This window comes from Kosakonia sp. S57 (assembly GCF_016516575.1).
GTDB lineage: Bacteria > Pseudomonadota > Gammaproteobacteria > Enterobacterales > Enterobacteriaceae > Kosakonia > Kosakonia cowanii.
On the sequence record NZ_JACVUL010000004.1, the window covers coordinates 112,420 to 168,605 of the forward strand.

Genomic DNA, 56,186 nt, shown 5'->3' on the forward strand with positions numbered 1-56,186 from the left:
ATGGCTTCTCTTCAGTACCATCAACGGCTGCACACAAGGCTATTATCCGGCGCTTGCCAGATTTGCATGTCAGGACATGGACTCGCAACTGGAAGCCATTTCTTGAGTCGCTGGTGGGGACTTGTCAGCAGGAAGAGGCCAAAGCTGAAAAAGAATTTCAGAATGCAACCAGCTTTAACGAAGAAGAGAACAAAATTTAGCATTTTAACTACATAAAGCTTGATTTTGTCCGAACTTGTCTAGTATTCTTCAAATCGTGGCATATAGCGCCTGTACGAAAAGAAAGTTTAAACCTCGCTTCGGCGGGGTTTTTTATTGCTTGAAATATTCGGTTTTACATCTGATAACATAACTATTTATCTTCATATTTCTTAAAAATTATTGATTTCAATGCCGATTCATAATCACTAATTTCTGAAATTGAAAGACTGTTTTCATATTTTTCCACGAACATTTCTTTAAGCGTTTTGATAAGTTCATCTCTGCTAAACTCTTCCCGAGACTGAGAATTTATAAAGCGCAAAATTGCTTCGCCTACTATGGCGTCAGTATTTTTGATAAAGGTTCCTTAGTAAATGATTATTCGACGGAACCTAGGGAAAAGTTGTTTTTTATCAGTAGGTTTCAGGGTGGGTAAGTATTGCATGAAGTAACAACGATTTTTCAAGCATACACGCTTTACCTTATGAAAGCTTTTATTTTAAGAAAGAATTAAATTTATAGATTTTTTTGCCAGTTCTTAAATGAAATTTATCTTCAAGCACCGCCTGGGGCGCATCAGGCGTGGCCGTCGCAGAAAGCGTACTAAACCCTCCATTAGAATTTTTCAAGGCTGCCATTTGGCGGCTTTCTTCATTTCAGTCCACAGGAAAACTATCAAGGCCACATTGTCGAGTGCAGCCCTGGCTCCTGACTCTTTAAATTACACAGCACCGACCCTTTACAGGCGGAGGTGGAGATGAAACATATGCCGGACAAAGACGCTGGTTTCTGGGCAGGTCTTATTGCCTGGTTATACAGCCACAAAACAGAATGGGGATATGCAGGTGTGGCGGGCATGTTTTCTCTGCTGCGCAGCGCTTATGCTCAGTCCTCATGGAGTAAGCGTGTTCTTGACGCCGTATCGTGCAGCGCGCTGGCATTCTTCGCCGCGCCGACGCTTCAGGTGGTCGGTGGCGTTCTTAACTGGAACGTGCCCGATACTGCCGCTCAGGTGTTTGCGGTGTACATCGGGTATGTCGGCAATGACTACATCAGCGAGAAGCTGCGCGGGTGGATTAGCCGCAGAACGGGAGATAACAGTGAAAATCAGTCCTGACGGGCTTGCCCTGATTAAGCGTGAAGAAGGCGAGCGCCTGAAAGCGTATCGCGACACCAAAGGCATTCTGACGATCGGCGTCGGTCATACCGGGCCGGTGGATGGCCGGGCCATCACTCCAGAGCTTACAATCAGCAAAGAGAAATCAACCGCGTTGCTCCTGGCTGATATTGCCTGGGTTGAGAAAGCTATCAACGCCAGCGTTAAGGTGCCGCTCACCCAGAATCAGTATGACGCGCTATGCAGCCTGGTATTCAATATCGGCAAAAATGCCTTTGAAGATTCCACCGTCCTTAAGCGGCTTAATGCCCACGAATATCACGGTGCGGCCGATGCTTTCCTGATGTGGAAACGCTCCGGTAACGATCTGGAGATTCTCCTGCCGCGCCGCCAGCGTGAAAGAGAGGTGTTTCTGACATGAACCCGATTAACCTCATCAAGAACTACTCACACATCATCGTTATCGGACTGATTTGCATTGCGCTATGGGGACTGAATGCCCGTAACGCCCAGCTAACAGCCACTAATGAACGGCTGGAAAAGCTGGCGAACAGCAAAGACGACCAGATTAACGATCTGCGATCGAAAAATGACGGACTGGCCGCCAGCGTGGGTGAGCTGGTCACAGCCGTCAGGCAGCAGAACCAGGTGATGTCCCAGGTCACTGAACAGCGCGCTGTAACCGCACAGCAAAACCGGAAGCTACAGAATGAAATTAAGCAATACCTTGAAGCGGATAAGTGTGCACAGTCTCGTGTGCCTGATAATGCTGCTGACCGGCTGCGCGCCGCAGCAAAAGCCGCGGGTGGAGTACCGGACAATAAGCCAGCCGCAAATCAGCCTGCCGGCAGAGCTGACCTCCCGCATTGATGCACCTGAGCCGCCGGACGGAATGACATTCGGTGACAGCGTTCAGCTCAGTGCGCAGTTATACGGGCTGGTGGGGCAATGCAATATCGATCGCGCTGCCATCCGGCAGATTGAAGAGAGCAGGCAACATGCTGCTGGTGTATTGGAAAAAATGTCCCCTCCGAAATGAAATCCGACACTTCGGAAGGGAGACCAAATGGTCGCTCGTTACGTATAACAAACGAAGCATAGTGCAAAGTGGATAAATAGATGTATAACCTAAGTCAAATCAGCAGGTTTCTTATTTACTTTTTTGATTTGTGTCGGTTTGACGGCTTGTTTGCGTAAAAAAAAAGCCCTCCAGGTGAGGGCTGCAATAATGCATGCTTGATTTGAAGAGATACTTGTCATTGGTACGACGTGCCCATCCCTGAGCTTCCCCTGGTGTGGGTAGGAGCCACATTGAGGAGATTTAACTGTTGCACACAATTCCCAAACAACAAGCGTAAGCGGTGAGCATTAGGAAGAATCCTACTGAATCAGCAGATTTAACTGCTCAAGCACTGCCTGTAATTTGTTCAGCCTCCTATACTTTCCGAAATGAATACGGAGGCAACTATGACATTCTTCATTGTCTGGGAAGCATACACAAGCGACTGGCAACTGATGCAGAAGGGCTCACGCTTCATGAGCACTGACGATCCTGACATCATCGATGTTGATTTGGCTGAATATGTGGCAGACATGGCAAAAGCACTAGGTATTGAGGAGAAATACCTTGTAATCACGTCGGTCCAATCGCTTGGATTTTTGAACTAGCCTCAGAACTGCTATGGTTAGAGCTTCATTAATTTTATTGAGGTCTCCATGCCATTTAGCACGCTGATCAAAACCATAACAATTTCAAATGCAGTTTCAGGGGATTTCAAATTCGAGATTTACCAGAATGAAAAGGCTCTTTTCCATGCCGATATATCCCGTAAGGATCCACTCGGTAAATGGGAGCAGTTCCGCAATAAGTTTAGATTTAGCAAAGCTTTAGACGTTGAGGAAGTTATTGGGCGTTGTAGAAAACTTGTTGATGATCAATTCCTTGATATGAAAGAGTAAGGTCGTCTCGGGACAGTAAATTTGAATTCGATCAAGCCACTGGCGTCCGCTGGTGGCTTTTTTATTGGAGTAACTAATGGCAAAGCCGGACTGGGGCGAGCTTCAGCAGCGGTTCCTGTCAGATCATGCCGCAAGTGGCGTATCACCAAAGGATTGGTGTGAAGCGCAGGGACTGAACTATGCAACTGCACGTCGACACATCAAAAAAACAACTGCGCAAATTGCGCAAAAAACTGCGCAGAAAAAAGTGCGCAATGCGCAGAAGGAAAAAGACGCTAATGCACTGGTTGAAAAACACGGATTGACAGCGCAGCAGCGAATCTTTGTGGCGGAATACCTGAAAGACCGCAACGCCACCCAGGCCGCCATACGTGCCGGGTACAGTGCAAAAACTGCTGAGCAAATTGGTTATCAGCTCCTTCAGAAAACTTCAGTTGCCGCTGCTATTGAGAAACAGCAGAAGGCCTCCTTGATGCGAACGCTTGCCAGTGCTGATGAGGTGCTGGCGCAGATGTGGCAGCTCGCTACTTTTGACGCTAACGAGCTCTCGCAATATCGCCGTGGTGCGTGCCGCTACTGTCATGGCTTTGGCCATAACTATCAATGGCGTGACATGGTGGAATTTGAAGAGCAGCGGCTAAAAGCGATCGAGAAAAAGGGTAAAGAGCCTGTGGACGTTGGCGGTTACGGCTATGACCACAACCGGGAACCTAACCCGGCGTGCCCGCGCTGCAATGGAGACGGCATCGGTCAGCCGTATTTCGCTGATACCCGCAAGCTACCGCCTGTTTCCCGTCTGGCGTATTCCGGCATCAAGCTCGGTAAGAACGGGGTTGAGATCACCGCCATTAGCCGTGAACGGATGTATGAAGCCGTAATGAAGCGGCTTGGCCTGGCGGACAGCGAGTTTGCGCAGCAGTTGCAGCAGATCGAAATCGAACGTCGCCAGCTGGAGGTGGAAAAACTCCGCAAAGAGCTGGCAGCAGATCCTGAAGATGAGGTACCGATGCCCGTGGCAATTAACATTAACGTCGCGGATGCTCGCGTAAGGAAAGACGATGACGGGGATATCGCCTACCCTTAACGTACCGCAGGCACAGTTTCTGGCTATGCCGCATAAGTTCAAGGCCTACGTGGCAGGCTTCGGCTCCGGTAAAACATGGGTGGGCTGCGGGGGCATCTGCAAGGGGATGTGGGAACACCCTAAGATCAACCAGGGCTACTTCGCTCCGACCTATCCGCAAATCCGGGACATCTTCTATCCGACAGTGGAGGAGGTGGCGTTCGACTGGGGACTTAAGGTCCAAATCAACGAGAGCAACAAAGAGGTCCATTTCTACGCCGGAAGGCAGTACCGCGGCACCACCATCTGCCGCTCAATGGAGAAACCGGCCACGATTGTCGGCTTTAAAATCGGCAACGCGCTTGTGGATGAGCTCGACGTGATGCCCGCCCTCAAAGCGCAGCAGGCCTGGCGGAAAATCATCGCCCGTATGCGCTATAAGGTCGCTGGACTGCGTAACGGCATTGACGTTACCACCACACCAGAAGGGTATAAGTTCGTTTATCAGCAGTTCGTTAAGGCAGTGCGCGATAAGCCTGAGCTGGCAACTCTGTACGGACTTGTGCAGGCTTCCACGTTTGATAATGAAGCGAACCTGCCTGATGACTATATTCCCTCGCTGCTTGCGAGCTATCCACCAGAGCTGATAAAAGCCTACCTGCGCGGGCATTTCACTAACCTGACAAGCGGCACCATTTACCACCAGTTCGATCGCAGGCTGAACAACTGCAAAGATGAAGAGCAGCCGGGCGAGCCGCTGTTTATTGGCATGGACTTCAACGTCGGTAAGATGGCAGCCATCGTTCATGTGAAGCGTGAAGGGTTGCCGCGCGCGGTGCGGGAGTTAGTGAAGGTCTATGACACTCCGGCGATGATCAAACGCATTCAGGAAGAGTTCTGGCGCTATGAGGGCGGCCGCTACGTTGCCAGCCGCCAGATCTACATATATCCGGATGCCTCCGGCGACAGCCGTAAATCCAACTGCGCCAGCCTGACCGATATTGCCCAGCTTAGAGAAGCTGGGTTCAGCGTCATTGTTAACGCTTCCAACCCGCCGGTGAAAGATCGTATCAACTCGATGAACGCCATGTTCTGTAATGCGCTGGGCGAACGGCGTTACCTGGTTAATGTCCAGCGCTGCCCGGTCTATACGGAAAGCCTTGAGCAGCAGGTATGGGATAAAAACGGCGAGCCGGACAAAAAGGCAGATAACGATCACCCCAATGATGGTGGCGGGTATTTTATTGTTAAGGATTACCCCATCGTCAAACCTGCATACTCAATCACTATGGATACCACCTTCTGATATGGCTAATAACGACATCACCTGGGTTCGTCCTGAGCACCGGGCGGCCAGTGCTGCCTGGAAGAAAATCAGGGACTTTTGCAAAGGGGCAGAGGCGGTAAAAGAACCGGGCAACAACTATCTGCCTTTACTTGACTCCACAGACAAGAGCACGCGCAACCGCAAGCGCAACGAAGACTACCTGCAGCGGGCGGTCTTCTATGCGATTACTGGTAATACCAAGATTGGCCTCCTTGGGCTGGCCTTTCGAAAGGATCCGACCTTTTCCGCGCCGGAGAAACTGAGCTATCTGCTGAAGAACGCCGACGGCGCTGGCACCAGCATTTACCAGCAGTCGCAGTTGGTGACCGAGAACGTGCTGGAGGTGGCACGTGACGGGCTTTATGTCGATTACGCTGAGGGTAGTGGGCAGGCCATTATCCTGCGCTATCTGGCCGAGAACATCATCAACTGGCGCACGAAGCGCATCAACGGGCGCGATCAGTTGGTGCTGGTGGTGTTGAGGGAATGTGTGGAGCAGGAGGATGGCTACGCGTTCAAGGATGAGGTCCAGTATCGCGAGCTTGCGCTTGAAGAGGGCCGGTTCATCTGCCGGGTGTGGCGCCGCAGCGCGGATGCCGGTTCCGCTACATACGCTGCTACCAGTGAATACCAGCCGAAGCCCAAAGGCAAAGACAGCTGGGACGAAATCCCGTTTACCTTCGTCGGCGCGCAGAATAACGATCCGACTATAGACGACTCACCACTCGCCGCGCTGGTGGAGATAAACCATGGACACTTCCGGAACAGTGCTGATTACGAAGACAGCGTGTGGTTCTGCGGCCAGGTCCAGCCCTACATGACGGGACTTGATGAAGGATGGCGCGATCATCTGGAAAAGAAGGGGGTTAAAATCGGCTCCCGCTCGCCGCTGCTGCTGCCCAGAGAGGGCAACTTTGGTTATGCCCAGGCGCAACCCAACATGCTGGCGAAAGAGGCTATGGACAGTAAGCGCGACTACATGGTGCAACTGGGTGCCCGGCTCATCGAACAGAACGCGGCGGTTAAAACCGCAACGCAGTCCAGCAGCGAGCAGACATCGTCCACTTCTGTACTGGGGATCTGCGTCTCGAACGTATCGGAGGCCTATTCACTGGCCATCGGCTGGTGCGCGAAATATCTGGGCGTCGGCGAGCAGCAGGCGGCCTACGCGATAAATCAAGAGTTCATAGCTAAGGTCGCCGAGTCCGGCATGGTTACCGCCATTGTGAACGCCTGGCAGTCCGGTGCAATCCGTGACACTGATATGATTCGTGCGCTGCAGAAGCTTGACCTCATCAACCCAGCAGACAGCCCCGACGATATTATTGACGAGCTGCACAACCCCAACCCCACCCTGATTGGCGGTAACAATGGCAACGGTAAATGAAACGTTACGTGACGAAGCCATAGCCCACACCGTCTGGATCAGTCGTTACAGCACTGGTGTGGCAAACCGCATGGTTAAGCTGCTGAACGACAGCGACGCTGAGCTTACCGCACGGCTGATGTTGGCGATGGACAGCCTGCCCACCAGTCAGTTTACGGTCAGCCGACTGGAAAGCATGCTGGGGAGCGTACGCGAGCTTAACCAGCAGGCAATAGCGGGCATGCAGACCAGCCTGGAGGATGAGCTCCTGCAGCTGGCCGGGCATGAAGCAGGCTATCAACTGAGCCTGTTTGATTCACTGCTGCCGCAGCGGGTGAAAGAGCGGTACCCGCTGCAGAGCATCACGCCTGAGCAGCTTTACGCGGCCGCCATGGCCCAGCCCTTTCAGGGACGTCTGTTGAGCGAATGGGCCGATAACCTTGAAGCCGACCGCATGGCACGCGTTGTTAATGCAATGCGTCGCGGCTACCTGCACGGTGATACCACGGAGACCATTGCCCGGCAGGTCCGCGGGATCGCCAGCAAAGGCTATAAGGACGGGGCGCTGCAGCTCAGCCGGACCAATGCCGCCAGCATTACCAAAACGGCTGTGAATCACCTGGCAGCCACGGCGCGGACTAATTTTGCAGAAGCCAACAGCGATGTACTGAAAGGTAAACAGTGGCTCTCCACCCTGGATAACAAAACCACGCCGACGTGCATCATCCGTGATCGCCTCCGTTACACTCTGGACAACAAACCTGTCGGTCACAAGGTTCCGTATCTGCAGGGGCCGGGGAAAATCCATTTCTGCTGCCGTTCCACGGAGACGCTGATTACCAAATCATGGCGTGAACTCGGGATCGACAGTAACGAGCTGGATGAAGATACACGCGCCAGCATGGACGGGCAGGTGCCAGCGGATACCACATATCTTGACTGGCTGGCCCGGCAGTCGCTGCCGCGACAGGATGAGATCCTCGGGCCGGAGCGGGCCGCGCTTTACCGCGCTGGCGAGCTGAAGCTCGGGGAAATGTTCACAGACAAGGGGGAATGGATAAGCCTGGCCCGCCTTAAAGCGCTCAGTTGATCCCAAAACATTTTTCAATTACGGCTGCCTCCGGGCAGCCTTTTTTATTGGGCGAGGCCCATAACATCCCAAGGGGAAATCATGTTAATCCGAAATATGCTCCTGAAATACTACGCACCAGAAGATGATGGCCAGGGCGGCGCGGGCGGCGGTACCGAAATTACGCCAGAAATTCAGAAGCTGATTGATGATCAGGTCGCTGCCCAGGTCTCCGGCCTGAAAACCAAAAACTCCGAGCTGCTGGGCACCATCAAGCAGCAGAAAGACAATCTGTCTCGCTTTGACGGTATCGACCCAGATGCGGTGCGCGGCATCCTGCAGCGATTTTCTGACGACGAAGAGGCAAAGCTGATTGCCGCCGGGAAAATTGATGAGGTGCTGGATAAACGCACCGAGCGCCTGCGCGCTGATGTTGATAAGCAGATCAAAGCGGCCAATGAACGCGCGGATAAAGCTGAAGCGTTCTCCGGCAAATTCCGGGATCGCGTTCTCGGCGATGCCATCCGGTCGGCAGCGTCAAAAGCTGGCGCACTGGCGGAAGCATCCGATGACCTGATCCTGCGTGCCAAAGGCACATTCCAGCTCAACGACGAAGGCGAGGCCGTAGCAGTTGATGCAAATGGCGACGTTCTGTTCGGTAAGGACGGCAAAACCCCACTAAGCCCGCTTGAATGGGCGGAGTCGCTCAAGGAGACGGCCCCGCACCTGTTCCCGCGCGCTGAAGGTACCGGCGCGGGTGGACACAAGCCAGGCGGTGGTGGCAGTCAGAAACGTTCAGAGATGAGCGCCAGCGATAAGGCGGACTATATCCGCAAGCATGGCCAGCAGGCCTTCCTCAAACTTCCGAAATAAGAGACTTACTCAATGGCTACAACTGTTAATAACGATCTGGTCATCTATGACGATCTGGCGCAGACCGCTTTCCTCGAGCGCCGCCAGGACAACCTGGAAGTGTTCAACACTTCCTCCAATGGGGCAATCCTGCTGGATAACGAGCTGATTGAAGGCGACTTCCGCAAGCGTGCTTTCTACAAGGTAGGTGGCTCCATCGAGTCGCGTGACGTGAACTCCACCGGCAAGGTAAATGGTAAAAAAATCGGTGCAGGCGAAGCGGTGTCCGTTAAGGCACCGTGGAAATACGGTCCGTACGAAACCACTGAGGAAGCCTTTAAACGCCGTGGCCGCACGGTTGACGAGTTCTCTGAAGTGATTGGCGTTGATGTGGCTGACGCTACCCTGGAAGGCTACGTGAAATATGGCCTTAAGGCGCTGACGGCGGCAATCGGAGCAAACACCGATATGGTGGTGACCGCCGATATCGAAACCGACGGGAAGAAAACCCTGACGCGTGGCCTGCGCAAATACGGTGACAAATTCAACCGCGTGGTGCTGTTCGTTATGCACTCCGCCACCTACTTCGACATTGTGGACGAGGCGATCGCCAGCAAGATATACGAAGAAGCGGGCGTGGTGGTGTACGGCGGCCAGCCGGGCACTCTGGGTAAGCCCGTGCTGGTGACCGATACCATGGATGCCGCCGCTATTCTGGGGCTGGTGGCCGGTGCGGTGACCGTGACTGAATCTCAGGCGCCGGGCTTCCGCTCCTACGACATCAACGATCAGGAAAACCTTGCGGTCGGCTATCGCGCGGAGGGTACAGTCAACGTTGAGCTGCTGGGCTACAGCTGGGACACGGCCAAAGGCGAGAACCCGGATCTGACCGCCATCGGCACGGCCGGTAACTGGAAAAAGCATTTCACGAGCAACAAATCCACTGCGGGTGTGCTGATCAAGCTGGGGGCCGCATCGGGGGAGTAACACTGTCAGCTGATAAAACCTCCGCAACTGCTGACAGTATCGATGCGGTTACCTTTTCCCTGAAATACACCCGTAACGGCGCGGGCATGTCCGGAGTAGCTGTCGTCTGGTCGTCTACTGGCGGCACGCTGAGCACTGAGGGATCACAGACCGGCTCTGCCGGCGGCGCTACGGTGAAACTCACCTCCGATACCGCCGGAACGTTCACCGTGACGGGTACAGCTGATGGAGTGGCGCAAACCAGTGAAGAAATCACTTTCACTGCCGCTGCCGAAGACTAACTGACGGGGCGCAAGCCCCGTTTCTTTGGGTGCAACGATGATCATTACCGATATCACTTCACCGGCCATGAACAGCTATGCAGGCGAGGGGGATTTGAAAGCCTTTGCCGATCTGCGCGATATCACGCTGCCGGAAAAGATCGCGCCATTGCTCATCCGGGCGATGGATTACCTTGAGGGGCTGGACTGGACCGGCTGGCGAAGCGAACCAAAGCAGCCGCTGGCGTGGCCGCGCGCGGGCATCGAACTGGACGGATACGAACTGCCCGCCGGAGAGGTACCGCGTCAGGTTGTTACTGCGCAATGCATGCTGGCGGTCGAGGCGATGGATGGCGATCTGCTGGGCAGTGTGCGAGAAGCAGCTGTGAAGTCCGAACGCGTGGAGGGAGCCGTAACCACGACTTATGCCGTCGCTGATGGCGAAGTGTTCAGACCGTCTTACCCGGCGGTGATGGCTTTGCTCGGCGAGCTGGCTGGTGGTCGTGGCTATGCAGTAAACGCTTTTGCGGAGCGTGCGTAATATGCCTGTTAACTACACCCGCATGAAAGCCACCAGCACGCGCCTGCTCACTGAGAACGGCGCGGCGTACCCGGTAAAGCGTAAGGGCACAGTAACGGTCATCGGAGGCGTTGAACATCCTGAGCCGGATAAGACCTTCACTGCGATCGGCGTGCGGACTGAGTATAGACCCGGCGAAATTGACGGTACGGTCATCATAAACGGCGACATGCGTATTGTGTTTACTGCTGATACCGAGCTGCGCACCGGTGACATGGTGGACGTGGACGGCAAATGGTACCGCATTGAGAAGCCCAACCCGGTCAATCCTGGCAAGCTGCTGTTGTGCTACTGCGCTCAGCTGAGGGCATAACATGGCAGATAACCAGGCGTTTATGGTGTCCATTAATGCGTTCGTCAGCCAGGCAAAGGAGCGACAGGAGGAAGTGGTGCGGGTGGTCGGCATCAAAATCCTGGCGCGGCTGGTGCAGATGTCGCCTGTCGGCAATCCAGAGCTTTGGGCGGTGAACCAGACGGCGGCGGCCTATAACGCGGCGGTCTCCGAGCATAACAGTCTGCTGCGGCAAAACCCGGACAACCTGACTAAAGCAGGGCGGCTGCGGCCAGGCCGCAAAGTTAAGGACGGCATGGATATCAAGGCACCGCCTGGCTACACCGGGGGGCGCTTTCGCGGTAACTGGCAGGTGTCGTTTGACCAGCGCGCCGTTGGCGAGACCGGGCGCATCGACAAGGCTGGCCACGAGACGCTCACCGCAGGCAACCTGGTACTGGAGCAGTTCAAAGTCGGTACCACGGCTATCTATTTCTGTAATAACGTCCCGTACGCCTACCGTCTGGAGATGGGACATTCCAGCCAGGCGCCCGGCGGCATGGTGCGCATCACTGCCGCCGAGTTCCAGCGGTACTTCAGCGAGGCAGTCAGCGAGGTTAAAAATGATACCGGACATCACAACGGCGCTTGAAGCCATGCTGGGACTGTGGGCAGACGGCGAGGGCGTGCGGGTGGCGTGGGATAACATTCAGTTCGACCCGCCTGGCGACGGGCTGTATCTGATCTCCCATGATATGCCCGCGCAGCCGTACAGCATTGATATGGCCGGGGGCTGCCGGGTCTACCCCGGCGTGTATCAGGTCACCGTCGTCGCGCCAGCGGGTGGCGGTAAATCGCAGGCCAAAGTGCTGGCCCGGCGCGTCGCCGGGTTGTTCCCGGAGAACCGGGAGATCCCCGGCGACGGCTTTACCGCCTGGGTGACATCACCGCCCGCCATTTACCCCGGCATAGTGGACGGCGTGTCCTACTCCATCCCCGTCAGCATCAACTACCGGGCTGATATCTCAGCTTGATCATCCCTGCCGGTTCTGCCGGCTTATTTACTTTAATATTACGGAGAATCCCTATGGGCTTCGCATTACCTAATGGCGCCACGGTATTTGTCGGCTCGAAACTCGGCACGCCTGTGGCGGTGACGAGCGTCAGCAATGCCGCAGGCGCTGTCTTTACCGTTGCAAGCGGCCACGGCCTCGCTGTAGGCGATGTGGTGCTGGTTTCCAGTGGCTGGGCACTGATTGATAGCCTGGTTGCGCGCGTCACGGCGCAGACGACCACCAGCGTGACGATCGGGGTGATTAACAGCACCGATACCAACTTCTTCCCGGCTGGCTCCGGCATAGGTTCCTTAAGCAAAGTAGCCGAGTGGACTGAGATCCCGCAGATCACCGAAGTTTCACAGTCCGGCGGTGACCAGCAGTACACGCAGATCCAGTTCCTTGCCGATGACCGCCAACGCAACCTGGCGACCTACAAGGCGGCCAAGTCGCAGACCTTTACGGTTGCGCATGACTCCACGCTGCCTATCTATGCCGTGCTGTCAGCTGCTGACCGTTCCGGTGACACGCTGCCGCTGCGCATGTACGTGCCGAAGGCGAAGGAAACGCGTTACTGGTCGGGTAAGCCGTCTTTCGATCCGCAGCCAACCACTGCACCGAATGCCGTCGAGACGGTACAGCCAGCGTTTGCCATCCAGTCCCGCGATATCACCTTTTACAAAGATGCTGCCCCGCAGGCAGCCGCTTAATCCATTCCCTTAACAGGCCCGGTAGCGGGCCTTTATTTCTGCCGAGGAACACATGGCCACTAAATTTCAGCTCCAGCCCAAACCGACGTTCAAAGCAGACGTCACCATTCCGCGCGCCGGCGAAGATGATGGCGTACTTACGTTTACCTTCTGTCATAAACCGGTCAAAGAACTTGCTGCACTCGAAGAAATCGAGGGAAAAACGGCTATCGACTTCCTGACGGAAATCACCGAGTCCTGGGCACTACCGGATGAGTTCAGTCGTGAAAATCTGGAGATGCTCCTGGATAACTACCCCGGCGCGATGAAAGCGATCGTCGGCACCTACTACCGGGAGCTGACAGGTAACCGCGAAAAAAACTGATAGCGGTTGCCTCGGCGTTTTATACGCCTGAACCCTCCACCGAAGATCTGGCTGCGTTTGGCCTCAGCGCCGAAGACTATACCGAAGAAGAGCTGACAGTTGAGGTATGGCCCGATGTCTGGCTGTCGTTCGCTGTCTTCCAGTCGATGGGCACGCAGTGGCGCACGGGCATGGGCGGCATCACCGGGCTGGATTACAACGTGCTGCCCTGGCTGATGAAGCTGAACGGGGTGGAGGATGAGGCAACCGCGTTAACGGATATTCGCGTAATGGAAAGCGTGGCGCTGAAAATTATGCATCAGGGGGCGTAATGTCTGATATTGCAACAATTTCGCTCCGGGTGAATACCGCCGAGCTGGAGCACGGAAACAAGGCGCTGGACGATTTCCAGCAGACGGCCGGCGGCGCGGCAAACAAGGCCGATGATCTGAACAGCGTTTTCCGGGCGGGTGCCGACAGTCAGAAAAAAAACACTCAGAGCCTGAAAGAGCAAAAAGAAGAGTTGCAGGCTCTTCTGAATAAAATCAGCCCTGTTAACCGGGCAATGGATGAGCTGGAAACGCTGCAAAGCAAACTGGCTGGCTTTCGCGGTAAGGGACTGCTCGGTAATGAGGATTACAGCCGGTTTAGCGCAGTGCTGGATACCACCCGCGATAAATTATTTCAGGTCATGGAAGCAGAGACCGCCGAAGGGCAGGAGCGACTGAAGCTGGCTCAGGACACGCAACGTGCCGCCGCAGCGCAGGACTCTTTCCTGAAATCTCTGAGCGAGCAAGCCGCTACCTTCCGGGCCTCAAAGGCAGATGTGCTTGAGTATCGGGCCTCAATACTGGGTTTAACGCAAGAAGCCGCCCCACTGATTCAGCAAATCAGGGAAAGAGAACTGGCTATCGCCAGTGAGGCTGTGCAGACCCGGATTGCCGCACAAGAGCTTCGTGATAAACAGGCCGCAGAGCGCCAGGCCTTAGCTGAAGCATCCCGCCTGCAGTCACAAAATGATAACTTCGTCGAGTCTCTCCGTAATCAGGCTCTGGCTATCGGTAAATCACGTGCTGAGGTGCTTGAGCTGAAAGCGGCTCAGATGGGACTGCAGCAGGAGGCCGCACCGTACATCGCTGCGCTTAAGGTGCAGGAGGCCGCAACCGCACAGGAAGCAGCAAATAAAAAAGTTTCTGCCATGCAATCCCGCATGCTCAGGGATGCGATTGCAGAGCTGGAGGCTGCAGAGCGCGCCGAGGCATCCGAGATGCAACGTGCGCAGAATATCCGCGACTCATTTGTCCGGACCCTCGAACAGCAGGCAGCATCGATCGGGAAAACACGGGTCGAATTGCTGGAAATGAAGGCTGCCCAACTCGGTGTTTCACAGCAGGCAACTCCTTTTATCGAAAAGCTTCGTGAGCAGGATGAAGCATGGAAGAAGGGCGGCATTAGTGCCGGGCAGTACCGGCAGGCATTAAGGATGCTGCCGGCGCAGTTTACGGATATCGCCACGTCCATTGCTGGTGGCATGCCATTGTGGATGGTGCTGATCCAGCAGGGCGGGCAAATCAGTGATTCTTTTGGAGGTCTGGGCGGGCTTTTTCAATTTATCAAGGAAGAGGTTCTTGGGTTTAAAGAGGCAACAGACGACTCTTCAGAATCACTTTCAGAAAATGCGAACTCACTGGCTGAGAATGCCGAACATGGCAGGGGTATGCTTTCTTTCCTGACTCCTGCCAGGCTTGCTGTTGGTGGGCTTGTGGGGGTGGCTTCACTTCTGGCAATTGCATGGTACAAAGGCGCCCAGGAAGCCAGTGAGTTCAACAAGCAGCTTATCTTAACCGGAAACTATGCTGGTAAAACGGCGGGGCAACTTAGTCAACTTTCCAGGCAAATAGCTGATGATGCTGGTGTGACAATAGGAGAATCATCGGCAACTCTGGCGAAAATTGTTGGGTCGGGAAGATTTGATGGAAATAAACTTGAGGTTGTTGCCAGAGCAGCTGCGGCCATGGAAGATGCGGTTGGGCAGTCAGTAGATACTACGATAGCTAATTTCCAGAAACTTTACGACTCACCAGTAAAGGCGTCCATTGAGCTAAACACTCAGTTGCATTACTTAACTGCGGCGGAGTTTCAGTACATTTCGGCTCTTGAGCGCCGCGGTGATAAGGAAGAAGCAGGGCAAAAAGCTGCTGATAGTTATAGTCGGGCAGAACAGCAACGCAGCCAGCAGGTTATTGACAACCTTGGCCTTATTGATCAGGTGATTCGTGGCGTATCTGATACATGGAAAGCATATTGGGATGCAGCCTTAGGTATTGGTAGAAAAGAATCGACAGCTGAACAGCTTGAGGTTGTGAGGCAAAGAATTAAAGAAATCACCAATCAATCCCGTCCAGGTGTTTTTGGTATGGGTAATGTCGGTGATGGTGGTGCTGCAAAAAGAGAGTTGGCGGCATTGCTTCAGCAAGAGAGAGAGCTTGGGTTTGTTATTAAATCTCAGGAAGGTTTTAACCAGAAAAGGGCTGAGTTTAATAAGATAAATCAAGATGGTATTGATGCGCAGATATCGTTTAATAAATATTTGGATGCTGGAACCACTCAGGCAGAAAAAAGAGCGCTGGCACAAAAGGATTTGAACAAAGCTATTGCCGATAACGCGAAAGCAGTTAAAGCGACGCAGGGCTTACCGTATGAGCAGAGAGTCAAGCCATTGACTCCTGAACAAATATCTAAGGCCCGAGCTGGCATCGAGAAGCTGTATAAAGATCCAAAGATCCCTAAAGCCAAGGGCATAACGATGGCAGCAGGGGATCGTGCTGAGGATTCTGCGCAGGCGGAACTGCTGGCCCTTCAGGCACAGTTGAAAACACTTCAGGATCATCGTTCTGTTAATGACAAAATCAGTCAGCAGCGCAACGACCTTTATGCCACTGAGTCTAAATTTGCCGTCCTGGAAGCGGCCGCGAGCACCCGGCAGTTATCAAAGCAGGAGAAGTCTCTGCTGGCGAGCAAAAATCAGGTGCTGCAACTTGCGCAGCAGAAAGCTCTTCTTGGTGACCAGATCACCGCTCAGGAGCAACTGAATAAGCGGATGGATACGGCGCAGAAATACGTTACTCAGATGGTGGAGAAGCAAGCCGGACTTGCTTCTGGAGCCACGATGAGTGACAGACTCGCCGGGCGACAGGCAAATCTGTCTCAGCTGCGAAGTGGATGGCTCAATGCGGGCGGTGGTCTCAACGATGACGGTTATAAGCGGGAGTTAAAGGCCGCTAACGATTACTACGCAGCAGAAGACAAACTACGTGGCGACTGGATGGCAGGTGCTAGAAAAGGCTGGGCCGAGTACCTTGATGCGGCAACCAACGTTTATGGCTCAATGCAAAGCGTAGCGCAGTCAGCCCTGGGCGGTATATCAGATATGCTGACAAACCTGGTCACTACCGGAACGGCCAGTTTCAAAAGTTTCGCCGCCTCCATGATGAAGATGATCGCTGATGTCATTAACCGGCTGCTGGTGGCGTACACCGTTCAGGCTGCAATGGGATGGATTTCTGCGGGTACCGCATCAGCAGGTAGTGGTGCAGGCCAGTCTTTTGCTGTCCCGTCTTTCCGGCCAGCGTGGAACGGGGGATATATCCCTGAATTCGACACCGGCGGTTACACAGGCGATGGCGGAAAATATCAGCCCAAAGGCGTGGTACACGGCGGTGAGTTCGTCTTTACCAAAGAGGCCACAGCTGCAATCGGTGTCAATAATCTTTATGCGATGATGCGTGGTGCTCAGGGATATGCTGAAGGCGGAGTTGTCGGCAGGCCGCCCATGCTGGGGCTCATGTCCGGTTCTGGTAATGCTGCACCAGTCATTAACACCACTGTAAACGTCGATGCCAGTGGTAACGCTTCGGCTCAATCCAGCAGCTCTGGAGACGCTATGGGGCGCGCCATGGCGGCTGAAATACAAAACGCTGCAACCCTGGTAGTTCAGAAGCACCTGAAGCCAGGGGGCATGATCTACAACTTTACGAAGGGACGTTAGTTTTCAAAGATAATTGCAAGGTGTTTTGCCTAATCCCTGATGCCTGCCTCACTTATGCGGGGCTTTTTTATGGAGCAAACATGGCTGTTGAAACCTATAAATGGCCCGCGCAACTTGGAGCGGGCGCAATCGAATATAACCAGACAATCCGGGCCTCACAGTTCGGCGATGGTTATGAACAGGTGGCTGAAAATGGCATCAACTCTACTGCCATTCAGGTTCCGATGATTTATGTTGGCAAAGAGGTGTTGATAAACGAAATTCGCTCATTCCTGCTGGCTCATACCGTTAAGGCTTTCATCATCACGCCACCTGGCGAGGAGAAGGGGTTGTATCGGGTCGTCAAAGATTCTGTGCGTAAGAACCAGATCAGCAGCAACGCAGCAGAGCTTACTTTCACCATAAAGCGCGCCTACGGCGTCTATGCCTGAGGACAGCCATGACAGCACTTATTGATACGGCAGCCATGCTTGCACCTGGCGGAAAAGTCCGGCTGGTAAAAGTGGACGCCTCAGAATTCAGTGGTGGTATTCACCGCTTTCATTACAGTCCTTTTCCGCATACTCCACGGGAGATTGACGAGGCGCAGGGTGACGAAAGCAAGCTCGGGCCTAAGCCTGTAGTCTTCGATGGTGAGGTCTATGATTTCTGGCCTTTCCAGTTAACAGGCTTGGCTCTCTCAACTGACCAGGCGGCAGAGCCGTCACTCAGCGTCTCAAACCTTGACGGCCATATCTCCGCGCTATGCCTTCAGTTTAAGGACATGGTGAACGCGAAGGTGAGCATTATCGACACCTATACGGTGTATCTGGATGCGGTGAATTTTCCCGACCACGTTAATCCCACTGCCGATCCGACTATGTTCACGATCCAGACCTTCTGGCTGGATACCAAAACGTCCGAAGATGACGAGGTGGTGACTTGGGGGCTAAGCAGCCCGGCAGACTTGCAGGGGCTGGTAATTCCCACCAGACAAATTACTTCCCTCTGTGAATGGGCGCTACGCGGACAATACCGGAGCGGTGACGGTTGCACCTATAACGGTACGGCTTACTTCGACGCAAAGGGAAACCCTGTAGCGGATCCGGCCCTTGATGCCTGCGGCGGTTGCCTAAGTGACTGTCGGAAACGGTTCGGCGCCGGGCTTGCAGAGCCAAACGCGGCGATCCTCGATTTTGGCGGCTTCCCGGCGACGGTTCTTTTCACCCGATAAACGGACATACCAATGAACAAAACCATAATGTCGGCTATCCGGGCGCATGCGCTGGAGGAATCCCCGCGCGAGTGCTGCGGCTTCGTTATCCAGTCTGGCCGTCGCCAGCGCTATATCCCTGTATCGAACACCCACGAAAACCCGACCGAGCATTTCCGTATCGATTCCGAAGAGTGGGCAAACGCGGAGGATTCAGGGGAGATTATCCGCGTTATTCACTCGCACCCCGGCGACGGCGCGCGGCCTATCCCCTCAGATCTAGACCGCCAGCAGTGCGCGCAATCCGGTGTTGTGTGGGGCATCTACGCCCCCGACTGCGACGAATACGCGGAGATCACGCCAGACGCGCCGCCGCTCATTGGTCGCCCGTTTATCCTGGGCTCTTATGACTGCTGGGGCTTGATCATGGACTGGCACGCAACGCAGGGCGTAACCCTCAACGACTTCCGCGTTAATTATCCGTGGTGGGAAAGCCATTACCCTGACGATCTCTACGCCGAAAATTGGGAGCGAGAGGGCTTTATTGAGTGCGACCCCGCGCCCGGTTGCATGGTGATTATGCAAGTGCAGTCGAACAAGTGGAACCATGCCGGGATCATCACTGAGGAAGGAGAATTATTGCATCACCTTTACGGGCGCGTTTCAGAGGTAACACCCTATGCGCGGGGCTATTTCAGAGATCGCACAATGATTTGCGTTCGCCACAAAGATTTACCGGGAACTATCAAGAAATGCCGCGACTAACAACTATTCGCCTATATGGCGCGCTGGGCGCTCGTTTCGGGCGCGTTCATCGCCTCGCGGTGCAAACATCCGCCGAGGCAGTAAAAGCCCTGTGCATCAACTTAGACGGGCTGGAAGACTACCTGATGAACGCCAAAAAGAACGGCATGACCTTCGCCGTGTTTCGTGGAAAGCGCAACATAGGCGTGCAGGATTTCCAGGAGCTGGCTGGTAACAGTGATATTCGTATTGCGCCGGTTATGGAGGGGGCGAAGAAGGCGGGTATGTTCCAGACCATCCTGGGGGCAGTGATGGTGGTCGCAGGTATTATCGTCGGCGTGGCGACCGGCTGGACCGGTGTAGGTCTCACCTTTGGTGCCGGGCTTATCATGTCAGGCGCATCAATGATGGCCGGCGGCATTTACCAGATGCTCTCTCCACAGCCTAAAGGGCTACAGGGACGCGACGACCCTGACAACAAGCCAAGTTACGCCTTCGGCGGTTCGGTTAACACTCTGGCGATGGGTAATCCGGTGGCGCCACTTTGGGGCGAGCGGGAAATTGGCGGTGCGATCATCAGCGCCGGCATAGTTGCGGAAGACATTTGATACTACCCCTCTGACCCATAAGCACCCAATCGGGTGCTTTTTTTATGGACACATTATGGAAACGATCACTGGTGCAAAGGGTGGCAGCCAGAAGCAGCATACGCCTGTAGAACAGCCAGATAGTGCCCAGTCGATGGCGCGCTGCCGCATGCTGCTGGCGCTTGGTGAAGGGGAATTCGCAGGCGGCCTGGATGCAACTCGTATTTTTCTGGACGGAACGCCGCTGGGCAATGCCGACGGGACGATGAATTTTGAAAACGTCACATGGGATTTCCGGCCGGGCACCCAGACACAGACCCCGATCCCTGGCTTTGCCGCGGTCGAGAATGAAACCAGTATTGGCGTATCGCTGATGAAAGTTGTCCCCTGGACCCACGCGCTGAGTAATACCCAGATTGATGCGGTGCTCGTGCGCATTGGCATTCCCGGCCTGCAGCAACAGCAGAATAATGGCGATATCGTTGGTACGACTGTCAAATATCACATCGACCTGGCCGTAGACGGCGGCGCGTTCTCGACGGTTATGACCAGGACCGTCACCGAGAAGCTCAGCTCGCTTTATGAGCTTACCCACCGCATCAACCTTCCTAAAGCAACTACCGGCTGGCAGATTCGCGTGGTACGCGATACGGACGACAGCACCAGCCAGATGCTGCAGAACAAAACGCAGGTGCAGGCCATCACAGAGGTTATTGACGCTCGTCTTCGTTATCCTCACACAGCACTGTTGTATGTTTCGTTCAATGCAAAATCATTCAGCAATATACCGAAAATCTCCTGTAAACCGAAGGGGCGCATCATCCGAATCCCCTCAAACTACGATCCGTTAGCCCGTACTTACAGCGGCACCTGGGATGGCACGTTCAAGTGGGGATGGTCGAACAACCCGGCATGGATCTGGTTCGACGTTCTGACCGAACCACGTTTCGGCCTTGGCCGCCGCATCACGGCGGATATGCTGGATAAGTGGGAGCTATACCGTATAGCCCAACGTTGCGATCAGAAGGTGCCCGACGGAAAGGGCGGCAGCGGCACCGAGCCGCGCTTTATATTTGACGTTTATATACAGTCTCAGGCCGACGCATGGCAGGTGATCAAGGATATCGCCGCCGGGTTCAATGGGATGACGTTCTGGGGCAACAACATGTTCAACGTTGTCTCTGACATGCCAGCGGATACGTCGAAACTGCAGATCCTCACCCGCGCCGCAGTGATCGGCAAGCCGGTCTACTCAAGCGGCAGTGAAAAGACCCGTTTTTCCAGTGCACTGATTAATTTCAGCGATCCGGACAATCACTATCAGGATCGAACTACGGCTGTGATGTTCCCGGACCTGGTGAAACAGTTCAAGTTTAAGCAGACGCAAATCACAGCGATCGGCTGTACGCGAGAGAGTGAGGCTCAGCGTCGTGGTGGTTGGGCGGTGTATTCCAACTCTCTTGACCGCATTATCACCCTACAAACTGGGCTTGATGGCTATGTCTATGTGCCGGGCACGGTGTTTGCCTTTGCCGATGAACGCCTTTCTGGTCGCGTGTACGGTGGTCGGGTTGCCGGGTACAACGGCGGGCTGAAGGCTGTGACAACTGATCGGGGCACCAGCGCGGTTGCTGGCGACACGCTGATGATTCGCACGCAGGGTGGAACCGTCGAAAGTCGGGTTATCCAGGCTGTAAATGGTACGCAGCTTGTGGTGTCCACGCCCTTCAAAGCGGACCCTTTGCCGAATGCAGTATTTGTTATAGACGCCGGGCAGTTGAGATTACAGTACTTTAGAGTAACTAATCTGACGTTCAATGATGAGGAAAATACCTACTCCATTACCGGGGCAGAATATAACTCCTCTAAATATGACGCGGTTGATAATAATGCCCGACTGGAGACGCCGCCGATCAGTCTGATTCCGACCGGGCTTGTTAATCAGCCGACTAATATCCAGGTATCAAGCTTTGAATCCGTAAGACAGGGGCAGCGAATTACTACACTGATCGCATCCTGGGATGCGCCACTGGATAAAAATGGCAAGCCTCAGGCTGATGTTATCTCATACCAGATGCAGTGGAAGCGTGGAGATAATGAATGGATTAATGTGCCAGAAACAGGGCTGCGCAATATAGAAGTACCCGGCATTTTTGAGGGTGACTATCTTGTACGCGTGCGTGCCATCAACTCAGGAGGGGCTTCAAGTCTGTGGGCCTCTTCACTGCTGACACACCTTAAGGGGCGCGTGGGCAATGTTCCAAAGCCGGTAGGGCTGTCAGCGTCAGAGGATGTCGTATTCGGTATCAATATCACCTGGGATTTTCCGGAAGACACTGGCGATACGCTGAGCACGGAACTGCAGTACAGCCTAACCGCAGACGGATTAAACCCGATGCTGCTGGCGGCTGTACCTTACCCGCAGAAACTCTACCAGCAGATGGGTCTCAAGGCCGGGCAGGAGTTCTGGTACCGGGCTAGGCTTGTTGACCGTACCGGCAATCAGTCAGCCTACACCGACTGGATCCGCGGCCAGTCCAGCTCCGATGTGACCGATATTACAGAGGCCGTACTCGAGCAGATCAAGGATACCGATCTGTTTAAAGACCTCATCGAGAACGGCGTGGAGAGCAGCCAGGCGGTCGCGGATCTCGCTGAGGCAGTTAAACAGAACGCAGCCGGTCTGGCTGCAGCGGCAGGCGCAAACCGCCAGACGGCAGAAGCCATTATCGGTAATGCTCTGGCGATCGCGGATGTTGTTGTCCGGCAGTCAGCCCAGCAGGGCGCTAACTCGGCGCGGTTCGAACAACTTCGCGAGGTTATCGCCACCGAAACCGAAGCGCGCGTTACCGATGTGATCCGCCTGGAGGCAAAGACAGATCAGAACGCCGCCGGTATTACCGAAGTGCGCCAGGCGCTGGCTACTGAGGAGGAAGCGCGGGCAACGGCGGTAGATGAGCTGACTGCGCGGACCAACAAAAACGCAGCAAATGTCACCGCGCTGACGCAGACCGTGACGGATCTGGACTCGTCCACTGCGTCGCGCTTTGAGGAAATTTCAGCAGAAATAGCTGGCATTGATGGCAGTGACATCAGAGGGGGGATTCAGAGCAATTCCATTGCGCTGATTACCACCACGCTGGCGCAGGTCAGTCAGTCCACCCGAATGAGCGTGCAGTACGGTGCTAACGCCGCAGGTATCCAGCGTGTTGACACTGTTATGGCAGATGCGAGCCAGGCCGTTGCCGAGTCGCTCAGGACGCTGGATGCCAGCGCGGGCGGCGGCACGGCAAATGTCACTGACTTTGCGAAAACGATGGCTGATTTCTCACAGGTCTCCGCGACCAGAATCAACTCCCTGTCAGTGACGTTAAACGGTCAGCATGCGGCGATTGTCCAGAATTCGCAGGCAGTTGCTGATATCAGCGGTAACCTTTCTGCGATGTACAGCATCAAGGTGGGTGTGGATGCCAATGGCCGCCAGTATGCTGCAGGGATGGGGATCGGTGTGCAGAACTCGCCTTCAGGCATGCAGTCGCAGGTGCTCTTTCTGGCCGACCGTTTCGCCGTGATGTCGCAGGCAGGCGGAACGGTAAGCCTCCCGTTCGTGGTGCAGAACGGGCAGACCTTCATCAACGAAGCCTTTATCAATTACGCGTCAATCACGCTCGCCAAAGTGGGATCGTGGTATTCCGCCAACTATGTGGCCGGTCAGACCGGGACCATCATGAAGGCGGACGGGACGTTTGAGGTCAACGGCGCGGTATCGGGCCAGGGGCGCATGCAGATAACGAACAACCGCATCATCTCTTTTGACGCACAAAACCGGCCGGCAGCCGTTATGGGGCAACGCTTATAATGCAGATGTTTATTGCAGGTACCAGCTTTGACGCCATCAACGCCATGGCGGCCAGTTATGTTCTGGATGTCATTACCATCACCGGTGCCGGGAGTAAGACCTACTCCCTTGCCGGGGTGGAACTGACGTATGCCATCGTGAATGACTTTATGGGAGGGCAGTTTACCGGGGCAACCTACAGCGTCAGTGTCAGCGGCTTGACGGTATCATGGAACGTAAATAACGCCGTCACCCTGATTGTGTACGGCAGCCCGGTGGCGGGCACACAGAGCGACTACTTTGGCTTTCAGCTCTTCCAGTACCTGAATGGGGTGAGGACGGTCAAACTGGCACCTAATTATGTCCCGTTTTGCCTGCGGGAAATCATCGATGTGCCTGCCGGCGCTCGAACGGTGCAGACGCAGGTTCCGGCGGGTAACCCGGTCATGTGCTTTCACCGGCACACCGGGGCGGCAATGGACATTAGCTGGTGGAAGCCCGCCACGGCAAACGGGTATCACGCGCTGCAGTTTCCCACGGATGGCAGCAATCAGACCGGGTGCAGGGTGTATGTGTTTTCGAATATTCTCGCGAACATTCCGGATTACGGGTTCTACCTCTACCGCGACGGGCAGATGGTCTGGCACAGCAACTGTCTTCCCCTTCAGGTTATACCGCTGACGAACGGGGATATCACCAGCGACACGCCGCTGGCGGTATCTTCCAGCGTCACGGCGCACATCTTCGTTCCGCAGGACCCGGCTTATCCGACGGGGTACAGCAATTTTATGTGTGCATCAGCGGGAAATGACGGGACCCGGTATAAGGTGCAGGTGGGAAAAGTATTCCAGAGCACCTTTATCAGCAGTCCCGACGAGGGCAGGCGAATGCGGGGGTGGGCATGTGGTGGTGTGGGGTATATCGAAACGCAGTTCTATGACCAGTACTACAATTATGCCCTTGGCCTGGCCTGATGTTATCACTCCGTCAGCGGCAGCCTGTCGCAGGACGATGTATCAGTAAACGCACTCCGTTCAACCCACTGATAACCAAAGCTGCCGCCGGAGAGATATTCGGTGGTGCTGACCGGTTTTCTTATGCCGAATACCGGTACCGCCACCCGGCTTTTCATCACCACCGCCCCGTTATAGCACAGCGGCGGCGTGTTGCTTGCGCAGCCTGATGCCATTAACGAAACCAGCACAACCGCTGCAGCGTTAATCATTTTCATCTTTATTCCCTGAACAGTATGGATGTCAATCCATTCTATTGGCCGCCTGGTCAGGCTCTAAATAGATTAAACAGATCAATATTTCCTGATTGATCGACTTTATCGATCGTTTATACGCGCGCCGTATTCTGGCGCCATGCCCGGAGAAAACAATGATTTACACAACTGGCTCCATCGCGGTCAGCGGCAATACCCTGACCGGCACCGGCACGAATTTCACACAGGCAGGCTCTCTTATCCGTAACGGCTGCACGGTGCTGGCACTGACAAGCCCGGTACAGGCTTTTCAGATCACTGCCATTAACAGCGCAACCAGTCTCATGGTAACCCCGGCTGCCAGCCCGGCCGTTCCGGAGGGTACCAAATTTGCCATTCTGCTGAGCGACAGCCTTTCTGTTGACGGTCTGGCACAGGATATCGCTGAAACTTTCACAATGTACCAGCGCTACATGGGCGGATTTGCCGATGTGATGAACGGTGTTGGTGACGTGACAATCACCATCAACGGGCAGCCGGTCACCGTGCCCGGCCAGAAATCGCTGGCGAAGAAGGGGGCCAACTCAGATATCACCTCGCTCAGCGGGCTGACTACCGCACTGAGTATTGAGCAGGGCGGTACCGGAGCAAAGACGAAAGCGGATGCACGCCAGTCGTTGTCAGCCGCCTCATCCGGGGCCAACTCAGATATCACCTCTCTTGGCGGGCTGACCACAGCGCTGAGTATCACGCAGGGCGGTACCGGGGGGAAAACAGCGTCAGATGCCCGCAGCGGTCTCGGGCTTGGGAGCGCCTCAACGAAAAACACCGGAACAAATCCGGGTGAGGTGATGGAGGTCGGCGCTTTTTCACTCGGAACTGACCTTTCATCAGCGCCAACCAATTCAGGGCTTTACCCGGTTAACCGGTTTATCCAGATCCCCTCTGCTGGTGGTAATAACCCTGTACCCGGTACAGGAGGCGTGGGGCTCAACTTCGCCCTGAGCGCCAACTATGGTTTCCATCTTCTCGCATCCATTGGAGGAACAGCCAGGCTGTTTGGGCAAAGCGTCAACACCCAGGCCGGGTTTGGCGCGCGGGTGGAATTTTACAGCACAGGTAACACCACGAGAGCTGCAGACGGGTCAATCAAGGCAGCGTCGCCGATCGTTCGTATTGTGAAAGGCAAAGAGGACTGTACCCGTCCTGATATCGACGAGGCAGACTTCGAGTGGTGTGGCGCAGGCGTGGCGAATGCCGAAGCTGAGGGCGTTACTCTGACCCGTGAAGCGACGGGTGTATACCTTCTCAAGGGCTCTGCTGGCCTGGCTAAGTCCGGGTGGCAAATTTCGCCGCCGCGCGACCCGCAAGGTTCTGGCGATATGGGCATCGTGGAAGCAGAGCAGACGGAGGATGGCTCGCTCATCATTCGACTCTATAAGCGCCGTTATGTCCTTTCCGATGACGGTGACATCGAACTGCAAAAAGGCGTAGCCATCGACGTACCGCCGACGAGCTGGATCGATGTGCGCCTGGATATGCCGGAAAACAGCATCTGGAATCAGCATGCTGAGAGAGCCCCGGATAAATAAAAAAGACCCGCCCTTCGGGTCTTCAGGTAGCGTCGGGGCGGGGCAAACACTGGTACACACAGCAGTTCTTATTATTTGCTCAGGAAACTTTGCAGGTCATAACCTTATGTCCGTTCAGCATATGATGATAAAAAAGACCCGCCACGCCTGTGTCAGCCAGGGCTGAGCGGGCCAATTTTCGAATACGCGTTTTCTTATTTTGATTAAAATATATACTATCTCCTGACGTCAACAAGCGGGTAGGCACAAAATGCAAAATCCCGCTCAGAAGCAGGCTTTGGCAAGTCCAAGGTCAGATATCGGGCAGGTAAGTTATGGAACGAGATGCAGAGATGGAAGCGATCTACGCCGAGGTAAGCAGGGTAATTGGCAGGGCAGTGATTGTGCTGAAGAGCTCAAAAAGGATTGTAAGCCCGCAAATGATAGATTATATCCTGCAGGAATATGAAGATCAGGAAAAGGATAAGCGCATGCTGAAGGTGTACGCGATTGCGAGAAAGATTATGCGCGAGCCATAAAAACCGGCACGGTGGGCGGGTATTAATACTCGTAGCTTAGTCGCTACAGCGATGTAGTGAATACCCTTGCATGTTATTCAAACATTAATCGCCAGTAATACGCTGCTTTTTCTCGCGCTGAAACTTATGATAATCCTCGCCACATTCTGCTGAGCAGAATGCAGTCTCAGCCACTACAGGCTCATCCTGGCACCAGATACAGTTACCCGTATTGCTGACAAGCCGCGGTTTTCTTGCAGACATTGATGCCTCAAGGTGAGCTTCTTCGCGTTGTTGTGCAAGATCCACTTCATCCAAATTATTTTCCTCAGTATCTGTGTAAAACTGTTGTCTTCAACATACAAGCAACTATGTCAGACCACAACTCTGTTGTTCTGACTGGAGGGGGCATTGCAACGGCCGTTGGCTAATCGCGGGCGTTGTATCACTGCACTGTATGTTTTCCCGTTCATGCCGATAACACGACTGAAGTAAGGCATCTTCTTTTCCCACAACGAGAAAACATATGAAAATATCTGTTCGGCTTGCATCAGGCTTCGGTCTTATTGTTTTGCTTTTTATACTCTGCACCGGCATTTCACTCCACGCCCTGTGGCAGGCGCGTGACGGAATGGACGACACCGTAAACAACAAGATGAAGCGCTATACTTTGGTACTGGACATGCGCGCAGGTCTGCGTGACATGGCCATTGCCGTACGCAATCTTGCACTGCTGAACGACCCTGCACAGATGCAGCCGGAATGGGAGCGGCTTGTCTCACAGCGCGAGGCCTATATCCGGAAGCGCGAGCAGCTTCAGAAGAGCATGTCCGATAACGTTTCTGAGAAGGGAAAGGCTGCGCTTGCAAGCGTTCTGTCTTCTGAGAGCATCGCTCTCTCCACGCTGATGGAGGCCGGAAAGCTGGGCATGGATAACCAGCAGCAGGCGGCCACAACATTTCTGATGAATACCGCGCGGCCCGCCCAGAAAACTTTGCTGGATGCGCTGAATACGCTGACTGACATTGAGATGCAGCTCAGCCGGGATACCGTTGCGGAAAACAGTGCCAGCACTTCACAAACTGCATGGATACTGACAGTGATGGCTGCGCTATCAATCCTGCTGGCGACAGGTACATGTTTACTGACCATCCGCGTGCTGATGCGTCAGCTGGGCGGGGAACCAGAGCAGGCCAGAGCGCTGGCAGCCACTATTGCGGCAGGTGACCTGACCACGACGGTAACACTGCGCCGGAATGACACGACCAGCCTGATGGCGTCGCTTGACGGCATGCAGGCAAACCTGCGCGGGCTGGTATCACAGATTAAAGATTCTGCCGCCTCAGTGGCGATGGCGGCGGACGAAATTGCGCAGGGTAATACAGAGCTGTCCTCACGCACGGAACAGCAGGCAGCGGCCCTGCAGGAAACAGCCGCCAGCATGGAGCAGCTCACTGCCACGGTGAAAAGCAATACGGCCGGTGCGCAGCAGACTGCAGACTCAGCCCGTGAGACCGCTTCCCTTGCCCGCGTCGGTGAAACGGAAATGCAGCGTATGTCTGAAACTATGGACGCCATTTCGCAGAGTGCGACAAAGGTGAGGGATATCACCACAGTTATCGAGAGTATCGCTTTCCAGACAAATATTCTCGCCCTGAACGCTGCTGTTGAAGCTGCCAGAGCCGGTGAAGAGGGCCGGGGCTTTGCAGTGGTGGCCGGGGAGGTCAGAACGCTTGCCCAGCGTAGCGCAACAGCTGCCCGGGACATCAAACAACTGATTGAGCAAGCTGTTGATCAGGTGGAAAGCGGCGTGGAAGTTGCAGCAGGTACGGGCCAGAGTATCCTGAAAATTGTGGGTATGGTAAGTGAACTGGCTGCGGCCATGGATAACATTTCGTCGGCTTCATCAGAGCAAATGCAGGGTATTTCTCAGGTCAGCATTGCTGTGAACCAGATGGACGGGGTAACACAGAATAACGCTGCGCTGGTTGAGGAATCTTCGACTGCCTCGCAGTCACTGTCGGAGCAGGCGCACGCGCTGCGCGGCATGGTTGAAACCTTCAGAGTATAAATTATGGTAAAAGCGGCGGGTGTGCTCAATTACGGTTCACAGCCGCCGCTCTTCTGTAAGCAGGCAGGATTGCACACTGTCCTAACCGCTTTTCGGCAGAATGATTTATGCTGGGTATGTAAAACAGCCAGTTACAATAAGGATAAAATCCGCTATGCATGACAAGTACCGGCGCGTTAGCGAAATCAAGGCGCAGACGGATGAGTTGCTTACCCAACTGAGCGAGTGCGAATACCGGACGTTAGATACCTGGGCTAACAATCTGGCACACCTACGGGTGACTTTTGATTTATTTAGCCCTTTTATGACTGACGATCCTGACTTTCTGGCCTGGCTGAATCAACACGATCCCGTAATGGTCTCGGAAATCGCCATGACAGGCAGAGCGTTGATGGCCCTGCAGAACTTTTTCAGGGTGGCATTAAAGCAGACTCAGTAATATGAATCTCAGGCGTTGGTTTAGATTTTCCCAATACAATTGTCACGGAGCATCCCTGCATTACAGCTTCCCTTTTGCCTACTGGTGTCGGCTTGTCTGAGGTAAGCCAGTGGCCACAGGTTGTTCATGCCCGGGCGACCACCGGCGCATTCTACACAGCCGTTATTTTGAAAACCAGTCATCGGCTGATTCCCATGTCTCCTGCAGTACACCCTCCACGAAAGCTTAATCCCCAGGACATAAAGTTAGTAATGAAAAAAGCCCCGGCGACGGGGCAGTTACATTCCGCGCCTGTCTGTTGCAGGCTACGGGGCTGTATTAATTTTAGCAAAATTTTATGTGCGCAATAAATTTGATTGCCGAGTAAACCGTTCACAAAAATTAAACCAGCCGCAGCATCTACAGTGCCATTCCAATCACTGCATTTACCACTGTTGACGTAGCGAACACTCCACCGACTATCAGAAAGGCTTTATTCTTCCTTGTTAGGCCCAGTGCCAGAAGAACAACAGCAGTTACGAAGAAGGGTATAGCAATGATACTGAACGTGTTCATGGAGCTCCTGCCTTAATATGGGCTAATAAAAATTTATGAGAGGTATATATAGTAAGGGCTTCCCTTTAACAGCTTCCGTTTTGCCATCTGGGCCGGTTTGCCAGACGTTTTTTCAGATTACCTTGAGAAAGTGACTTGCGATAGGTGGGATTTTATCAGGGGTGGCTCACCCTCTAAACGTATTCAAGATCCAGTGGGTAGCCATTGGCCACAGGTTATTCATGCCCGGGCGACCACCGGCGCATTCAACACAGCCGTTATTTTGAAAACCAGTGTTCAGCAGATTCCCACGTCTCCTGAAGCACACCATCCACGAACGCTTTATACCCTTCCTCATCAATGATGCCAGGACGGGGGAGTTTGACGATTGTCCGGTGATGTAATTTGTCAGCCGTTTTAACTTCATTTCCCTTTGACAAATTTCAGGCATAAAAATACTAGCCGTAAGAGGCTGGTTTAATCGGGGAATTTTGGTCGGCACGAGAGGATCTAAACCTCCGACCCCTGACACCCTAAGACAAAGGTTATATCGAGCCGCTTAGTGCCAGAAGCGGAAGTAGCATAAGAACTTGTATGTTAAATCCGACCGTATATGCTCCTGAAGTTTGGGATACAAAAACCTCAAAGCGGCGTGTCAGACCGTTGTCAGGTTACTGTCGGGTTATGATCGTGGTCGTGCAGGATTGTCTGGACAACACTGTGCGCTGACCACCTTCCATCCGGAGAGATAATATGAGTAATACCAACAAATTTAGATCGCTGCGTCTTTCGCGAGCATGGTCCCAGGAACAGCTTGCCGAACTGTCCGGACTGAGTGTGCGCACGGTGCAGCGTATCGAGAATGGCGATCAGCCCAGCCTTGAAACACTGAGCGCCCTGGCAGCTGTATTTGAAGTGAGCGTTGCGGTTCTTTCTGAACCTGATGCGCCTGGCGATGACGCGCTCGACCAGAGAATTGCCGAAGCTAAGAGTAACCTCGCTGAGGAAGGCCGTTTTTACCGGTCGGTTATTACAGCTATCGTTGTCTGTGCGCTGCTGCTTGTTATTAACCACTTTACGGCTCCGGCCAGCGTATGGTCATTGTGGGTAGCGGGGATCTGGTTTGCATTGCTGGTTATTCGTGGCATGAGGTCGTTTGTTTTTCGCGGGCTGATCAGCCGTTGGCAACAGAAGCGGCTACGGCAGATGCTGCGGCGATAACCGCGATTCGCAACAGGGATGTTATGTTCAGCAGAGTGAATAAACCCAGTATTCATTAGTTAAACGTCCGCTCGGACCTTGCCGCGACCGCATGTCCGCTTCGTGCCAGAAGCGGACAATGCTGAAATCACTATGTACCAGTTAATGCGTGGCAAGTAACTCATTAGGGGATAGGCATAAGTTGCCAAAAGGGGTCATCTGCTAACACCGTCAATGGAGATTTTGGGTGTTCGTACGCTAAGTTACGGTTGCTTTACAAAGCAACCTCGGATGCATTATCAGAAAAATTACAAATTGCACATGAAATCATGAGAAACCATACTCATGCTTGTGTTTTCGCTCAGCACAGAAGCTATCAATGTCAAGCGTGCTATATGTAACCAATTGATTTTATTATTTAAATTTAGCATTATCCTTGGTGATACTAATTTAATTGATATCAAAACATATGTGTGGTCAGCTAAGTTTGTGATTTAGATAAGATTCATTTTAAGGTTAGTAAAGTAAACTGTGGTTTACTAACACGACACCAGATAGAGTCTAAAAGAGGGATTTATAATTGGGTACAATTCGCACAGAGGTATATGAAAGTATTTTATCTGAATTTCCTGAGCACAGGGATTTTTTGACTCCTTTTTTAAATGGTTTTTACGTTACTTGGGGAAGGAAGCGTAGAGAGTATAATACGGATTTATTTATATATTTTCTTTCGCCAGATGAACATTTTAAGGAATCATATGGTCTAGATAATGAAATATTATTGGTTTATGCTCCCTATACTAGAATGGAACCGCGAACAATACAAGCTATTGAGCAAATAATGTCTACATCTCCCGCAAAAGGAAGAGTAGAAACGTTAAGTTATTTTCTCATCACCGACTGTGACGAAATGGATGAATGGCTTGACGGATATTTATCATCAAGGCAAGAGTCTAGGATCATCGTTCCTTTTTTAAAGTCAGATTTATTTGAAGCTAAGAAAAATGCAGATGACTGGTTTGTAAGGAATAAACTTAATAGCCAATATTTTGGCCGTGATCTTTTTAATTATACTTTGCCACTGATTGATGATGCTTACTTTTTTGGTCGTCAATCAATCATGATGGAATACTACGACTCCGTAAAAAGACGTGAGAACAAAGCTGTTTTTGGGTTGCGTAAGACTGGTAAGACTTCTTTTTTATACAAACTCAAAAGATTATGTGAGAATGAAGGTACGGCTGATGTTTTTTATTATGACTGCAAAGTCCCACATATTAGAAAATCACGTTGGTTTGAATTTCTAGAAGATATTGCCAAAGAAATATCAGAAAGATTTGGAATTGTTTTCAAAGAGCAATATACTGAAAGAACCGCATCCAAACACTTTGAAAACCTCATTAAATCTCTGTTTGCACAACATAAAAGAATGTTATTTATTCTTGATGAAATAGAGTATATCTCATTTGTGTCCCCGAAAGATGTTCATTGGGAAGATGACTATATTGAATTTTGGCAAACTATGTGGTCATGTCAAAGTCGATATAAAACATTATCTTTCATATTGGCAGGCGTGAATCCCAGTGTAGTTGAAAAAGATCTAGTAAATGGTGTGCAGAACCCATTGTTTGGCATAGTTTCTCATAAATATTTAACTGGATTAAATCTTGATGAAGTTCAAACAATGCTAAAAAAATTGGGAAAACGTATGGGCATAAGATTCCAACATGATGCCTGTAACGAAATTTTTAAATGGTACGGTGGCCATCCATTACTAACTAGGCAGGCTTGTAGTTGCATTAACACTTTTCTTTCAAGCACCTGTGACAAGCCTATAGATGTAACTTTTAAAGAGTTCAATGAAAACAAAGAGCATATTGATAGAGAATTAGTTTTTTACAGCGACCATGCTGTCTCTGAAATAAGACAATTTTATCCTGACGAATATTATTTATTTGAACTCTTATCCATAGATCATAAACTTGATTTTAAAGAGTTATCTCGCGATTCTGCAGAGATTAAACACCTAATAGGTTATCAATTGATACGAGAAGAAAATAGCTCATATGAGATTAACATCCCTGTCATAGCTAAAAGAGTTGCGTTAGAATCAAAAAGAATAAACGCGCGGGATATAGTATATCCTATAGTCGCAAAAGAAAATAGAAACTTATGGTTAGTGCGAAGATTGAATGAAATTTGCACAGAGATTAGGCATCTCGAGAGATTCATTAAGAAAAGTAATCAAGATTTATTGTTTGGTCCTAACTCATTCCCTGAGGCTGATCAAATCAAATTGATAAATGTCGCTTCCGATGAAAGCACTTTTTCCTTTTTCATTAATGTCCTTAATAGGTGTTTTGTTGAGTCAATTGAAGTTTATGGGAAAAGTATAAATATCAATGATTACTACTGGGATAACATAAAAAATAGCTACACTGAATTTTGGAATGTTTTGGATAGGGTTAAAGTCTATAGAAATGAGAGAGATCATTTGCACCTAAACAAAACGAACATAGATAAACTTGACTCATATTTAAAAGAGGATTTTGAAGATAAATCCTTTTCGCAAGTGAAAGAACCTTACTTTGTGTTACAACAAAGATTATTGGACCGCATGTTGCTGGCGGTACTGAATGAAATTGATAGATATAATTAATTTATAACTTTATCATACTTTAATATAAGCGAATCAGAAGATTCGCTTATTGCTTGATTGACTAAGTCAGTATTAAGACAAAGCTAAGATTTGCCATCTTAATAGCAATATTGATGTCCGCTTCTCGCTCATAGCGGACTTCAGCTCCATGTCAGTCCGTTTTTTGCCAAAAGCGGACGTTGCTGACCTCAGTTTGTATTGGTTTACGGGGAGCAGGTCAGCTTGGCTGATGAAGCGCAAAATCCTTTCTCCGCGCAACACCACGCGGTTGTCAGATCTACCGATCGTCAAAGCTAATTTATAGTGACTATGCCCGTCGGGATGGCGGGTATTTTATTGATGGAGTTTCACCACTAAAATTCCACGTCGAGCCCACGAATAAAGTAACAAGTGTTTGATCCCAAAAGTATCTAATGGTAAGTGTTGGTAAGATAAAAATGGGCTAAAAACGAGGGTAAGCGTTTGATATTTAAAATAATATAATCCGTAGACCATAAACAGGAATCGTATTCGGTCTTTTTTTATCTCTCTGGAATATGGCGTTTAATCCTTGGGCGTCTAAATGTTTCCTGAAATCTCCTGAAAACGCCATATTCTGTTTGAACCATAACACAATCAGATAAGCAGGCGTCTTGCTAATTACAATGTATTTATGACCAGGTAAAATCTCAATGCTGTATTAAACGCATGTCTCCAGTCTGCTTAACTTGTTGAATGTTATTGTAAATTTCTTTTTTGTATATTAAAAGATAATAGAATTACAAGATGCTTCGACAAAGTCTTTTGTACAGTTACTCGTGTAATGCTTTCATCGGTTTATTATTTTAAATCAAGTTGTTAACTCTAAAACTTTGCCAGCGAAACTTTTTCTTCCATAGCGATTAGAGTATTCTTCTATCACGTGTCAAATTAAGGAGAATAAAATGAAGGAGTTAAGTGGCGCAGCTTGGGTGAATAAGTTTGAAGGTAGCACCTCGACTCAAACATTAAGCTACCCCTTTCGTACGAATGTTGAACAGTTTTTGGCGGCGCTTAATGACGCTGGAGCAAGGGTAACGATAGCAGCTACTCTTCGACCGCCTGAAAGAGCTTACCTTATGCACTGGTGCTGGAAAATAAGCCGAGGATTAGTTCGCGCTGCTGACGTGCCAGCGATGGACGGCGTAGAAATTGAATGGGACCATGGAAACGATGCAAAGAGTCTGCGTGAGGCCAATGCAATGGTAGCAGCTTATGGTATGACAGGATTGAATGTTGCTCCGGCATTACGTAGTCGACATACGGAGGGCAGCGCGATAGATATGAATATTTCGTGGACGGGCGATCTGCACATCACTGACAAAAATAATAATGAAGTCATAATTAGAACGCCTCCAAGAGATGGAATGAATACAGAACTTCATCAAATAGGCCGTAGTTATGATGTCATTAAATTTCATGGTGGTGCCAGGGATAAACCTCATTGGTCAACGGACGGGAGATAAAATGAAAAAATCTATGGTAGCGGGAATATTGGTGTTACTCACAGTAAGTTGTACTTCTGCGCAGGCTGATGATATGCAGGCAGATATCAAAGCGTTCCAGGCCAATGCTGAAAACTGTCAATATCTTGCCGGTGAATGGGACAGCTCATTACCCAAGAGCCGACAAAAAGAGATTGAAGTCGAAGTGGATAAATACTGCAACCTTGCGCGTAAGCAGCAAGAGCAGCTTAAAAAGAAATACAAAACTAGCAAGCAAGTGGAAGAGGTAATCTCGCAGTACGATCTTTAATGACAGCACATTATCGTTTTCCATTACTGTAACCTCTGGCGACAATGATAGTTCACAATGTCGCCAGAGGTTACAGTTCCTTCCTTCAACAGATATCTTAAACCCCTCTCTGTTTTTATTATGAGTATGTTGTTCAAAGGACGACGGCCTTCCACTGCACGTTATGTTCGAACACTTCCATGACTCGTTACTACTGTCATCTTGTTTAATCCTGCAGATGACAATTTCTTTTTTCATAACGCTACTCTCAAAACGTTCATTCGTTCAGGGGATTGCGTTGCCTGTTTTCTATACTGAAAAGAGGGGGGAATTATGTATCAACGTATCGACGGCGCACAGTGGCGACATATCTGGCTGGTGGGGGATCTGCACGGCTGCTATCAACGCTTAATGCAGGCGCTGCGGGAGCGTCACTTCGACCCTTATGAGGATCTGCTGATCTGCGTCGGCGACCTGATTGATCGCGGCCCGCAGAGTTTACAGTGCCTGGCGCTAATTAATCAGCGCTGGTTTATCACCGTGCGCGGGAACCATGAGCAGATGGCTATCGACGCTCTGCGGGAAAACAACCGCGCGCTGTGGCAGATGAACGGCGGCGGCTGGTTTGCAAAGCTTAATGAAGAGGAGCAACTGCGGGCGCTTGATTCTCTGCATAAATGTGCGCAGTTGCCCTATATTCTTGAGCTTCAGACATCCGGCGGGCTGAATGTTATTGCCCACGCTGATTACCCGGCGAGTGAGTATAGCTGGCAAAAAGAGGTGGATAGCGAGTCGGTGCTGTGGCGGCGGGAGCGGCTCAACCAGCTTCTGTGCGGGAAAGGGGAGCGCATTGCAGGCGCGGACGACTTCTGGTTCGGGCATACACCGCTGAAAGCGCGCTTCGATGCCCATAACCAGCACTATATCGACACCGGCGCGGTGTTCGGCGGTGAGTTAACGCTGGTTCAACTGCAGTAGTTAAAAGTCGCTATAGTCGCGCGCCGGGTGCCAAAAGCCATCGATAAAATCTTCTACGGGAAAACAACCGCCGTGACGCATACGCTGATCGTCCATCGCAGCCAGGCACTGTTGCTCACTATTAAAGACATCAACCACGATGTCGTCACATCCACCGTCCAGGTAGCAAACAAATAAGACCAGCGCGAACATTCCATCCTCGGTTCTGTACAACGTAACGATAAGTGTAGGGGATGAATGGGGGCAGGGGAAATCAGGCAGGTAAATAACCCGTCTCACGGACGGGTTCACATCAGATCAGGCAAGACGCATGATCCAGGTATCAGATTGCTCGTCGTAATGTTCGCGATAAAGGACCGAATGCTCGCCGTTAAGGATCGCAGGAATGCTGGTTTCCGCGTCCCAGGCATCAAGCTGCATGCATAGATCGGGGTCTGAACTGCATGGAATATGCAGTTTGCGCTCACCCTGACTCTCTCCCTGCAACTCGGCATCATCGATTTCGAATGCGCCAATGCGCACGCTGGTTTTCGTCATAATGCTCTCCGTCGATCGTTAAAATGTGGTACGACCAGTAAAGCCGCCCACATTTCAGCCTGGTACAACAGCCGGAAAGTCGCCAGTCAAAAAATGCGTTTTTTATGCGCTGCGTCACGCCTTGCCAGCGAAAAGCTGACCGTCGCGCACCAGCTCGCGCGGATAGCTGTTTTTCAGCCGTGACCCCACTTTTTTCGCAAGCCCCAGCGCCTGCCCCTGGAAGGTCACAATCGCTTCATCCCCGGCTGGCAAGGCCTGCGGGTAGATGTCGCGACCGCGATACCACGCTTCCGCTTCCTCTGTCGTCAGCTCAAAGGCCAGCGGATTATTATCACCCGCCAGGGCGATCACCGCCTCATGCTGCCAGCGATAGCCCTTGTTATGGGTCTCCGCGAGGCGCATGCCGAGGCGGGAAAAGCGGACTTTTCCGATCAGATCTTCAATGGCGGCAGGGAATAACCAGATCTCTTTATCACGCTGCCACAGACGCAGAGAATCACCCCAGCGTAAGCCGACCTCAGCCGCTGCGGCGGTGACGGCAGCGCTTTCGCGCGTCTTCAGCGGCGCAAACGGGAATTGACCGACTTTGTAGGTCGGGGCCGGCAAGCGCTCTACCGCTGCGGTTTTACGCAGGCGGGCGACGAAGAAGCCTTCGCAGTCAAAAATTTGCGGAAAGACATGCAGAAAGCCCTCTGCCGTCAGCGCCTGCTCTGCGCCCTCGAACAGCTTACCGAGCGGTTCGAACTCAACGGCATCAGGGTACTGCTGCGCTAACCAGTGGCAGACGGCTTCGTTTTCGTCGCGGTTCAGCGTGCAGGTGGAGTAGACCAGCACGCCGCCGGGGCGCAGGGCATGAAAGGCGCTGTCGATAAGCTCGCGCTGGGTGGCAGCAATCTCCAGATTGCTGGCGTGGGACCAGTTTTTCAGCGCATCGGCATCTTTACGTACTACCCCTTCGCCGGAGCAGGGGGCATCCAGCAGAATGGCGTCAAACATCTCGGGTAACGCAGCGCCAAACACGCGGCCGTCGAAATGGGTTAACGCCACGTTCTGAATGCCACAACGGCTGATATTGGCATGCAGCACTTTTACACGGCTGGCAGAGAACTCATTCGCAAGGATGGCGCCCTGATTCCCCATGCGTGCGGCAATCTGCGTGGTTTTCGACCCCGGTGCGGCAGCAACATCCATCACGCGCAGCGGCATCGTTTCCCCGGCAAACAGCGCGGCAACCGGCAGCATTGAGCTTGCTTCCTGGATGTAGAACAGGCCGCTCAGATGCTCCGCCGTGCTGCCTAAAGGCAGGCTCTCCTCCTCGTCGCGCTCGATCCAGAAGCCCTCAGCGCACCATGGCACCGGCGTTAACTGCCAGCCATAGGGCGCGACCAGCGAGAGGAAGTCATCGACGGAAATTTTCAGCGTATTGACGCGAATACTGCGGCGCAGCGGGCGCTGGCAGGCGGCAATAAACTCATCAAAATCGAGATGTTCAGGCATTGCCAGGCGCATCTGGGCGAGAAATTCTTCAGGAAGGTAAACAGCGTTTTGAGCCACGGGGCGCCCCAGAAGGAAAAAAAGAGGCGCGCAGTGTAGCATAAAGGCTCCGGCGCGGGCACGCCGGAGCACTCAGCTTAACGTGGTAGCGCCGTTCCCCACTGCCGCCACTCTTTTGGTTCGCTCTCCAGCAGCAGGAAGTGTTTGCCCGGCTGCGCTTTCGGTGCCAGCGGCGTTTCCGGTGGCGTCGCGAAGGCGATCCCGCCGCGAATAAACTGGTTAAAGGTACCGGTTTTCACCACCCCGCCGGTCAGGCCAAAGTCCAGCGTATAACCGGAGGCTAACCAGAAGACCGAGTTGTTGCGCACCAGATGCTGGTAACGCTTACTGACGCGCATGGCGATCATCACACGGTCGGAGAGGGTACCCAGCGCAAGGCCGGTCACTGTGCCCACTTCAATACCGCGGAACAGCACCGGGGTACCGATATTCATCGAACCCACTTCTGGCGCTTCAACCACAATGTTCAGCCCATCAAGGTAACGGGAATCAGTAATTGTCGCTTCGGCGAGTTCGAAATCGCGGCGCGCATCGCCGTGCCCCGGCTCAACGTTGATATAGGGTTGCAGGATAGTGTCGAGATGCTCAACACCACCGGCGGAGATCTGCGGCGTGATCACCGAGAAGCGCGATCCGGCGCGGGCGAAGTTGCGCACATATTCCGGGTAGAGCACGGCGCTGGCCTGCACTTCGTTTTTATCCGTCAGCAGGCGAAGCTCCTGCACCTGGCCGATATCAATGCCGAGGTAGCGAATCGGCATCCCCTCTGCCAGCTTGCCGGCGTCGAAAGCATGCAGGGTGATCTGGCCGCCGACGGCGCGCGCTTCGGTTTCCGAGGCGTAAAGAATACGCTTATCGCCTTTACGCAAGCGGGCACCCGCACCGCTACGGTTGTCGAAGCTGATGGCGCCTTTAATCGCGCGCGAAAGCGGTGAAGCCTGCACGGTTAATCCGCTGCCGTTAAGCTGCACCTTCGCGCCGCCCTCCGCCCAGAAGACGCTGTCGGCGGTGAGCAAGTTGCGATACTCCGGTTTGATATGCAGATCGATATCAAAGGCATTGGCGCGCGGACGCACGGTGATCACTTCACCCACTTCAAATTTACGATAGAGCACGACCGAACCCGCCTGCACATCCGGCAGCGTATCCGCCGTCAGCGTCAGGGTGGTTGTGGGCAGATCGCTAAGGCTGTTCTCCAGCGCTTTATCTAGGTTGGCGAAGAGCGGGTAGGTGGGTTTCATCTCCCCTTTATCACCCGGGAGAATACGGATGCCGCCACTGATCCACTCACTGGCGCTGGCAGCAAGGAACTCAACGCCATCCAGCCCCAGTTTCACATCCACACGGCTGTTGACCACGAATTTGCTGTCACCATGCACCAGATCGCGATATTGCGGATCGATGGCCACGGCAAACGAGACGCCTTTGCTGGTCAGCTTACGCTCCAGCACCTGGCCGACCTGCACACCGTGAAGTACAAGCGGTTGCCCGGCATCGATGCCATAACTCTCAGGCGCGGTGAGCGTCAGGGTGATGACGCCCGGCTCCTGCAGCAGGTTTTTATCCGCGGGTAGCACAACGAACTGATCGCGCGGCTGGCCTTCGCCAGGAATCAGCTCCAGCGTGCTGCCGGTCAGCAGGGAGCTGAGATTGGTATTGCTCAGGGAGACTTTCGGGTTGCGCATCTCAATGCGCGTGTTATCACGCAGCAGATTGACCACGCCCGGATCGACGGTCAGCTCACCGGTTACTTTGCCGCCAGGATTAAGGGTAATATCCGTCAGTTCACCCACTTCCAGCCCCTGATACATCAGCGGCGTTGACCCGGCTTTCAGCCCTTGGCCGCTCGGCAGATCGAGCTTGATGAGCACGCCGCGCTGGCTGTGAGCCAGATCTTTGTATAGCCCAAATTCATCATCGGCTGCTGCGGGTGCCGAGTTATCCGGCGAGTCGAAGGCGATAGCGCCATTAACCAGTGCCGCCAGGCTCTCAAGCTCCACTTTCGCGCCGCTAAGACCGACGTCTGCTTTCATACCGGAGATATTCCAGAAGCGGCTGCCTTTTTTCACCAGATTGGTAAAGCGGCGCTCAATCAGCACATCCACCGTGACGCCCTGTTTATTTTTGTTGATGGCGTAGTCATATACGCGACCAACCGGGATCTTGCGGAAATAGACCAGCGAGCCGCTGTTGAGTGAGCCGAGATCCGGCGCGTGCAGATGAATCATCAAGTCGCCATTATTGAGGCGGTATTTCGGCTGCGTGTCGAGGGCGGTGAAGTGATCCTGCGGTTCACCTTTGCCTGGCATCATACCGATGTAGTTACCGCCGACCAGCGCATCCAGCCCCGAAACGCCCGCCAGCGATGCTTTCGGCGTCACCAGCCAGAACTGCGTCTCGTTGCGTAGCGCATCTTTCATATCGGCTTTGATGCTGGCGCGGACCTGAATCTTCTTCAGATCGTCGCTCAGGCTAATATCCTGCACCGTACCGACTTCCACCCCCTGATAGCGGATGGGCGTGCGCCCGGCGACGATGCCGTCAGCGGACATAAAGTCGATGGTGATGGTGTTGGCGCGATCTTCATAGCTACTCCAGACCAGCCAGCCGGCGATCAGCAAAGCGATCACCGGCAGCAACCAGAACGGTGAAATGCGTCGTTTTGTTTTAATGCGCGCTTCAGTCGGCGAAGCGTGGTTTTCCTGACTCATGTGCATCCCAAAGTAAGCGGCTGTCCAGCCATTCCACAGCAAGAATAGTCAAAATAACCGCCGCGCCGAAATAAAACGCAGCGGGTCCCATAGTAAAGGCGAGCAATTGGTCGCGATTGATCAGTGACATTGTCAGCGAGATGACAAACAGATCGAGCATCGACCAGCGCCCAATCCAGGTCACAAAGCGCAGAAGAAGGATGCGAGTGCGTAGCCCCTGTTCAAATTTGAAATGGATACTGACCAGCAAGGTAAACAGTACGATTACCTTGGTAAACGGCACCAGAATACTGGCGATAAAGACGATGCCCGCCACGGCGATATTGCTGTTACCGAGCGAAATAATGCCCGACATAATGGTATCTGCCTGCCGCGAACCGTTGAGGTAGACCACCGAGATCGGCAGCAGGTTAGCGGGCAGCAGAAAAATCATCGAGGCAATCAGCGCCGCCCAGCACTTCTGCAGGCTGTGTCGACGGCGATAACGCAGCGGAATATGGCAACGCGGGCATCTGCCGCGTGCATCAGGTAAGCCGGTGAAGTGGCAACCGAGGCAGGCGCGCAGCTGCGGATCGGGGCGCTTAGCCGGACGCTGCGGATAAAAACGCTCCCACAACTGCTCAACGTTCAGATGGATAAGCGTCATCACGCTGAGAATGGTTAACGCCACAAAAGCGACAAGCCCGACGCCCGGCTGCAGGTAAGCGTAATCCTGCACCTTGATCGAGGCGACGCCAATGCCGACCAGATAGATATCGAGCATCACCCACTCTTTCAGGCGCTCAAGCATCAGCAACACCGGGCGCAGATTCATCCCGAGGCGGTTGCCGAACCATAAATAGGCGATTGCACTGACCAGCACCAGCGGCGCGCCAACGGTACAGAAGAGCACCATCGCCCCGGTAAGCGCATCGCCTTGAGCAGTCATTTGCCAGATCCCCTGCAACAGGTTGGCGTCAATACGCACACCCAGCAGGTAAAAGTGGAGCAGCGGTTCGCCCCAGGCAAAAGGCATCAGCATCAGCATCGTTACCGCCATGGCGGCGAGACGGGTTAATGACCAGTCGCGTCCATCGCGGATCTTGGCATTGCAGCAGGGACAAAATGCACTTTGGTGCGATTTCATAACCGGTAACGCAAAAAGCGTATCGCATTGCGGGCAGCGCTGATAATGTGCCCGTGGCAAAGCTTCGCCGACATGATGGATCGCAATTTTTTTGTTAAGCGAAATGTGTTGTATCTTTAGTGCCATCGGCCGGATCAGAAAAGGATTAGATGCATCTATATTAACTCATGATGAGAACATCTTGAGCATCAACGCATTTAATGCTTATTTTATTAGGCTTAGCCGTTTACTCAGTAAGACACCAAAGTGGTTGGATAATGAACAAAGCAGAGTTTTACGCGGACTTAAACCGCGATTTTCAGGCATTAATGGCAGGTGAAACCAGTTTTTTAGCGACGTTGTCTAATACCAGCGCGCTGCTGTTTGAACGTCTGGATGGGGTCAACTGGGCCGGTTTTTATTTACTGGAAGGCGAGACGCTGGTGTTAGGGCCGTTCCAGGGCAAAATCGCCTGCGTCCGCATTCCTGTCGGGCGCGGTGTCTGTGGTAGCGCGGTCGCGCAAAACCGTGTGCAGCGGGTAGAAGACGTTCATCAATTTGACGGACATATCGCCTGCGATGCGGCCAGCAACTCTGAAATTGTGCTGCCGATCACAGTAAGTGGTCAGATCATTGGCGTGCTGGACATCGATAGCGTCGAATTTTCGCGCTTTAGCGACGAGGATGAAAAGGGCCTGTGCGAGCTGGTTTCTCATCTGGAACAGTGCCTTGCGGCAACCGATTATCAAAAATTCTTTGCGACTGTCGCAGGATAATCAACGGATAACGTAGCATTTACTGTTAGCGTCATTATAATGACGCCTGTTCATGCCTGCGCTTGTTGGCAACGTCCGTTGTAATCAGGAAATTTCATGGAAAATCAACCTAAGTTGAATAGCAGTAAAGAAGTGATCGCTTTTTTGGCCGAACGTTTCCCTCACTGTTTCAGTGCTGAAGGCGAGGCACGCCCCCTGAAAATCGGTATCTTTCAGGATTTAGTGGCGCGTGTTGAGGGTGAGATGAATCTCAGTAAAACCCAGCTTCGTTCCGCTTTACGTCTTTATACTTCGAGCTGGCGTTACCTGTACGGTATCAAAGCTGGCGCGACGCGTGTCGATCTGGACGGCAACGCCTGTGGCGTGCTGGATGAGCAACACGTTGAGCATGCCCGCAAGCAGCTTGAAGAAGCGAAAGCGCGTGTTCAGGCGCAACGCGCTGAGCAACAAGCCAAAAAACGTGAAGCTGCCGCTGCTGCTGGTCAGGAAGACGCACCGCGTCGTGAGCGCAAACCTCGTCCGGCTCCGCGCCGTAAAGAGGGCGCAGAACAACGCAAGCCTCGCGCCGATAAGCCGGCGGCTAAACCGCAGCGCGAACGCGCACCGCAGCAGGAAGAGCGCCATACGCCAGTTTCTGATATCTCCGTGCTGAGCGTGGGTCAGGACCTGAAAGTGAAAGCGGGCAATAACGCGATGAGCGCAACCGTGCTTGAAATCACCAAAGACGGCGTTCGCGTACAGCTTAGCTCGGGTATGTCGATGATTGTACGCGCAGAACATCTCTTGTTCTGAAACGGAGGCCTGGCCTGGCATGAACACTTTGTTTAAGCGCACAGCGTTGGCAGGCCTGTTATTCGTAACAGGCCACGCCCTGGCTGTGGAAGATATTACCCGGGCCGATCAAATCCCGGTGTTAAAAGAAGAGACGCAGCACGCGACGGTGAGCGAGCGCGTCACTTCGCGTTTTACTCGCTCCCACTATCGCCAGTTCGATCTGGACAACGCCTTCTCTGCGAAGATTTTCACCCGCTATCTTAATCTGCTTGATTACAGCCACAACGTCCTGCTTGCCAGCGACGTTGAGCAGTTTTCGCAGAAGAAAAACGAGATTGGCGATGAACTGCGCAGCGGCAAGCTGGACGTCTTTTACGACCTCTACAATAAAGCGCAGCAGCGCCGTTTTGAGCGCTACCAGTACGCGCTTAAAGTGCTGGAGCGGCCGATGGACTTCACCGGTAACGACTCCTTTAACCTCGATCGCAGCAAAGCACCGTGGCCAAAAGATGAGGCCGAGCTGAATGCGCTGTGGGACAGCAAGGTTAAATATGACGAACTGAGCCTCAAGCTCACCGGTAAAGATGAGAAAGAGATCCGCGAGACGCTCTCTCGTCGCTATAAGTTCGCCATTCGCCGTCTGGCACAAACCAACAGCGAAGATGTCTTCTCGCTGGCGATGACCGCCTTTGCGCGTGAAATCGATCCGCACACCAACTACCTTTCGCCGCGCAATACCGAGCAGTTCAACACCGAAATGAGCCTCTCGCTTGAGGGGATCGGTGCTGTGCTGCAGGGTGATGATGACTATACGGTGATCAACTCGATGGTTGCCGGTGGTCCGGCGGCGAAGAGTAAAGCGATTAGCGTTGGCGATCGCATCGTTGGCGTTGGTCAGACCGGGCAGAATATGGTCGATGTTATCGGCTGGCGTCTTGATGATGTTGTTGCGCTGATTAAAGGGCCGAAAGGCAGCAAAGTGCGCCTTGAGATCCTGCCTGCGGGCAAGGGGACCAAAACGCGCATTGTTACGCTGACGCGTGAGCGTATCCGTCTTGAAGATCGCGCAGTGAAAATGTCCGTTAAGACCGTCGGCAAAGAAAAAGTCGGCGTGCTGGATATTCCTGGCTTCTACGTCGGGCTGACCGATGACGTGAAAGTGCAGCTGCAAAAGCTGGAAAAACAGAACGTCAAGAGCGTGATTATCGATCTGCGCGCTAACGGCGGCGGGGCACTGACGGAAGCGGTGTCGCTCTCCGGCCTCTTTATCCCGTCCGGCCCGGTGGTGCAGGTGCGCGATAACAACGGCAAAGTGCGTGAAGATAGCGATACCGATGGCGTGGTCTACTACAAAGGGCCGCTGGTGGTGCTGGTTGACCGCTTCAGCGCTTCGGCATCGGAGATTTTCGCGGCAGCCATGCAGGATTACGGTCGTGCGCTGATTGTCGGCGAACCAACCTTCGGGAAGGGCACCGTGCAGCAGTACCGCTCCCTTAACCGTATCTACGATCAGATGCTGCGCCCGGAATGGCCAGCGCTGGGTTCGGTGCAGTACACCATCCAGAAATTCTATCGTGTGAACGGCGGCAGTACGCAGCGTAAAGGCGTAACGCCGGATATCATCATGCCGACCGGCACGCAGGTCACGGAAACCGGGGAAAAATTCGAGGATAACGCACTGCCGTGGGACAGCATCAATGCTGCCACCTTTGTGCGCGCCGGCGATTTGAAACCTTTCGGTCCTGAGCTGCTGAAAAAGCACGATGAGCGTATCGCGAAAGATCCTGAGTTCCAGTACATCAATAAGGACATTGCGCGTTTTGAAGCCCTGAAAGCAAAACGCGATATGGTGTCGCTGAACCTGGCGCAGCGTGAAAAAGAGAATGCGGAGGATGATGCTATTCGTCTCTCGCGCCTCAACGATCGCTTCAAGCGCGAAGGCAAGCCGCCGCTGAAGAAACTGGACGATCTGCCGAAGGATTATCAGGAGCCGGATCCCTATCTTGATGAGACGGTGCATATTGCTCTCGATCTCGCGCATCTTGAAAAAGATCAGCCCGCGGAATCAACCGCGTCTGCTAAGTAACTCCTCCCTACAGGCACAAGAAATTGTGCCTGTTTTTTTAACAACCTCCCATCCTCGTAAGCATCCTGCTACAAAGTGTAAAGTTGTGTTTTTCTCGTGACTTACGCGGCATTGTTGCTTGAAAATAGCCCGCACGCCCATACGATGTGGATAACCGCATAGTGCGTTTTGTTAAATCGAGGTTAAAAGAAAATTATGATGCGAATCGCGCTCTTCCTGTTGACTAACCTGGCTGTTATGTTGGTGTTCGGCCTTGTGCTTAGCCTGACGGGCATTCAGTCGAGCAGCGTTCAGGGGTTAATGATTATGGCGCTGCTGTTCGGTTTTGGCGGCTCGTTCATTTCGCTGTTGATGTCGAAATGGATGGCGCTGAAATCTGTAGGTGGTGAAGTCATTGAGCAGCCGCGCAACGATATGGAGCGCTGGCTGATGGAGACCGTTGCACAGCAGTCTCGCCAGGCAGGCATTGCGATGCCGCAGGTGGCGATTTATCACGCGCCGGATATTAACGCCTTCGCTACCGGTGCGCGCCGTGATGCTTCGCTGGTCGCCGTCAGTACCGGCTTGTTGCAAAACATGAGCCGTGATGAGGCCGAAGCGGTCATCGCCCATGAAATCAGCCATATTGCCAACGGTGACATGGTCACCATGACGCTGATTCAGGGCATTGTGAACACCTTCGTTATCTTTATCTCGCGCATTATTGCCCAGATTGCCGCTGGCTTCATGGGCGGAGACCGGGATGAGGGTGAAGAGAGTAACGGTAACCCGCTGGTCTACTTTGCCGTCGCGACGGTGCTCGAACTGGTATTTGGTATTCTGGCGAGCGTCATCACCATGTGGTTCTCCCGCTACCGTGAATTCCATGCCGATGCGGGTTCAGCCCGTCTGGTAGGACGCGAGAAGATGATCGCTGCACTGCAAAGGCTGAAAACCAGCTATGAGCCGCAGGAAGCAAGCAGCATGATGGCGTTCTGCATTAACGGTAAGTCAAAGTCGCTGAGCGAACTCTTTATGACGCACCCGCCGCTGGATAAACGTATTGAAGCGTTGCGTTCAGGCGCCTACCTCAAATAACATCATTACAAATAATAAAAGCGCGTCCATTGACGCGCTTTTTTATTGTTCGTCATCAGCGCTCAGCGGCAGGAATGGTATGGGTTGTACGCAGTTAACCCAGCAGATTATCGCGTAATTATTTCTCCGAACGCGGCATCAGCGTCTTTCAGGCGTAATGTCGCAGATTTGTAACGAACCAGGCATTCGCGCATTGCGGCGGATGGTCGACGAATTTATAATAAAAACCTATTCTGATTTTTATAAAACACAGGCGATGAGGTAATTAATGGCAATCGCGGATTTGGACAAGCAGCCAGATTCTGTCTCTTCTGTACTGAAGGTCTTTGGCATTCTGCAGGCTTTGGGCGAAGAGCGTGAAATCGGCATTACCGAGCTTTCACAGCGCGTCATGATGTCAAAAAGCACCGTTTATCGCTTTTTGCAGACCATGAAATCGTTAGGCTACGTGGCACAGGAAGGGGAGTCAGAGAAATACTCCCTGACGCTGAAGTTATTCGAACTTGGCGCGCGTGCACTGCAAAACGTTGATTTAATCCGCAGCGCGGATATCCAGATGCGTGAACTTTCTCGCCTGACGAAAGAGACCATCCATCTGGGTGCTCTCGATGAAGACAGCATCGTTTATATTCACAAAATCGATTCGATGTATAACCTGCGCATGTATTCGCGTATCGGTCGCCGCAATCCGCTCTATAGCACCGCGATTGGTAAAGTGCTGCTGGCCTGGCGCGATCGCGATGAAGTGAAACAGATTCTGGAAGGCGTTGAATATAAGCGCAGCACCGATCGCACCATTACCAGCACCGAAGATCTGCTGCCGATGCTGGATATCGTTCGCCAGCAGGGCTACGGCGAAGATAACGAAGAGCAGGAAGAGGGATTACGCTGCATCGGTGTACCGGTGTTTGACCGTTTTGGCGTGGTTATCGCTGGTCTGAGTATCTCTTTCCCGACTCTGCGATTCTCCGAAGAGCGCCTGCACGAATACGTGGAAATGCTGCATCAGGCAGCGCGTAAAATTTCTGAACAGATGGGTTATAACGATTATCCATTCTGATAATTGTCAAAAAAGCCGCCCCAAGGGGCGGCTTTTTCATGGCAAAAATCAACCGTTATCAATGACGTTATCGCTTTTACGCATCAGTGGGCAGTTGGCAAGGCCAAAAAATCCGTTGTCTGAATGAACATATTGCGCCGTGTTGGTACCACGCGCGGTGACGTATTTGCACTGTAAACCAAGGCCTGCTGCATTCTCTTTACTGTTAATTAGCACGCCATAACCGCTCAGTAAGAGTCCAATCCACAGCAGCGCGACAACGATGACGCCTCGAATAAGTGTACGCATGTTTGCTCCTTGCACATCGATTAAGTCTGCCATTAAGGCTACGTCTTTTATTGATTGAAACAAGTCACGCATTCCTAAAAATACCGAAAGGGGGTACAGTTACCCGCTGTTTAAGGAAGCCATGCTAGTGTGGTTACACCTTGAAATGTTTCGGAGAGTGGAGTGAGAAAATTTAGATGGCTGTTGCTGATTGCCGTGGTGGTGGTCTGCCTGCTGCTATGGACTCAAATGATCAATGTGATGTGCGATCAGGATGTACAATTTTTCAGCGGCATCTGTGTCATCAATAAATTCATCCCCTGGTAAGCGCATTTCTGCAGTGAAAGATTTCCTTCCTGAGTGCCAGTGGTAAAATGCCGCGTCTACTTTGAGGGTGTGAAATGAACGAAATCTTAAATTCTGGCGCGCTAAATTTTGCGTCTATGCTGGTTTCTGTGGTGGTTCTGGTTATTGGTCTGGTGCTGTGGTTCTTTATCAATCGTGCCAGTTCACGTACGAACGAGCAGATTGAACTGCTGGAAGCCCTGCTCGATCAGCAAAAACGGCAAAATGCGCTGCTGCGCCGTCTCTGTGAAGCGAATGAGCCGGAAAAAGCTGCTCTCCCCGAGGTCGAAAAAAATAAGACTAAGGGTGAAGACGAGGAGTTTATCCGGCTGGTGGCTGAACGATAACCTGAAAGGAGGGGAGAGATGGCCTGGAAAAACCCCTGGTATGATCCCGCGCTCTCCCATCATACGCCCGACGGTTTTTGTAACCCGACGGCCGTGGCGCATCAACCCGGCGATGTAAAACGCTGGCGTCAGGAACGCAAAGCTGACGGGCTTCCCCGGCCTCCAGCTACAGGGTATGACGCTTTTATTCAAGCCTGGTGGCAAAAAGCCGAGATTTCGCCGGGTGACGATGGCCTGTGGTGGCTTGGGCATGCCTCTGTGCTTCTGCGTATGCAGGGGAAATATCTGCTCACCGATCCTGTTTTTTCCCGACGCGCCTCCCCGCTGCGTTTCATCGGGCCTCAGCGGCGCACACCGCCTGCATTATCCCTTGACGATATTCCCGCCCTGGATGCCATTCTTATCTCTCACAATCATTACGATCATCTGGACCGCTGGACAATCCGCGCACTGCTTCGCCGGTTTCCTGAGGTAAAGCTTTTTGTCCCTCTCGGATTGGGTGACACGCTTCGCCGCTTTGGCGCGCGTTTTGTCACTGAGCTGGACTGGTGGCAGCAAGCCTCGCTGGACGATTTACATTTAACCGCTGTTCCCGCTCAGCACTGGAGCATGCGCACACCGTGGGATCGCAACCGCTCATTATGGTGCGGCTGGGTTATTGAGTCGCGCGAACTGCGTTTCTGGTTTCCAGGTGATACTGGCTACAGCGTCGAGCTTCTGCAGATCCCGCAGCGTCTTGGAAAAATTGATGCGCTCGCGCTGCCCGTTGGTGCTTATGCACCGCGCTGGTTCATGTCGATAAACCATATGGATCCACAAAGTGCGGTGTCGCTGTGGCAGCAATTAGGCTCGCCGCTGGCTTTTCCCATCCACTGGGGCGTATTTGAACTGGCTGATGAATCACTGGATGAGCCGGTGCAGGAGTTACAGCGCGCTTTAAGCGAAGCGGAACAGGAAAATGATAACTTCAGGATCCTTAAAATTGGTCAATATTTATCCCTGCGGTAATTTAAGCCGAGCGCCATAAAAAGTAAGCCGTATTAAAATTGTGCGCTTCAGATTTACGCGAAACGTTTTTATTGCCTTCAAATGATGCAGTGTCATCATAATTTCATTATTTTGGTGCACGCCTGTGCTTATTCGCTCAGTAATTATTCATAGTTAACCTGAGCAATAGTTTCGTCCCAGATCATTAATCATTTAAGAATCTTCCTAATCGAATAAACAGCATAACTATTCGCAGAAAGTTCTTAGTATATAAGCGAAACGCATGAGGGGTTCAGCCACCCTTAAGCTGCATGGAACTGCTTGATGAATCGAAAGAAATGGTCTAGGTTTATCGGGTAAACCTGCTGGTGCAGCGGCTGCTATAACGGTCATTGAAGTGAATAAATGAACAGTGGTTGTTTCGATACCCTTAGAATTTGTGCGGTGGATCGAGACATATCTAAAAATGGCTTGCCATAGTTTACGTATTATGTGATAACACGTTGTGGGTCAATCGAGGTACAGTTCTGTTTATGTGTGGCATTTTCAGTAAAGAAGTCCTGAGTAAAACGTTTCGTTGAATACAGCTTCTCTGCCGAACCTTATATTAGTGCCTCAAGCAGTAATGTCTCAGTTTTCTCAGTCAATGCCTGCGGGCGAAGTATATACATTAAGGAATTTTGCAAATGGCAAAGATTAAAGGTCAAGTTAAGTGGTTCAACGAGTCTAAAGGTTTTGGTTTCATTACTCCGGCTGACGGCAGCAAAGATGTATTCGTACATTTCTCTGCTATCCAGGGTAACGGCTTCAAAACTCTGGCTGAAGGCCAGAACGTTGAGTTTGAAATTCAGGACGGTCAGAAAGGCCCGGCTGCAGTTAACGTAACTGCTATCTGATTTCGACACCTCTGAGCTTGAGACGCGTTCCGCGTATCAATGTCAGTTATCAAGCCTCGCCATTGTGCGGGGCTTTTTATTTTCCCTGCCGCAACATTTGACGGTACACTTCGCCCTTTGAAAAAGTCGTCCCGGAGTGTTTATGCCATTCAGTTGCCCCCTTTGCCACGCACCGTTAAGCCGCCACGAGCGCGCATTTATCTGTCCGCAGCGGCATCAGTTCGATATCGCCAAAGAGGGTTACGTCAATTTATTGCCCGTTCAGCATAAACGCTCGCGCGATCCCGGTGATAACGCCGAAATGATGCAGGCGCGCCGTGCTTTTCTCGACGCCGGACACTATCAGCCGCTGCGGGACACCATCTGCAGCCTGTTTGAAGAGACTCTGCCGGCAGAAGCGACGGCGCTGCTCGATATCGGCTGTGGGGAAGGGTACTACACGCAGGCATTTGCCGGGGTAGGCCGCGCGCGCGGCGCACAAACCGTTGGTCTTGATGTCTCGAAAGCGGCGATTCGCGCAGCGGCAAAACGCTATCCGCAGGTGATGTTCTGCGTCGCCTCCAGCCACCGCTTGCCTTTTGACGATAACAGCATTGATGGTCTGGTGCGCATTTATGCGCCCTGTAAAGCGCAGGAGCTGGCCCGCGTGATGAAACCGCAGGGTGTCGTGATCACCGCAGCACCCGGTCCGCGCCATTTAATGGAGCTGAAGGGGCTTATTTATGATGAGGTGCAGCTGCACGCGCCAAACAGCGGTGAAATTGAAGGGTTTACGATTCTTTCCGAACAGTCACTCGCTTATGAGATGGAGCTGACCGGCGAAGAGGCGGTTGCGCTCCTGCAAATGACGCCGTTTGCCTGGCGGGCAAAGCCGGAAGTGTGGCAACAGCTGGCAGCGACTAAAACATTCCGCTGCCAGACGGATTTCACTATCCATTGCTTACGCCGGGAAAGCTAGCCAGCAAAGTGGCTATAAAGGATCTGCACGCCGATACCAATGAGCACAACGCCGCCGAGGATCTCGGCGCGTTTGCCGAGTAGCGGGCCGATAAAACGGCCTACCATCATGCCTAAAGTTGACATGATGAGCGTGGCGCAGCCGATGGCCAGCGCGGTAGTGAGGATATTGACCTGCAGGAACGCGAGCCCGACGCCAACCGCCATCGCATCCAGGCTGGTAGCAATCGCGGTGGTAACCAGCAACCAGAATCCATGACGATGCGGCATCTCTGCGTCATCATCCGTATTGCCGCGAAAACCCTCCAGCACCATCCTGCTGCCAAGAAACGCCAGCAGTACGAACGCTATCCAGTGATTCCACTCAAGCACAAATTGTGATGCGAGCATGCCGAGACCCCAGCCCAGTAAAGGGGTTAAGGTTTCAATTGCGCCGAAGATAAGGCCGGTACGCAGGGCGTCGGAAAATTTAGGATTGCGGAGCGTCGCACCTTTACCGATAGAGGCGGCGAAGGCATCCATCGACATACCGAAGGCGAGAAGCAGGGTGGCGGATAAGTTCATCTGTGCGTCCTGACCGGGAGTTCCATATAACACACCACTGCCCCCAGTAAACAGCAGTTGGTGTGTCAATGGTCTCGCCTGACTGAAAATGTTCAGTCCGTACGTGCCACGTTTTGCAACGAGTATGTTGACACGTACATTTCCGCAGGGCGGAAATCGGCTACTCCCCAACGACGGACGCACCTTACCATATTTTTAGAATATAAAACAACAGCAGAAGAATATTCATGGCGCTGCCTGTCGATAACGATTGTCATTTAGCTTGCGACGTGAAAATAACGTTAATAAACATAGGTAATTTCTTATGAGAAATATAGCAGAGGCTATATTAAAGCCTCTTTTTTGTGCAGGGTAAAATGAGGTGAGTATTGTGTAACTTATTGAGTTTTAACCATTACTCTGTAGATCTTTTCGAGGTCGTCTATATTTCGTACACGGATTAGTAACCGCCGCTGCTCTAATTGCATTACCAGTACGCCATCCTCCGATAAATTCATCTCTTTAATACGGTTATATTCAATCCAGACATTAGCAAAGAAGAAACCCTGTGTTTTAAAGATGGCTTTCGGGGCGCGGATCCAAAAAAGGTAAATACCCAGCAGCGCCAGCGCAAATAATAACCACATGGTTAATGATGAACCACCGTTAACGCTGTTGTTATAAATCAGAATAACCAGCAGGCCGACAAAAATGGCGCCATCGGTACGGCTTCTGCGCAGCAGCGGAACGGTGAGCAACGTTTCGCCTTTGCGACGGGGCATCACCACCTCGTCATAGAGCGCAAAAGCCAGCAGGGCGGCGACAAACAGCAGCAGCACGCTATCCGTAATCGACATCTCATCTCCTTAAATAAAAAAACCGGGAGCAATCACGCCCCCGGTTATGACAACGTCGTTTAAAGACCCAGCAGGCCGATAGCGTAGCCGACAATCCCAATTACGAAGAAGCCGACAATGATCCACAGTGGGTTCACTTTTTTACGCAGGAGCCACATACAGGCGAAGGTCAGCAGCAGCGGAACCAGACCCGGCATCAGCTGGTCGAGGATGGTCTGCACCGTGGTCACCGTGGTTTTCCCGGTCTGGTCGGTAATTTCCGATACGACCAGCGGAATATTCACGTGCGTCCACTTGTTGACCAGCGCCCCCATCACAAACAGGCCGAGAATTGACGCCCCCTCAGTCAGTTTCTGCAGGAAACCGCCGCCCATATCTTTAACGATATCGATCCCTTTGCGATAGCCGTAAGCAACGCCGTAATAACGGGTGGCAAGACGCACGATATTAAAGAGGAAGAAGAAGAGCAGCGGGCCGAGCAGGCTGCCGCTCATGGCGATCCCGGCACCCAGTGCTGCAAAGACCGGACGCACGGTACCCCAGAAAATCGGGTCGCCAACGCCTGCCAGCGGCCCCATCAGACCCACTTTGATACCGTTAATGGCACCATCGTCAATCTCTGCGCCGTTCGCACGCTGCTCTTCCATTGCCAGCGTTACGCCAAGCACCGGCGCGGCAACGTAAGGGTGGGTGTTAAAGAACTCCAGGTGACGCTTAATCGCCTGGCGGCGGGCTTCGTTATTTTCCGGATAGAGGCGTTTAATCGCCGGTACCATCGAGAAGCAGAAGCCGAGTGCCTGCATACGTTCGAAGTTCCACGAGCCCTGGAAGAGGTTAGAACGCAGGAACACGCTGCGAATATCACTCTGGGTGAGCTTTTTCTCAGTCGGAGTTTTCGTCATATCAACCATGTCGTTCACCTGTTAATCCAGTTCGTTATCAAGATCGTTGGCACCAGCCGCTGGTGCAGCGCCGCCTGCAGTGCGGTTATATTTCGGGCTAAGCTGAATGTAGAGAATGGCCATAACGGCACCGATCACACCCAGCGAAACAAGGTTGAAGTTGGTAAATGCCGCGGTCACGAAGCCGAGGTAGAAGAACGGCATCAGATAGCCTGCGCGCATCATATTGATGACCATCGCATAACCGACCACCACGATCATGCCACCGGCGATATTCAGACCGCTGGTCACCACTTCCGGAATGGCGTTGAGCATGTTCTGCACTTCGCTGGTACCGACAGAGATAGCCACAATCACCGCCGGAATGGCGATACGCATCGCCTGCAGGAACAGGGAGGAGACGTGGATCCAGGACAGCGCGGTAAGGTTACCGTTATCCGCGGCTTTATCTGCCGCGTGCTGGAAACCAACGGTAATGGTACGAACAATAATGGTCAGTACCTGGCCTGCCGCCGCCAGCGGGATTGCCAGCGCGATACCGGCACCGATGCTCTGGTGGCCGCCAATGACCAGAATGGTGGAAATAATCGACGCCAGCGCGGCATCCGGCGCGACTGCGGCACCGATGTTCATCCAGCCAAGCGCGATCATCTCAAGGGTACCGCCGATAATGATACCGGTTTTCATATCACCAAGAACGATACCGACTAACGTACATGCCACCAACGGACGGTGGAACTGGAACTCGTCAAGTATCGACTCCATACCGGCAATACATGCGACGACGAACACCAGCACAATCTGAAGAGTGGTAATCTCCATTGTACTTCTCCTATAGCTAAATCAGACGTAAGTGTGAAAACTGAGTCAATCAGGTCGTCGCGGTTACTTCGCCACTTTGCTGATTAAATCCATCATTTTCAGTTTCGGATCGTTTGAAACTTTACGGACTTCCAGCTCAATGCCGCGATCGTTGAGTTTGCGAAACGCCTCAATATCTTTCTCATCGACGGAAACAGCGTTGTTTACCTGGGTTTTGCCCTGACGATAGGCCATACCGCCAATATTGACCGAGGTAAGTTTTACGCCGCCCTCGACGATGCGCTCGACGTCGGTAGGGTTGGTGAAGAGCAGCATTACGCGTTCACCGGCATATTTCGGGTTGTTATAGACGCGGATCATTTTTGCGACGTCGACAACGTGAGCCGTTACCCCCGGTGGTGCGACCTGCGTCAGCAGCGTTTTACGCACGTTATCGGCGGCTACCTCATCACTGACGACAATAATCCGGGTGACGTTGGTCTCTTTGGTCCAGCGGGTGGCGACCTGGCCGTGGATTAAGCGGTCATCAATACGCGCCAGACCGATAACCATATAGTCGTTCGGCCCCATCGGTTTAGCAGGGGTAGCGGCTTTCGGTGCTGCCGTCTGTTGAACCGCAGCGGGAGCGGGTTTTTCCACCGGCTGCGCTTTCAGCGCCTTCACGCCTTCACGTCCGGTCTCGACGGCCAGCGCTACCAGCTCATCGAAGGTTGGGTTGTCATCACGTGCCATCAGGGTTTCAACCAGCATCGGGATATTCACGCCGGCGATGACTTCATAATGCTCTTTATCGACGACAATGCGGCTGGCGGCGTTAAACGGGCTGCCACCCCATGTATCAACGAGAAACAGCACGCCCTGATTAGTATCCAGTTTTGCCAGCTGCGCCTGATACTTTTCGATTAACGTCTCCGCGTTCTCGCCGGGAACAAAATCGATCCATCCGACATTCTCCTGCTCGCCGAGTAGCATCTCGGCGGTTTTAAGCAGTTGTTCTGCCGCCCAACCATGTGTGCCTATAACAATAGCAATAGTCACTTGCTACCTCCTTATTCTTGTCGTTAACATCCACGCGATGGATGTAT

General features: G+C 52.6%; 62 protein-coding genes, 1 pseudogene and 1 riboswitch (1 of these 64 running past the window's edge). Of the genes and pseudogenes, 48 read left to right on the forward strand and 15 right to left on the reverse strand.

The annotated features are described in order from the left end of the window. On the forward strand, nucleotides 1–200 hold the end of the coding sequence (locus IAE48_RS05285; RefSeq protein ID WP_200133704.1) for an antitermination protein. The gene continues 604 nt to the left of window position 1, outside the view; the window shows 200 of its 804 coding nt (coding positions 605–804); the start codon falls outside the window, past its left edge; the stop codon is at nucleotides 198–200. 495 nt (nucleotides 201–695) lie between these two features. Here IAE48_RS05285 and IAE48_RS05290 read toward each other — a convergent pair whose 3' ends face one another. Next, nucleotides 696–839 carry a hypothetical protein gene (locus IAE48_RS05290; RefSeq protein WP_200133705.1) on the reverse strand — a complete coding sequence of 48 codons (144 nt, stop codon included), beginning with the start codon at nucleotides 837–839 and terminating at the stop codon, nucleotides 696–698. Between the two features lie 119 nt (nucleotides 840–958). On the opposite strand from IAE48_RS05290, the gene IAE48_RS05295 reads away from it, so the two are divergent. The 26 genes from IAE48_RS05295 (at nucleotide 959) to IAE48_RS05420 (ending at nucleotide 24,543) form a co-directional block, all read left to right on the forward strand. Further along, nucleotides 959–1,318, forward strand: coding sequence for a phage holin, lambda family (locus tag IAE48_RS05295; protein WP_233631432.1), 360 nt, complete (start codon nucleotides 959–961; stop codon nucleotides 1,316–1,318). Continuing rightward, on the forward strand, nucleotides 1,302–1,739 hold the full coding sequence (locus IAE48_RS05300; protein WP_200133706.1) for a lysozyme: 438 nt from the start codon (nucleotides 1,302–1,304) through the stop codon (nucleotides 1,737–1,739). Before IAE48_RS05295 ends, IAE48_RS05300 begins: the two co-directional genes overlap by 17 nt. Further along, nucleotides 1,736–2,188 (forward strand): hypothetical protein, encoded by a 453-nt coding sequence (locus IAE48_RS05305; protein WP_054803297.1) that lies wholly within the window; start codon nucleotides 1,736–1,738, stop codon nucleotides 2,186–2,188. The genes IAE48_RS05300 and IAE48_RS05305 overlap by 4 nt, the downstream gene beginning before the upstream one ends. A gap of 597 nt (nucleotides 2,189–2,785) precedes the next feature. Beyond that, a complete protein-coding gene (locus IAE48_RS05310; RefSeq protein WP_200133707.1) occupies nucleotides 2,786–2,986 on the forward strand; it encodes a hypothetical protein in 201 nt (66 codons plus the stop codon). Between the two features lie 48 nt (nucleotides 2,987–3,034). Next, on the forward strand, nucleotides 3,035–3,277 hold the full coding sequence (locus IAE48_RS05315) for a hypothetical protein (RefSeq protein ID WP_054803299.1): 243 nt from the start codon (nucleotides 3,035–3,037) through the stop codon (nucleotides 3,275–3,277). Nucleotides 3,278–3,353: 76 nt separating this feature from the next. Beyond that, complete coding sequence (locus IAE48_RS05320; RefSeq protein ID WP_200133708.1) at nucleotides 3,354–4,361, forward strand: terminase small subunit; 1,008 nt, start codon at nucleotides 3,354–3,356, stop codon at nucleotides 4,359–4,361. After that, a complete protein-coding gene (locus tag IAE48_RS05325) occupies nucleotides 4,336–5,646 on the forward strand; it encodes a terminase large subunit domain-containing protein (RefSeq protein ID WP_200133709.1) in 1,311 nt (436 codons plus the stop codon). The genes IAE48_RS05320 and IAE48_RS05325 overlap by 26 nt, the downstream gene beginning before the upstream one ends. A 1-nt stretch (nucleotide 5,647) precedes the next feature. Continuing rightward, nucleotides 5,648–7,054, forward strand: coding sequence for a DUF4055 domain-containing protein (locus IAE48_RS05330; protein ID WP_200133710.1), 1,407 nt, complete (start codon nucleotides 5,648–5,650; stop codon nucleotides 7,052–7,054). Further along, nucleotides 7,038–8,123 (forward strand): hypothetical protein, encoded by a 1,086-nt coding sequence (locus IAE48_RS05335; protein ID WP_200133711.1) that lies wholly within the window; start codon nucleotides 7,038–7,040, stop codon nucleotides 8,121–8,123. Before IAE48_RS05330 ends, IAE48_RS05335 begins: the two co-directional genes overlap by 17 nt. An 81-nt stretch (nucleotides 8,124–8,204) precedes the next feature. Beyond that, entirely contained in the window at nucleotides 8,205–8,975 is a 771-nt protein-coding gene (locus IAE48_RS05340; protein WP_200133712.1) for a hypothetical protein, read from the forward strand. Between the two features lie 12 nt (nucleotides 8,976–8,987). Further along, on the forward strand, nucleotides 8,988–9,941 hold the full coding sequence (locus IAE48_RS05345; RefSeq protein WP_076770035.1) for a major capsid protein: 954 nt from the start codon (nucleotides 8,988–8,990) through the stop codon (nucleotides 9,939–9,941). Between the two features lie 38 nt (nucleotides 9,942–9,979). Then, complete coding sequence (locus IAE48_RS24035) at nucleotides 9,980–10,222, forward strand: Ig-like domain-containing protein (protein WP_370568962.1); 243 nt, start codon at nucleotides 9,980–9,982, stop codon at nucleotides 10,220–10,222. A 37-nt stretch (nucleotides 10,223–10,259) separates the two neighbouring features. Beyond that, nucleotides 10,260–10,742, forward strand: coding sequence for a DnaT-like ssDNA-binding protein (locus tag IAE48_RS05355; protein ID WP_200133713.1), 483 nt, complete (start codon nucleotides 10,260–10,262; stop codon nucleotides 10,740–10,742). A 1-nt stretch (nucleotide 10,743) separates the two neighbouring features. Beyond that, the gene (locus IAE48_RS05360; RefSeq protein WP_200133714.1) at nucleotides 10,744–11,094 is read left to right on the forward strand and encodes a hypothetical protein; all 351 of its coding nucleotides are present in this window, start codon (nucleotides 10,744–10,746) and stop codon (nucleotides 11,092–11,094) included. A 1-nt stretch (nucleotide 11,095) separates the two neighbouring features. Continuing rightward, nucleotides 11,096–11,704: a hypothetical protein gene (locus tag IAE48_RS05365; RefSeq protein ID WP_200133715.1), complete on the forward strand. Its 609-nt coding sequence runs from the start codon at nucleotides 11,096–11,098 to the stop codon at nucleotides 11,702–11,704. Beyond that, a complete protein-coding gene (locus IAE48_RS05370; protein ID WP_200133716.1) occupies nucleotides 11,676–12,086 on the forward strand; it encodes a phage tail terminator-like protein in 411 nt (136 codons plus the stop codon). The genes IAE48_RS05365 and IAE48_RS05370 overlap by 29 nt, the downstream gene beginning before the upstream one ends. Before the next feature lie 53 nt (nucleotides 12,087–12,139). Further along, entirely contained in the window at nucleotides 12,140–12,817 is a 678-nt protein-coding gene (locus IAE48_RS05375; RefSeq protein WP_200133717.1) for a phage tail protein, read from the forward strand. 52 nt (nucleotides 12,818–12,869) lie between these two features. Continuing rightward, a complete protein-coding gene (locus IAE48_RS05380; RefSeq protein WP_200133718.1) occupies nucleotides 12,870–13,181 on the forward strand; it encodes a phage tail assembly chaperone in 312 nt (103 codons plus the stop codon). 47 nt (nucleotides 13,182–13,228) lie between these two features. After that, nucleotides 13,229–13,492, forward strand: a complete 264-nt coding sequence (locus IAE48_RS05385) for a DUF1799 domain-containing protein (RefSeq protein WP_255564393.1) — start codon at nucleotides 13,229–13,231, stop codon at nucleotides 13,490–13,492. Next, entirely contained in the window at nucleotides 13,492–17,208 is a 3,717-nt protein-coding gene (locus tag IAE48_RS05390) for a phage tail tape measure protein (RefSeq protein ID WP_200133719.1), read from the forward strand. The genes IAE48_RS05385 and IAE48_RS05390 overlap by 1 nt, the downstream gene beginning before the upstream one ends. Before the next feature lie 80 nt (nucleotides 17,209–17,288). Next, entirely contained in the window at nucleotides 17,289–17,639 is a 351-nt protein-coding gene (locus IAE48_RS05395; RefSeq protein WP_187799125.1) for a phage tail protein, read from the forward strand. An 8-nt stretch (nucleotides 17,640–17,647) separates the two neighbouring features. Continuing rightward, on the forward strand, nucleotides 17,648–18,421 hold the full coding sequence (locus IAE48_RS05400) for a phage minor tail protein L (RefSeq protein WP_200133720.1): 774 nt from the start codon (nucleotides 17,648–17,650) through the stop codon (nucleotides 18,419–18,421). 12 nt (nucleotides 18,422–18,433) lie between these two features. After that, nucleotides 18,434–19,165, forward strand: coding sequence for a C40 family peptidase (locus IAE48_RS05405; RefSeq protein WP_200133721.1), 732 nt, complete (start codon nucleotides 18,434–18,436; stop codon nucleotides 19,163–19,165). Then, nucleotides 19,153–19,752, forward strand: a complete 600-nt coding sequence (locus IAE48_RS05410; protein WP_200133722.1) for a tail assembly protein — start codon at nucleotides 19,153–19,155, stop codon at nucleotides 19,750–19,752. The genes IAE48_RS05405 and IAE48_RS05410 overlap by 13 nt, the downstream gene beginning before the upstream one ends. A 55-nt stretch (nucleotides 19,753–19,807) precedes the next feature. Beyond that, nucleotides 19,808–23,590 (forward strand): phage tail protein, encoded by a 3,783-nt coding sequence (locus IAE48_RS05415; RefSeq protein WP_200133723.1) that lies wholly within the window; start codon nucleotides 19,808–19,810, stop codon nucleotides 23,588–23,590. Beyond that, on the forward strand, nucleotides 23,590–24,543 hold the full coding sequence (locus IAE48_RS05420) for a hypothetical protein (protein ID WP_200133724.1): 954 nt from the start codon (nucleotides 23,590–23,592) through the stop codon (nucleotides 24,541–24,543). The genes IAE48_RS05415 and IAE48_RS05420 overlap by 1 nt, the downstream gene beginning before the upstream one ends. Before the next feature lie 5 nt (nucleotides 24,544–24,548). On the opposite strand, the gene IAE48_RS05425 is transcribed toward IAE48_RS05420, so the two are convergent. Continuing rightward, nucleotides 24,549–24,800 carry a hypothetical protein gene (locus IAE48_RS05425; protein WP_200133725.1) on the reverse strand — a complete coding sequence of 84 codons (252 nt, stop codon included), beginning with the start codon at nucleotides 24,798–24,800 and terminating at the stop codon, nucleotides 24,549–24,551. Nucleotides 24,801–24,952: 152 nt separating this feature from the next. Here IAE48_RS05425 and IAE48_RS05430 point away from each other — a divergent pair, with 152 nt between their 5' ends. Beyond that, nucleotides 24,953–26,368 (forward strand): phage tail protein, encoded by a 1,416-nt coding sequence (locus IAE48_RS05430; RefSeq protein WP_200133726.1) that lies wholly within the window; start codon nucleotides 24,953–24,955, stop codon nucleotides 26,366–26,368. A 314-nt stretch (nucleotides 26,369–26,682) separates the two neighbouring features. Further along, nucleotides 26,683–26,886, forward strand: coding sequence for a DUF2767 family protein (locus tag IAE48_RS05435; protein WP_094419628.1), 204 nt, complete (start codon nucleotides 26,683–26,685; stop codon nucleotides 26,884–26,886). Nucleotides 26,887–26,970: 84 nt separating this feature from the next. Here IAE48_RS05435 and IAE48_RS05440 read toward each other — a convergent pair whose 3' ends face one another. Then, a complete protein-coding gene (locus IAE48_RS05440; RefSeq protein WP_200133727.1) occupies nucleotides 26,971–27,183 on the reverse strand; it encodes a hypothetical protein in 213 nt (70 codons plus the stop codon). Between the two features lie 208 nt (nucleotides 27,184–27,391). On the opposite strand from IAE48_RS05440, the gene IAE48_RS05445 reads away from it, so the two are divergent. Then, entirely contained in the window at nucleotides 27,392–28,936 is a 1,545-nt protein-coding gene (locus IAE48_RS05445) for a methyl-accepting chemotaxis protein (RefSeq protein ID WP_200133728.1), read from the forward strand. Nucleotides 28,937–29,090: 154 nt separating this feature from the next. Beyond that, nucleotides 29,091–29,375 (forward strand): hypothetical protein, encoded by a 285-nt coding sequence (locus tag IAE48_RS05450; RefSeq protein WP_187802809.1) that lies wholly within the window; start codon nucleotides 29,091–29,093, stop codon nucleotides 29,373–29,375. Nucleotides 29,376–29,537: 162 nt separating this feature from the next. On the opposite strand, the gene IAE48_RS24290 is transcribed toward IAE48_RS05450, so the two are convergent. Continuing rightward, nucleotides 29,538–29,594, reverse strand: coding sequence for a DinI-like family protein (locus IAE48_RS24290; protein WP_200133799.1), 57 nt, complete (start codon nucleotides 29,592–29,594; stop codon nucleotides 29,538–29,540). A gap of 1,068 nt (nucleotides 29,595–30,662) precedes the next feature. Here IAE48_RS24290 and IAE48_RS05460 point away from each other — a divergent pair. The 6 genes from IAE48_RS05460 (at nucleotide 30,663) to pphA (ending at nucleotide 36,498) form a co-directional block, all read left to right on the forward strand. Further along, nucleotides 30,663–31,130: a helix-turn-helix domain-containing protein gene (locus IAE48_RS05460; RefSeq protein ID WP_200133729.1), complete on the forward strand. Its 468-nt coding sequence runs from the start codon at nucleotides 30,663–30,665 to the stop codon at nucleotides 31,128–31,130. Nucleotides 31,131–31,689: 559 nt separating this feature from the next. Next, a complete protein-coding gene (locus tag IAE48_RS05465) occupies nucleotides 31,690–33,768 on the forward strand; it encodes an ATP-binding protein (RefSeq protein WP_200133730.1) in 2,079 nt (692 codons plus the stop codon). Between the two features lie 148 nt (nucleotides 33,769–33,916). Continuing rightward, entirely contained in the window at nucleotides 33,917–34,072 is a 156-nt protein-coding gene (locus tag IAE48_RS24210) for a DUF4113 domain-containing protein (protein ID WP_200133731.1), read from the forward strand. A 619-nt stretch (nucleotides 34,073–34,691) separates the two neighbouring features. Beyond that, on the forward strand, nucleotides 34,692–35,252 hold the full coding sequence (locus IAE48_RS05475; RefSeq protein WP_164483611.1) for a peptidoglycan-binding domain-containing protein: 561 nt from the start codon (nucleotides 34,692–34,694) through the stop codon (nucleotides 35,250–35,252). A gap of 1 nt (nucleotide 35,253) precedes the next feature. Then, the gene (locus IAE48_RS05480; protein WP_318528705.1) at nucleotides 35,254–35,541 is read left to right on the forward strand and encodes a hypothetical protein; all 288 of its coding nucleotides are present in this window, start codon (nucleotides 35,254–35,256) and stop codon (nucleotides 35,539–35,541) included. Nucleotides 35,542–35,853: 312 nt separating this feature from the next. After that, complete coding sequence (gene pphA / locus IAE48_RS05485) at nucleotides 35,854–36,498, forward strand: protein-serine/threonine phosphatase (RefSeq protein ID WP_200133732.1); 645 nt, start codon at nucleotides 35,854–35,856, stop codon at nucleotides 36,496–36,498. Here the strand turns inward: pphA and IAE48_RS05490 are convergent, their stop codons facing one another. The 5 genes from IAE48_RS05490 to yebS form a co-directional block, all read right to left on the reverse strand. Next, nucleotides 36,499–36,690, reverse strand: a complete 192-nt coding sequence (locus IAE48_RS05490) for a YebW family protein (RefSeq protein WP_023480173.1) — start codon at nucleotides 36,688–36,690, stop codon at nucleotides 36,499–36,501. 105 nt (nucleotides 36,691–36,795) lie between these two features. Further along, nucleotides 36,796–37,035 carry a YebV family protein gene (locus IAE48_RS05495; protein WP_023480127.1) on the reverse strand — a complete coding sequence of 80 codons (240 nt, stop codon included), beginning with the start codon at nucleotides 37,033–37,035 and terminating at the stop codon, nucleotides 36,796–36,798. Nucleotides 37,036–37,149: 114 nt separating this feature from the next. After that, the gene (gene rsmF, locus IAE48_RS05500; protein WP_200133733.1) at nucleotides 37,150–38,589 is read right to left on the reverse strand and encodes a 16S rRNA (cytosine(1407)-C(5))-methyltransferase RsmF; all 1,440 of its coding nucleotides are present in this window, start codon (nucleotides 38,587–38,589) and stop codon (nucleotides 37,150–37,152) included. A gap of 77 nt (nucleotides 38,590–38,666) precedes the next feature. Then, nucleotides 38,667–41,300, reverse strand: coding sequence for a PqiB family protein (locus tag IAE48_RS05505; protein ID WP_200133734.1), 2,634 nt, complete (start codon nucleotides 41,298–41,300; stop codon nucleotides 38,667–38,669). Further along, nucleotides 41,269–42,552 (reverse strand): membrane integrity lipid transport subunit YebS, encoded by a 1,284-nt coding sequence (gene yebS, locus IAE48_RS05510; RefSeq protein ID WP_200133735.1) that lies wholly within the window; start codon nucleotides 42,550–42,552, stop codon nucleotides 41,269–41,271. Before yebS ends, IAE48_RS05505 begins: the two co-directional genes overlap by 32 nt. Nucleotides 42,553–42,683: 131 nt before the next feature. On the opposite strand from yebS, the gene IAE48_RS05515 reads away from it, so the two are divergent. From IAE48_RS05515 to kdgR, 5 genes are all read left to right on the forward strand, one after another. Next, nucleotides 42,684–43,181: a GAF domain-containing protein gene (locus tag IAE48_RS05515; protein WP_200133801.1), complete on the forward strand. Its 498-nt coding sequence runs from the start codon at nucleotides 42,684–42,686 to the stop codon at nucleotides 43,179–43,181. A 96-nt stretch (nucleotides 43,182–43,277) separates the two neighbouring features. Beyond that, a complete protein-coding gene (gene proQ / locus IAE48_RS05520; RefSeq protein ID WP_023480122.1) occupies nucleotides 43,278–43,973 on the forward strand; it encodes an RNA chaperone ProQ in 696 nt (231 codons plus the stop codon). A 19-nt stretch (nucleotides 43,974–43,992) separates the two neighbouring features. Continuing rightward, complete coding sequence (gene prc / locus IAE48_RS05525) at nucleotides 43,993–46,041, forward strand: carboxy terminal-processing peptidase (protein ID WP_094419639.1); 2,049 nt, start codon at nucleotides 43,993–43,995, stop codon at nucleotides 46,039–46,041. A 195-nt stretch (nucleotides 46,042–46,236) separates the two neighbouring features. Then, nucleotides 46,237–47,118, forward strand: coding sequence for a protease HtpX (gene htpX / locus IAE48_RS05530; RefSeq protein ID WP_094419640.1), 882 nt, complete (start codon nucleotides 46,237–46,239; stop codon nucleotides 47,116–47,118). Between the two features lie 268 nt (nucleotides 47,119–47,386). Then, nucleotides 47,387–48,178, forward strand: a complete 792-nt coding sequence (gene kdgR, locus IAE48_RS05535) for a DNA-binding transcriptional regulator KdgR (RefSeq protein WP_042715774.1) — start codon at nucleotides 47,387–47,389, stop codon at nucleotides 48,176–48,178. 48 nt (nucleotides 48,179–48,226) lie between these two features. Here kdgR and IAE48_RS05540 read toward each other — a convergent pair whose 3' ends face one another. Continuing rightward, the gene (locus tag IAE48_RS05540; protein ID WP_200133736.1) at nucleotides 48,227–48,466 is read right to left on the reverse strand and encodes a YobH family protein; all 240 of its coding nucleotides are present in this window, start codon (nucleotides 48,464–48,466) and stop codon (nucleotides 48,227–48,229) included. A 162-nt stretch (nucleotides 48,467–48,628) separates the two neighbouring features. On the opposite strand from IAE48_RS05540, the gene mgrB reads away from it, so the two are divergent. The 6 genes and pseudogenes from mgrB to rlmA all read left to right on the forward strand — a co-directional run bounded on the left by mgrB (nucleotide 48,629) and on the right by rlmA (nucleotide 51,978). Next, a complete protein-coding gene (mgrB, locus tag IAE48_RS05545; protein ID WP_023480134.1) occupies nucleotides 48,629–48,772 on the forward strand; it encodes a PhoP/PhoQ regulator MgrB in 144 nt (47 codons plus the stop codon). Between the two features lie 74 nt (nucleotides 48,773–48,846). Then, nucleotides 48,847–49,137, forward strand: coding sequence for a YebO family protein (locus IAE48_RS05550; protein WP_094419642.1), 291 nt, complete (start codon nucleotides 48,847–48,849; stop codon nucleotides 49,135–49,137). A gap of 18 nt (nucleotides 49,138–49,155) precedes the next feature. Next, nucleotides 49,156–50,145: an MBL fold metallo-hydrolase gene (locus IAE48_RS05555; RefSeq protein ID WP_200133737.1), complete on the forward strand. Its 990-nt coding sequence runs from the start codon at nucleotides 49,156–49,158 to the stop codon at nucleotides 50,143–50,145. Nucleotides 50,146–50,657: 512 nt separating this feature from the next. Further along, nucleotides 50,658–50,798: pseudogene (locus IAE48_RS05560) on the forward strand (DUF2627 domain-containing protein). Nucleotides 50,799–50,810: 12 nt separating this feature from the next. Next, nucleotides 50,811–51,020: a transcription antiterminator/RNA stability regulator CspE gene (gene cspE, locus IAE48_RS05565; RefSeq protein ID WP_001062678.1), complete on the forward strand. Its 210-nt coding sequence runs from the start codon at nucleotides 50,811–50,813 to the stop codon at nucleotides 51,018–51,020. Nucleotides 51,021–51,162: 142 nt separating this feature from the next. Continuing rightward, nucleotides 51,163–51,978: a 23S rRNA (guanine(745)-N(1))-methyltransferase gene (gene rlmA, locus IAE48_RS05570; RefSeq protein WP_076770017.1), complete on the forward strand. Its 816-nt coding sequence runs from the start codon at nucleotides 51,163–51,165 to the stop codon at nucleotides 51,976–51,978. Here the strand turns inward: rlmA and mntP are convergent. The 5 genes from mntP to manX all read right to left on the reverse strand — a co-directional run bounded on the left by mntP (nucleotide 51,975) and on the right by manX (nucleotide 56,139). Further along, nucleotides 51,975–52,541 carry a manganese efflux pump MntP gene (mntP, locus tag IAE48_RS05575; RefSeq protein WP_200133738.1) on the reverse strand — a complete coding sequence of 189 codons (567 nt, stop codon included), beginning with the start codon at nucleotides 52,539–52,541 and terminating at the stop codon, nucleotides 51,975–51,977. The genes rlmA and mntP overlap by 4 nt on opposite strands. Nucleotides 52,542–52,547: 6 nt before the next feature. Next, nucleotides 52,548–52,722, reverse strand: a riboswitch (yybP-ykoY riboswitch). 196 nt (nucleotides 52,723–52,918) lie between these two features. Next, complete coding sequence (locus tag IAE48_RS05580; RefSeq protein WP_200133739.1) at nucleotides 52,919–53,377, reverse strand: DUF986 family protein; 459 nt, start codon at nucleotides 53,375–53,377, stop codon at nucleotides 52,919–52,921. A gap of 59 nt (nucleotides 53,378–53,436) precedes the next feature. Further along, nucleotides 53,437–54,288: a PTS mannose transporter subunit IID gene (locus IAE48_RS05585; RefSeq protein ID WP_023480044.1), complete on the reverse strand. Its 852-nt coding sequence runs from the start codon at nucleotides 54,286–54,288 to the stop codon at nucleotides 53,437–53,439. Between the two features lie 12 nt (nucleotides 54,289–54,300). Further along, complete coding sequence (locus tag IAE48_RS05590) at nucleotides 54,301–55,101, reverse strand: PTS mannose/fructose/sorbose transporter subunit IIC (RefSeq protein ID WP_054803641.1); 801 nt, start codon at nucleotides 55,099–55,101, stop codon at nucleotides 54,301–54,303. 63 nt (nucleotides 55,102–55,164) lie between these two features. Then, entirely contained in the window at nucleotides 55,165–56,139 is a 975-nt protein-coding gene (gene manX, locus IAE48_RS05595; protein ID WP_054803642.1) for a PTS mannose transporter subunit IIAB, read from the reverse strand. Nucleotides 56,140–56,186: the final 47 nt, after the last annotated feature.

Excerpts from the sequence above, each read along its gene's own strand:
- IAE48_RS05290 (WP_200133705.1), bottom strand. The coding sequence starts at position 839 with ATGGCAGCCTTGAAAAATTCTAATGGAGGGTTTAGTACGCTTTCTGCG.
- IAE48_RS05295 (WP_233631432.1), top strand. The coding sequence starts at position 959 with ATGAAACATATGCCGGACAAAGACGCTGGTTTCTGGGCAGGTCTTATT.
- IAE48_RS05305 (WP_054803297.1), top strand. The coding sequence starts at position 1,736 with ATGAACCCGATTAACCTCATCAAGAACTACTCACACATCATCGTTATC.
- IAE48_RS05310 (WP_200133707.1), top strand. The coding sequence starts at position 2,786 with ATGACATTCTTCATTGTCTGGGAAGCATACACAAGCGACTGGCAACTG.
- IAE48_RS05315 (WP_054803299.1), top strand. The coding sequence starts at position 3,035 with ATGCCATTTAGCACGCTGATCAAAACCATAACAATTTCAAATGCAGTT.
- IAE48_RS05320 (WP_200133708.1), top strand. The coding sequence starts at position 3,354 with ATGGCAAAGCCGGACTGGGGCGAGCTTCAGCAGCGGTTCCTGTCAGAT.
- IAE48_RS05325 (WP_200133709.1), top strand. The coding sequence starts at position 4,336 with ATGACGGGGATATCGCCTACCCTTAACGTACCGCAGGCACAGTTTCTG.
- IAE48_RS05330 (WP_200133710.1), top strand. The coding sequence starts at position 5,648 with ATGGCTAATAACGACATCACCTGGGTTCGTCCTGAGCACCGGGCGGCC.
- IAE48_RS05335 (WP_200133711.1), top strand. The coding sequence starts at position 7,038 with ATGGCAACGGTAAATGAAACGTTACGTGACGAAGCCATAGCCCACACC.
- IAE48_RS05340 (WP_200133712.1), top strand. The coding sequence starts at position 8,205 with ATGTTAATCCGAAATATGCTCCTGAAATACTACGCACCAGAAGATGAT.
- IAE48_RS05345 (WP_076770035.1), top strand. The coding sequence starts at position 8,988 with ATGGCTACAACTGTTAATAACGATCTGGTCATCTATGACGATCTGGCG.
- IAE48_RS05355 (WP_200133713.1), top strand. The coding sequence starts at position 10,260 with ATGATCATTACCGATATCACTTCACCGGCCATGAACAGCTATGCAGGC.
- IAE48_RS05360 (WP_200133714.1), top strand. The coding sequence starts at position 10,744 with ATGCCTGTTAACTACACCCGCATGAAAGCCACCAGCACGCGCCTGCTC.
- IAE48_RS05365 (WP_200133715.1), top strand. The coding sequence starts at position 11,096 with ATGGCAGATAACCAGGCGTTTATGGTGTCCATTAATGCGTTCGTCAGC.
- IAE48_RS05370 (WP_200133716.1), top strand. The coding sequence starts at position 11,676 with ATGATACCGGACATCACAACGGCGCTTGAAGCCATGCTGGGACTGTGG.
- IAE48_RS05375 (WP_200133717.1), top strand. The coding sequence starts at position 12,140 with ATGGGCTTCGCATTACCTAATGGCGCCACGGTATTTGTCGGCTCGAAA.
- IAE48_RS05380 (WP_200133718.1), top strand. The coding sequence starts at position 12,870 with ATGGCCACTAAATTTCAGCTCCAGCCCAAACCGACGTTCAAAGCAGAC.
- IAE48_RS05390 (WP_200133719.1), top strand. The coding sequence starts at position 13,492 with ATGTCTGATATTGCAACAATTTCGCTCCGGGTGAATACCGCCGAGCTG.
- IAE48_RS05395 (WP_187799125.1), top strand. The coding sequence starts at position 17,289 with ATGGCTGTTGAAACCTATAAATGGCCCGCGCAACTTGGAGCGGGCGCA.
- IAE48_RS05400 (WP_200133720.1), top strand. The coding sequence starts at position 17,648 with ATGACAGCACTTATTGATACGGCAGCCATGCTTGCACCTGGCGGAAAA.
- IAE48_RS05405 (WP_200133721.1), top strand. The coding sequence starts at position 18,434 with ATGAACAAAACCATAATGTCGGCTATCCGGGCGCATGCGCTGGAGGAA.
- IAE48_RS05410 (WP_200133722.1), top strand. The coding sequence starts at position 19,153 with ATGCCGCGACTAACAACTATTCGCCTATATGGCGCGCTGGGCGCTCGT.
- IAE48_RS05415 (WP_200133723.1), top strand. The coding sequence starts at position 19,808 with ATGGAAACGATCACTGGTGCAAAGGGTGGCAGCCAGAAGCAGCATACG.
- IAE48_RS05420 (WP_200133724.1), top strand. The coding sequence starts at position 23,590 with ATGCAGATGTTTATTGCAGGTACCAGCTTTGACGCCATCAACGCCATG.
- IAE48_RS05425 (WP_200133725.1), bottom strand. The coding sequence starts at position 24,800 with ATGAAAATGATTAACGCTGCAGCGGTTGTGCTGGTTTCGTTAATGGCA.
- IAE48_RS05430 (WP_200133726.1), top strand. The coding sequence starts at position 24,953 with ATGATTTACACAACTGGCTCCATCGCGGTCAGCGGCAATACCCTGACC.
- IAE48_RS05435 (WP_094419628.1), top strand. The coding sequence starts at position 26,683 with ATGGAACGAGATGCAGAGATGGAAGCGATCTACGCCGAGGTAAGCAGG.
- IAE48_RS05445 (WP_200133728.1), top strand. The coding sequence starts at position 27,392 with ATGAAAATATCTGTTCGGCTTGCATCAGGCTTCGGTCTTATTGTTTTG.
- IAE48_RS05450 (WP_187802809.1), top strand. The coding sequence starts at position 29,091 with ATGCATGACAAGTACCGGCGCGTTAGCGAAATCAAGGCGCAGACGGAT.
- IAE48_RS05460 (WP_200133729.1), top strand. The coding sequence starts at position 30,663 with ATGAGTAATACCAACAAATTTAGATCGCTGCGTCTTTCGCGAGCATGG.
- IAE48_RS24210 (WP_200133731.1), top strand. The coding sequence starts at position 33,917 with ATGTCAGTCCGTTTTTTGCCAAAAGCGGACGTTGCTGACCTCAGTTTG.
- IAE48_RS05475 (WP_164483611.1), top strand. The coding sequence starts at position 34,692 with ATGAAGGAGTTAAGTGGCGCAGCTTGGGTGAATAAGTTTGAAGGTAGC.
- IAE48_RS05480 (WP_318528705.1), top strand. The coding sequence starts at position 35,254 with ATGAAAAAATCTATGGTAGCGGGAATATTGGTGTTACTCACAGTAAGT.
- pphA (WP_200133732.1), top strand. The coding sequence starts at position 35,854 with ATGTATCAACGTATCGACGGCGCACAGTGGCGACATATCTGGCTGGTG.
- IAE48_RS05490 (WP_023480173.1), bottom strand. The coding sequence starts at position 36,690 with ATGTTCGCGCTGGTCTTATTTGTTTGCTACCTGGACGGTGGATGTGAC.
- IAE48_RS05495 (WP_023480127.1), bottom strand. The coding sequence starts at position 37,035 with ATGACGAAAACCAGCGTGCGCATTGGCGCATTCGAAATCGATGATGCC.
- IAE48_RS05505 (WP_200133734.1), bottom strand. The coding sequence starts at position 41,300 with ATGAGTCAGGAAAACCACGCTTCGCCGACTGAAGCGCGCATTAAAACA.
- yebS (WP_200133735.1), bottom strand. The coding sequence starts at position 42,552 with ATGGCACTAAAGATACAACACATTTCGCTTAACAAAAAAATTGCGATC.
- IAE48_RS05515 (WP_200133801.1), top strand. The coding sequence starts at position 42,684 with ATGAACAAAGCAGAGTTTTACGCGGACTTAAACCGCGATTTTCAGGCA.
- proQ (WP_023480122.1), top strand. The coding sequence starts at position 43,278 with ATGGAAAATCAACCTAAGTTGAATAGCAGTAAAGAAGTGATCGCTTTT.
- prc (WP_094419639.1), top strand. The coding sequence starts at position 43,993 with ATGAACACTTTGTTTAAGCGCACAGCGTTGGCAGGCCTGTTATTCGTA.
- htpX (WP_094419640.1), top strand. The coding sequence starts at position 46,237 with ATGATGCGAATCGCGCTCTTCCTGTTGACTAACCTGGCTGTTATGTTG.
- kdgR (WP_042715774.1), top strand. The coding sequence starts at position 47,387 with ATGGCAATCGCGGATTTGGACAAGCAGCCAGATTCTGTCTCTTCTGTA.
- IAE48_RS05540 (WP_200133736.1), bottom strand. The coding sequence starts at position 48,466 with ATGCGTACACTTATTCGAGGCGTCATCGTTGTCGCGCTGCTGTGGATT.
- IAE48_RS05550 (WP_094419642.1), top strand. The coding sequence starts at position 48,847 with ATGAACGAAATCTTAAATTCTGGCGCGCTAAATTTTGCGTCTATGCTG.
- IAE48_RS05555 (WP_200133737.1), top strand. The coding sequence starts at position 49,156 with ATGGCCTGGAAAAACCCCTGGTATGATCCCGCGCTCTCCCATCATACG.
- cspE (WP_001062678.1), top strand. The coding sequence starts at position 50,811 with ATGGCAAAGATTAAAGGTCAAGTTAAGTGGTTCAACGAGTCTAAAGGT.
- rlmA (WP_076770017.1), top strand. The coding sequence starts at position 51,163 with ATGCCATTCAGTTGCCCCCTTTGCCACGCACCGTTAAGCCGCCACGAG.
- mntP (WP_200133738.1), bottom strand. The coding sequence starts at position 52,541 with ATGAACTTATCCGCCACCCTGCTTCTCGCCTTCGGTATGTCGATGGAT.
- IAE48_RS05580 (WP_200133739.1), bottom strand. The coding sequence starts at position 53,377 with ATGTCGATTACGGATAGCGTGCTGCTGCTGTTTGTCGCCGCCCTGCTG.
- IAE48_RS05585 (WP_023480044.1), bottom strand. The coding sequence starts at position 54,288 with ATGGTTGATATGACGAAAACTCCGACTGAGAAAAAGCTCACCCAGAGT.
- IAE48_RS05590 (WP_054803641.1), bottom strand. The coding sequence starts at position 55,101 with ATGGAGATTACCACTCTTCAGATTGTGCTGGTGTTCGTCGTCGCATGT.